Raw genomic sequence first — 57671 nt, 5'->3', positions numbered from 1 at the left:
ACAAGGTTGCAACTTTCATAGCGGGGGCCCTCTGCACTTGAAGAATGAAACATCGATTTCTAGATGAAAGTGACTCGGCCTAGCCGTCTAGTCAGTAATAAGCCGGGGTTACGCTAACCCTTCCACGTTGCCAGGAAATCAAGCAGCAGATGGTTGACCCGTTCCGGCTGCTCTTCTTGCGGTAAATGCCCGCATTGCGCTATGGGCTCCGCGCGTAGGTGAATGGCCATTTGCTCCCACACGGCTTTCATATCAAACATCTCACCGACGGCGTAAAAGTTCTCACCCCAAATCGCCATGGTGGGGCATGCGATTTTGACGTCGGCATCGGCCAGATCCTGCTTCACGTCCTCCGCGTTCGCTCTGTAATCGGACATCGCGCCACGTACAGCGCCCGGGCGCTTATAGGCTTTTACATACGTCTCGAATGCGGCTCCTTCGATCGCATGCGGGTTGTAACACCAGTCTGCGAAGAAATGGTGGAGCCACTCGGCTTCTTTACCGCTGATCAACGCCTCTGGAAGGTCTGGCACCAGGTGGAAAAGAAAGAACCAATATGCGCGGGCAGTTTGCGCACTCATGTTCTCGGCCACTACACGCGTGGGCACATTGTCGAGAACAACCAACCGGTCGAGCCGCTCTGGGTGGTCCTTCGCAAAGCGCGTAGCAACGCGAGCTCCGCGGTCATGACCTACCAACGCAATTTTTCCGATCTTGAGTTCGTCGAGCAATGCGATCAAATCGAGGGCCATGTTGCGCTTGTCATATCCGCTTGCCGGCTTATCTGTTTCACCGTATCCACGAAGATCGGGCGCTATCACACGGAATTTTTCAGCGAGTACAGGGATCTGGAAGCGCCATGCGAAGCTGGTCTCGGGAAAGCCATGCAGTAGAACAACGACTGGGCCGGTACCGGAATCTAGATAATGTTGGCGAATGCCGTTTGCGCGGCGGGTATGGTTGACGATTTGGAGCTTGGCGGAGGTCATGTGCCACCTCGTTGGTTAGTGCGCGGGAGTGAATGCCTTATTCAGCGTATCCAGCTTATTCGACCGCGCATGCGGTGGCCGCGAAATTGTCCTTAAACCTTCTGAACGCCTCTCGCCATTGAGCACTGCGAATGGGCGGTGACCCCACTCGTCAATGATAGAGCGAACCTACCGGCGCGCTCGTCAAAGACTTTCCCTGCGTTTGGAAGCTGGCTCGGATCGGCAAGTTGCCGACCAGCGTAATGCGCCAGGTTACGTATTTGGTGACACCTCAGATCTTTTCAGAGTGCTTTCAAGGACGTTACAGCCAATTCGTTTTACTCTTGGAAGCGAGACACAGAGGACCATTCTAATAACCAGTCCTACGGCGAACACCGCTTGGAGGATCAATGGCTGAAACCATAACCGGGTTGCGAGTTCCATGCGGTGAGATGAGCCGAGCCGCGACGGACCTTGTACGAAGCAAGGTATCCGAGCTGATATTCAATCATTCGAATCGGGTCTATGCGTTCGGTGCATTAAGTGGCGCTCGACACAAGATTCGATTCAATGCGGAGATTCTTTACGTCAGCGCCATGTTTCATCAGGTGGGTCTCACTGACGTGAGCGGCGTGTCTCACTTGCGCTTCGAAATCGATGGCGCCAACGAGGCCCGAATCTTCCTGGAACGGTTCGGAGTATCCCGTCGTATTGCACAGGAGGTATGGGATGCGATAGCACTGCATACGACGCCAGGTATTGCCGCGTACAAAACCGCCGTGGTCACGCTTCTAAGGCGAGGGGTAGAAGCCGATCTCATTGGAGCGCACCTCGACGACATTACGGATATTCAAAAGCATCAGGTGCTGGCCGCGTATCCGCGTGGTATCAATTTCAAGGAACGCATCATCGAGTCGCTTGCCTTGGCGATGCAAAAGCGTCCGGAGACGACGTATGGAACGGTGAACGCCGACGTTCTAGATCGCTTCGATCCGAATTACCAAAGGAAGAATTTTTGCGGGCAGATACTGGGATCGGTCTGGCCCGACTGAGGCGCTCAGAGACCGACGACGCCCAAGCTTCACCCGCCCCATCTGATGTTCCAAACACGGCCGCCCGCCTGGGCAACTCATGATTCGATGAAGGCCAGCATGTCGGCGTTGACAACGTCCGCCATAGTCTGAGGCAAACCGTGGGGCGCACCCTTGTAGACCTTTAACGTTGAGTTTTTAACCAGCTTGGAAGCCCGCATGGACGAGAGTGCCAACGGGACGATCTGGTCGTCGTCGCCTTGCATGAATAGCGTTGGAACGTCGAACTTCATCAAATCGTCAGTGAAGTCGGTCTCCGACAAGGCGGCGATACAGTCATACTCGGCGTTGATGGCAACCATCATGCCAGCCTGGCATAGCGAATCGACTATACCTTGCGAGACTTCGGCGCCCGGGCGGTTGTAGCCGTAGACGGCCGACGCCAGTTGGCGCAAGAAGTCGGCGCGGTTGCGCGTAATTCCGCTACGGATAGCGTCGTAAACGTCTCTTGGAACGCCGTCCGGGTTAGTGTCCGACTTGATCATGATTGGGACTACGGCGCCAATCAGCACCAGCTTTGATACGCGCTTCGTTCCATGCCGTCCTATGTAACGGGCCACCTCTCCGCCGCCTGTTGAATGACCAACGAGCACGGCATCCTCGATGTCAAGACTAGCGAGCAAGGTCTCCAAATCGTCCGCGTAGGTATTCATATCGTGGCCGCCGCTCGGCTGGCTGGAGCGTCCATGGCCGCGACGATCATGAGCCACGACGCGATAACCGTGCTGGAGAAAAAACAGCAGTTGTGGGTCCCAGCAATCGGCATTCACCGGCCACCCGTGCGAAAAGACAATTGCTTTTCCCTTTCCCCAATCTTTGTAGAAAAGGTTGGTGCCATCTGCGGCGGTAACGAAATTCATCATGTCCGACTCCTGGATTCAGTGATGCGAGGATGGCCTCGACGGGTGAGGACGTCGACCTTGCGTCACTGTTAATACTAGTTGGCGCACGCTTGATATTCCTTTACATAGGGCTTAAATCTTCTGAACTCCGTTTGCCAATCAGGGTATGAACTCCTAATGGCTGTGTGCGGGACGGGCTGGCTTTTTCTCTGAAGCGGCAGATTTCGTGTCGATGACACTTTTCTAGAGCATTGCTTGCTGCAACGCCCTGGCCGCCGGTCAGCCTGGTTAATAACGCTTAAGCAACGCCCAAAGAGTTTTCCAGTCGGTGTTCTTACACTTTGAGTAGCTTCGACACGGCCGTAGCGAGCGAAGGCGCATAGGTGGGCCATTCAGTGCGCAGCGTTCTTTAGCACGGTCAAAAACAAAATCAAATCCCGCCCCTCCAAGGAGAGCACATGGACGACGTAATGAACACGCCGGGCTTTTTGGCTCGTCGTAAGGTTTTACTGACGGGCGCGAGCGCGACAATGGCAGCGGTCAGCGCCCCGGTGCTTGCCGCGGCATCAAATGAAGTTTCAGGGGCGCACAGCGCCAATTCCACTAGTCGACAAGGAGTTCATTCCATGAGCACGGTTACTGTCAAAGACGGCACGCAGATTTTCTACAAAGACTGGGGCAGCGGAAAACCGGTCCTCTTTTCGCATGGCTGGCCGCTCGATGCTGATGCATGGGACGCACAGATGATGTTCCTCGTAAAGAAGGGATATCGGGTCATAGCTCATGACCGTCGAGGACATGGGCGCTCTGGCCAGGCCGGACACGGCAACGATATGGATACCTACGCCGACGATCTCGCAACCGTGATTGAAACGCTGGACCTCAAAGAGCTAACGCTAATTGGGCATTCGACGGGGGGTGGCGAGATCTCGCATTATGTTGGCCGCCATGGAACCAAGCGGGTAGCCAGGATGATTCTGATTAGCGCGGTTCCGCCGCTGATGGTAAAGACCGAAGGCAATCCGACCGGTGTGCCCATTTCAGTCTTTGACGACATTCGTAAGAACACAGCGAATAACCGTTCGCAATTCTTCAGGGAACTGGCCCTGCCGTTCTACGGTTACAACCGAACCAATGCGAAGGTCGTACAGGGTGTGATTGATGAATTCTGGCGCGAAGGTATGCTCGGCTCGGTGCTCGGTGAATACGACTGCGTGAAACAATTTTCCGAGGTCGACTACACCGCCGACTTGAAGAAAATCGATGTGCCGACCCTCATCCTCCAGGGCGACGATGACCAGATCGTTCCCATCGACAATGCGGCACGCAAGCAAGCGACGTTGATAAAAAATTCGAAACTGAAGGTATATCCGGGCGCATCGCACGGCATGTGCACCGTCAATTCGGACGAAGTGAATGCCGATATATTGGCATTCCTGTCAGCCTAAGTGTGAAGAGGTCACGGCCGAGGCCGTGACCTTCAATTAGCGTGAATCCGGCGCGCGATATGTGTAGTAGCCAACATTGAGGTAGAAAATGTCCAACACTTTGAAGATCGATACGCCTGACGGTTCCTACTCCGCGTATATCGCAAGGCCGAAAACATTGCCGGCACCGGTCGTGATCGTTTTGCAGGAGATATTTGGCGTTAATGCCGATATGCGTGAGTCTGCCGACGAAATGGCGGCCCAGGGTTTTATCGCTATCTGTCCGGACCTCTTTTGGCGTCAGAGCGCAAATATTGAATTGTCGGATAAGACCGATTGGGACCAGGCGCTACAGCGGTACCAGAAATATGATCAGGACCAGGGGGTGGGCGACATCGTGGCGGCAATTCAAGTGGCAGCGACGATACCGGGGTCTAACGGACGGGTTGGGTTGATGGGTTTTTGTCTCGGCGGCCTCATGACTTATCTGACCTGTGCGCGTAGCGAAGTCGACGCGGGCGTTGTCTACTATGGGGGGAGTACTGAGCAGCACCTGTCGGAGGTAGACGGAGTTCACGCGCCGATGATCATGCATTTTGGCGAAGAAGATGAATTCATCTCCAAAGATGCACAGGCTGCCATAAAAACCGCGGTGAAAGATCACCCTGGCATCGAGGTGTATTCATATCCGGGTTGCTCACACGCTTTTGCAAGACATCGTGGCGAAAAATACGATGCGGCTGCGGCAAAGCTTGCGAATGGTCGGACCTACAGCTTTCTGAAAAAACAATTGGCGTAGTACGTTACAAACGCACTCGGTTAGCTGGGCCCCAAATGATCCAGCTTCCATCGCTACTATAGTCACCGCCGACGCTACCCGTTCACCGCGCGCATTCCGTCGCGGAGGACCATCAAAATGGTCCTCTTCATGCGGCATAGTTCCGCATGCAACCAGCGCTCTCCGGTGGCTTCGCAGTGCTCAAGAGCCTGATCAGCCGCTGCTAGTGCAGCATCGAGTTCATTAAGTTTTGCAAGCGCCTCACATTTCTTCCAAAGAAGAAACGCGAGCGGCGCGAGATGCCCGGTATTTCGAAGTTGTGCAATTTTCGACTCTAGAGCGTGAACGCATTCAACGGTCGGATTCGATATCAGCGCCGCGCACATTTCGTAGCATTCACAGCAGGCTATCCAGGTATGAAAAGACATACGGGCGGCATGAGTGCTTAAAGCCGCGATCCCAACGCGCGCCAACTTCAAATCGTTGCGCATCAGCGCAATGGGTATAACCGACTCAACGAGCACGTGGCATGTGACTAACTCATTGTCGTACGCGGTGGCAGCTCGGAACGTTGCTTGTGCCATTTCCATAGCCTGCAATCCATGGCCTTGAGCCCACAGCACTCGTGCCAGGGTTGCGCGCGCCACGATCCCGTGCTCGATTCGAAAGCCCATCATTTTCCATCGGTGTATCGACGGGTCATAAGCGCCTAGCATAGCTTCCAATTTTTCCCGGGCCTCAGCTTGCTCCCCCAGATAATGCAAGGTGGCTCCTTCAATACGCATGCCGAGCAGGCACAGCGTATTGTTTCCCGTCCGTCCCGCCAAGCCGCGAAAGCGCTGTGCCATGATCAGCGCATCGCGTGGCTCACCTCCGCACTGATGCGCATTCCAAAGTCCCCATAAAGCGCGCGCCTCGTGTTCAACGTCGCCCGCTAACACGGCGTCGGAATAGACTTTGGACCATGCCCGTCGTGTTGCGTCGATCGGCCCGCTCGTAAACACCAAGGCCGCTGCCACGGCGGATTCAAGTCTCAATACGACACCGGGAGGCACCTTGCAAATAGCCGCGTTCTTAAAGACCTCTAACGCTTGCTGAGCGCGGCTACAACATTCGCCGACTAGCGAGAGTTCAAAAAAGAACGGAACTGCCGCAGAAGCCAACGTCACGCCGACCGATGCATCCCCACAAGGAGACAAGCTCCACTCGAGCGCCGCGCGCACGTTGTCGAGTTCGCTCGAAAACACCTCCATCAAACTGTCGTCCGAGTGCTCGTTGCGTTGAGCATGCGTGTTACTGATCAGCGTCATCAGGTACTCCGCGTGCACCGTGGCCGCCGAGTTTTGTTCACCATTGTCGTCGAGTCGTTGCAGAGCATACTGTCGAGTTGTCTCCAGCAAGCGATAGCGCCGCTGAGGTCCCTGGGAGGGCGCGCACACCATTGACTTCAAGATAAGGCCACTGAACGCCTCCGACATGTCCTCCTCGGGCCAGCTCTCCCTTTTGGCGAGAAAGCGAAGAGCATCAAGCGTGAATCCTCCTATAAACGGGCCCAGGCGACGGAATATTGCTCGCTCTAAATCGGTCAATAGCCGATAGCTCCAGTCTAGCGTCGCCCGCATTGTCTGATGCCGGGGCATAGCCGTACGATAGCCGCCCGTGAGGATACGCAAGTTGTTGCCGAGATGACAGGTCAGCGCCTCGACACCCAAGGTCGCCGCGCGTGCTGCCGCGAGTTCAATGGCCAGAGGGATCCCGTCGAGTGAACGGCATAAGGCACCGATCAGGTCCATGCATTTTTCATCCGCCTGAAATCCTGGCTCGGCAGCCCGTACTCGCGCAAGGAAGAGACGCACCGCCGCGGCCATCTGCACGTCATTACCGCGGGCCTTATCGACGGGGACCTCTAACGAGGGGACCGGATAAACAGTCTCCGTGGGAATGCGCAAGGGCTCACGGCTTGTTGCGAGGACAACCTGGGCGGCGTTGCTCAGTTCCAAGGCGATATTTGCGGCTGCGTCGATCACGTGTTCGCAATTATCCAACACGATCAATCGCCTCTTACCCGCCAAAGCTTTAGTGATCGCGTCCATTGTCAGCGGGCAGCCCGTAATTTTCAGGCCTAACGCCATGGCTAGCGCCTCGAGCGCAAAGTGCTCATCAGTGACGGCGGCCAGTGACACTATTGCTACGCCGTTCGCGAAGCCTGTGCAAGCGTGTCGCGCCGCTTCGATTGCCAACCGTGTTTTGCCGATCCCGCCTGTACCTACCAGCGTGACCACTGAGCACCGCCTTAATGCGACCAGCAGTTCCTTTAACGGCTGGTCTCTACCCACCAACTCGGCAGAGTGGCACAGGTCCGGCGACTCGATTTTGGCTTCTACATCGGAATTAGGCGGTGGCTCGGAGCACTGCACGACGTATGAGGGCCGCGCCTCAAGATCGGTTACGTTGATCGGATTTGGACTTTGCAACAGTCGGTAGCCACGGCCGGCGACGGTCCGAATCAATTCGCTGTCTACGCCCAGCGCTTTTCTGAGCGCGGAAACATGGACTTGAAGATTGTTCTCCTCAACAATGGTTGTAGGCCATACCACGCGCATAATTTCGTCTTTCGAAACCAGCGCACCGTTGGCATTAGCAAGCAATTCCAGAATATCGAACGCGCGCGAGCCTACCTGTAGCAGTTGTCTGTTGTGACGGATTTCTCGTCGGATGAAATCAACCTGCAGATTGCCTATGCTGATCATGGGGCGCTCCGCTCGTTGGTGGACCCCTGCGTGGTTATTGCTGGAAGTTGCGATGTTCGCTGTCATGTACGTCGTCTCCTTTCCATGGAATACCAAAACGCAGCGAGCGGAAAGAGCGCAAAACGACGGCATTCCCGTTGGCTTTGGTTAACATCTTATCAAGTAGATTTTTGATTAGATAGCATCGGAAGTTCTTAAAACTTGTCTAAATCGGAATCCGCAGATAGGGAATAAGGAGGCCTATCGGAAATCACCGCACGCATGGTGCGCCCTGCCGCTCGATCTAGAGGTGTGTGGCCTGCAAGCCGGCCCATTCAGCAAGCGGATAACTTAAAGGCTCGATATTCACGTGGCGATATACCGTGTGCAGCCTTGAAAGTGCGACTAAAATGAGCGCTATCGGAAAACCCCCAAGAATAGGCAATGGTTGTAATTGCACGATTCGCCAGGCGCGGATCGCTCAGATCATTCTTGGCGCGTAGCAGACGCTGCGCCAGGACATAATTGCGGTAGGACATTCCTCGTTGATGCAGCAGATAACTGATATAGCGAGTTGAAACACCCAACTCCGCAGCGATTTGGCTGAGCGACAACGTCGGGTCTTGGAGCCTACCGTCTATGAGCCCCTTGGCTCGATGAAACTGTGCGGATTGGTATGTGTCGGTTTGGGGAGCGTTTCTATTGCTGCGTTCCGATATTGCCGCCATGATTAGGTCTAGCGCGATCGAACCTAGGTGAGACTCGGAAGCTTCACTAATTTCTTCCCATACTGTGGACAAACTGACAAGGAAGTCTCTCGCTATTTTGCTGCTAGGTAGATCCGCGCCGAATTTCAATCCCGTCGAGTGCTCCAATCCGCCGAGCCTGGACGGAATGGAGTTTTTCGGCACATGGACGCTGAGGTAGGTCATGTTTTCCGAGAACTGCTCCTCGTAGGGTCGAGCCGGATCATTGACGTAGAACTCACCGGGACGAATCAGCGCCTCGCGCCTGTCCTGTCGAACCTGGATCGTCCCCGTGAGGGGCATGGTGACTTTAATCTTCGCATCTGACTCTGACCTTATGACATCGCGCGGGGTGCGCGCCACGTGTAGTTTGCTCATTTTCCCTACCCCGAACGACAAGCTGCCGAAGGTCTTTTCGGTCCGGGCAAAGCGGAACGTCATCGGGTCATCAGATCGAAGGCTGACGGGAACAAACAACAACGTCGACAATTCGCGGAAATGGTCAAAGCGACGAGGCGCAGGAAGGTGATCAAGGCTGATCTGGTTGCCCATGGCGGACTCGCTCCAGAAATCGGTGTTGAGTAGGGAGCATGCGCCACGCACTTGAGCGTGCAACCGCTACGCAGGTGCCTAATACATGTTGGTAATTTTCGTGAACACAAAACGGCTGCCCCGAAAATTCATTCGATTGCTCTACACGAGTCAGCGGGCTATTGATGCGGCAGGGAGCTAAGACAGTTTTCGGCGCGTCTTCTCGCCAAGTGTAGGAGTCATTTGAACGAGTGTAGGAGACGGCGAGCGCCGTCGCAATGGACAAATCGGACATAAATCATGGTTAAAACAGCATTACCTTCGAAGTCGCGGATCGAAGTCGGCTTGGTTTGCGACGCAGGCACCTCGAACACGGGTATCTACGGCCTCACTGACTTGTTTCAGTACGCGGGCGAGACTGCAGCCAAGCATCAAACCAGCGGCGAAAACTCGCTTTTGCGCATCACGCGTTGGCTACTGGACGACCGCAGCGGTGCGATCGAGTGCATTTACGACACTCATCCCGGGACGCCGCACGCCCCGTCGTTTTTGGTCCTTCCAGGGAACACGCGCGCCCCGTTCGAAGCTGAAAAAGACAGTTTGCTGTCGCCCTGGTTGCGGCTGAGACACGCCGATGGGGTGGTTCTGGCAGCGGTGTGCGGTGGCGTCTTTCTCTTAGCCAAAACAGGCTTGCTATCAGGTCGGCAAGCAACGACGCATTGGGCGCTCGCCGAAAACTTTGCGGCGCGATTTCCTGAAGTCCTGATGGAAAGCGCACACATGGTGATCGATTACGGCGATGTCGTGACCGCCGGGGGCGCGCTTGCATGGGCGGATTTGGGGTTACGTCTTGTTGAAAGATTTCTAGGCCTAACTGTCATGCTTGAGACGGCGCGCTACATGGTGATTGATCCGCCGGGAAGAGAACAACGCTTCTATAGTGATTTTGAGCCGAGATTGAAGCATGGCGACCCGGCAATATTGAAGGCACAAAGTTGGCTTGCGACCGTTCGGGAGCAGCCGGTCAGCGTTGTCCAGATTGCTGAACGGGCGGGTCTGGAGCCCAGGACGTTCCTGCGCCGCTTCGTCAAAGCAACGGGAATGAAGCCCAGCGAATACCAGCAGATACTTCGAATTACCCGGGCACGAGAGATGCTTGAGTTCTCGCGGACAAGTGTCGAGCAAATTGCCTCGACGATTGGCTATACCGATGTCGGCGGGTTTCGCCGGATTTTCCGTAAAGTCGTGGGCCTGACGCCATCCGACTACCGTCGACGGTTTTGTCGGTTGACTGCGCCCAGAGCGGCTTGATCGCGTATCGCGACGGGAGATATCATTCCCGTACTGGATGCAGCAGGTCCACGACAAGAATCGCGTTTTGACTTGATGGAACCCACCATGAGCAAAGACTCTTCAGGCAAGCCCCACGAGCTATCGTCAGGTGGCAGCCGCTACCATCAGGTATATCCCACTCTGGACGAAAGGCAACTGGCGACATTGGAGCGATACGGCGAGCGCCGCAAGCTCAAAGCCAACGACATCCTCTATTCCGAAGGCGACCGGCACATCGCGATGTTCGCCATTCTCTCCGGAACGATAGAGTCGACCAGAGGGTCCGTTCAAGGTCCCAGATTGCTGGGTACACATGGCCCCGGCAGTTTCACCGGTGAGGTTGGCACGCTGGCCGGCCGGGCCGCGTCGGCCACGACCCGCGCCATTTCCGATTGCGAGGTCATCGTCATAGACGAGGAGTCGCTGCGCGCGCTCGTGATTGCTGAAGCCGAGTTAAGCGAAACCATCATGCGCGCCTATATCCTGCGCCGGGTCGCTTTCATCCAGGGCCAGCACACGGGCATGATCGTGATTGGCAGTACAGCCTCCGGCCCTACGCTGCGCCTGCGTCACTTCCTGAGCCGCAACGCCCAGCCCTCGGCCTACTTCGATATTGTCGAGCACGTTGAGACAAAAGAACTCCTGGCACGGTATGGCGCAACGGAAGCCGACATCCCGATTGTGGTCACGTTGCAAGGCACCGTGCTCATACAGCCCAGCCACAGGGCCGTCGCAGATGCAATCGGTCTGAGTCCGGACAGGCTGAATGGCGAGCACTTCGACCTCGTTGTGGTCGGCGCGGGACCCGCGGGGCTCGCGGCCGCGGTTTATGCCGCATCGGAGGGGTTGAAGGTGGCGGTCCTCGATGCCAAGGCGCCAGGGGGCCAGGCCGGCACCAGTTCGAAGATCGAGAATTACTTTGGATTTCCGACTGGCATATCGGGGCAGGCGCTAGCCGGCCGCGGCCTGTCTCAATGTCGCAAGTTCGGCGCGGAGGTCGGCGTACCTATCGAGGCACTGAAGATCGACTGCACGGACCCGCTATCGTTTCACATCGGACTGAATCACGACGAAGGCGTTCACGCTCGCGCTGTCGTCATCGCTACCGGCGCGCGTTATCGAAAGCCGGACCTTCCCCGTCTTGAGCATTTCGAGGGGCGCGGCATCTACTACAGCGCAACTTTCATGGAGGGTGCGTTCTGCAACAACGAAGAGGTGATTGTGGTCGGCGGTGGGAATTCGGCCGGACAGGCGGCGGTATTTCTTGCGAGGTTCGCGCGTCATGTCCACGTCGCCATTCGCGGCGACGGACTCAGTGCAAGCATGTCGACTTATTTGATCAGGCGGATTAACGCGGCGGCCAACATCACGCTTCACACACGGACGCAGATCGTCGAGTTATGCGGCGAGTCGAAACTTGAGGCGATAAAGTGGGACCGGCAGGGACAGATCGAACACAAGCCCGTCCGGCACGTTTTCCTTTTTCTCGGCGCCGAGCCCAATACCCGATGGCTTGGCGATTGCGTCGCTTTGGACAAGGATGGTTTTGTGCTGACCGGTGCCGATACAGGCGACAGGTGGAAAGCGGACCGCCCGCCGCATGATAGCGAGACAAGCCGGCCCGGTATCTTTGCTGCCGGTGACGTGCGCAGCGGCTCCGTCAAGAGAGTGGCGACTGCCGTGGGAGAGGGGGCTGCTGCCATTCAGGCGGTTCACCAATATCTTGCATGGTGCCCGTGACGTGTGTCGAGCGCTTCTCTTGGCTTAGCCATCCAATAAAATCGCCAGCGCCTCACCTGCCGTGGCGATCGCAACGGCCGATTCGACCGGGTTCACGTTGAGGAACTTCCACAGGCCGACATCGTCCCTAAACTGATTCCATGTTCCGAAAAAACCGAGCGACAGAAGTAGTCCGAAGAGCAGACTAAAGGCGATTGCCGCGGACAGCCATTTGTTGTGGTTGAAGCTTTCAGGTGCAAACGCAAACACGCACAGGCAGAGCAGTTGTGTGGCAAGAACCGCCAGTACGCCTGGATGGTATTGGATACCTTTGTACGTGAACGAGCGCGACATACGCGAGCGTTCGTATCTGTTTCCCATGGCTCGTCCTCCCTGGATCGCACCGGTCGCCCGGGTTTTCATCCCTTTTCATCTTATACCAGCACGCATGATCTTTCGAGTCCTGGGAGAGGCAGCACTGAAGCAACGCGGCCTGCCGAAACCAACCCATTGTACGTGTTGTCAAAAAGGCAGAACCTGCGTCCCACTGGTGTCTTCAGGCATCACAGGCGCAAGAGGACTGCCAAATGGAAAATGATCTTCATGCCACTGAGAATCGGCTGCTCGGCCTTCTCCCCGAAACGCAATGGGTGCGTCTGAAAACGCAACGGATGCGGGTTGAGATGGGGCCGGCACGGATGATGTACAAGTCTGGCGACGACGTCGACCCTACCCGTTTATGTCCCGGCCGAGGACGCAAGCTTCGAACGCTTCTATTTTTGCTCCTGTCGTGCTGCCTGAGCACGGTGCTCGCGTCGCAAGACCCGACATCTACCCATCCCACGTCTACCCATCCCAGGCAGGCAAAGCCGAAGTCGAAGTCGGCTCACCATGCCCATCTCGACCGCTCAGGCAAGACCCGCAAGGGCGAGGCCTCTTACTACGGCGACTACGGCAGCACGTTTTACAAAAAAAAGATGGCCGACGGTACGCACATGGACCCGCAATCCAGTAACGCAGCGAGCAAGACTCTGCCGCTTGGCACCAAGGCCCGGGTCACGAATCTCGAAAACGGGCACAGCGAGGTGGTCGAGATCAGGGATCGAGGACCCTACGTTAAGGATCGGATCGTCGACGTGTCGCCCAAGACCGCTGATAACCTCGGCTTGAAAAAAGATGGCACCGCCCCGGTCGAAGTGAAGCCGGTGGAAGTTCCGCAGGCCGACGGAAGCATGAAGCCAGGCGCCGGCGCAACGCAAAGCCGGGAGAGCAAGTAGTCGGTTGACTTGCCAATAGGTTCCGGCGAGGAGCCGTTACACAACGGTTGTCTAATGATCGGGTGCAGGCGCCGGGCGTGGGCGGCGATGGGCCTGTCTGATTTTTGGCGCAGAAGCGACGCATGTCACCAAGTATGCTGCTGCAAGCGTCTGATATATCGGAAAATCCGTCTATGCGAGACGGGGTGATCCAATTCTTCGTAACAGATCCTCCAGATTTCGACAGTAATGGGCAAATGTCATTTGCTCTGCCACTACACGCCCATTTCTGGCGATCGCATCGACCTGCGCGCTATTGCGTTGATCAAGTGCCCACGTAATGCGATCGCGTAATGCATTAACATCGTTGGGTGGCACTAACAGAGCCTGAGAATCCGCTTCCACATGGTCTCGTACACCGATTACATCGCTGATGATCGTCAATTTTCCCAGCGCCATGGCGTTTAAATAGGTCTGCTGACCAACCGATCTACGTTCGGTTTTAATTAGCGGTACCACCACTACCGCGCTCGCTGCCATGGCCTTGAAGTAATCTTTTTGATTCAAATACTTGAATTCGACTTTGGAATTGTCGAAAACGTGATTATTTGAACTCGCAATCATAGTGCCTGTGTCTAATCCGTCAACAGCGCCAAGCAGTGTATCGTAATCCCTGAGAGAATTTCCGCCGGAAAACACGTATTTTTCCCGATCTTTAATATCGGAAATAGACAACAGCTCGTCTAGAATTTCGAGTGGCAATTGGGAGGAAAATTTAGTGAAATGAACGCGGTGTGGATCTATTCCAGTTTCCTGTGCAAACAAATTTACTTCTGCTTTAGACAGAAAGCAGTAATGTGTGGTGGGGGATTCACACATCAAAAGCAAGCGTTTTTGAAACCACGAATATAAACGAAACAGCTTTGCGACTCGGCTTTCCACTACGATTGTTCGAGGATGCCATGTCACATCGGAAATGAGCAGAATAACATTTCGTTTGAAAATGGCGACGAACACACCAACCCAAAGATCGAAGAAAAACTCTCCAAAACCGAGCGCACCGTTAATTAATATGGAATCGCCACTCTTTATATTTAGGATATTTTTTACGACATGAAATATTCCATCGTCGAATCTGTTTAATATAACTATATCAGAAGAAAATCCCGGGGCTTCTTTGCACCAAATTGCGCTGAAAAAAGTAATTTTAAATTCTCCTCAATTAAACATTACCTGGCAAGTTATTGAAATACCTTGAAGGCAGGGGGAATTTTCCGCTAGATAAAACGTTCATCGATAGAGGTCAGGGCTCCTAAAAGCATCTCGAGGGCCCTCGAACACCATTTCTGCGCCGTGCTTTGCTGTTGCTCTCGAACCAGCCTAATCCTGACTCGCTGTGCCAGATCATAGCCCCTTTGTACCAGCGGTTTCGAGCGTATCCGCACTGTATATCAACGAAAACCTACTGGGAACGTCCAAGGGGTAAACATTCATGAAAGAGATCGTGGTTGACGAATTTCACAAGGGAACGCACGCCGAGGCCGAAGATGAGGCTGGTCACCGGGCCTTAGCATTTCTGACTTGCCGAATCGCACGTTTTGCCAGCACACACCGCCGGCGGCACGATTCGTTGCGGTGCAGTAGCGTTCGTTTCAAGGCCAACCAATCCCAGACTCGACACATGGAGAGGATGAGATGCCACGGTCGGCCTCTCGCCTATGCGTTTCGCTGCGCGTTTTCGAGCAGCGACGGGCATTTCGCCTCATACTTTCGTCGTACGCAGACGTTCTCAAGCCCCAACTTGAACCTCTCTATGAGCCGCGAACTGTCAACGAATAGGAAGCGCTTATGAAGCTCGGCATTCTTTTCGCGTTCGCGATCAGCTTGGCCGGCTGTGCCTCGCTGCCACCGCTTGCGCAGCGAGCGCCCACGGTAGCGCTCGAGCCGCCGGCCGACTCACAATTGGCGCGGCTCGCCGCGAATTCGCTCCACACGCCGGGCGATTCCGGATTCCAGATCTTGCCGATTTCCTATGGCTCGATGGCCGCCCGGGTGATCCTCGCCAACCGGGCCGAGAAAACACTGGACGTCCAATACTACGAAATCGCGGCCGACACCACGGGTCAGTATTTTCTACGCGCGCTATATCGGGCGGCCAAGCGCGGCGTGCGGGTGCGTGTGTTGATCGATGACCTGCATACGGTGGGTGAAGATGCGCTGCTCTCGTCGCTCGCGGAGACTCCGAACATCGAGGTACGGTTGTTCAATCCCTTCCCGGCGGGGCGCTCCTCCATTCCCCTGCGCTTCGCCAGCTCGTTGACCGATCTGCAGCGCGACAATCATCGGATGCACAACAAACTCTTTATCGCCGATAACACGTTCGCCGTCATGGGTGGGCGCAATATCGCTGGCGAATATTTCTTCCGTAAACCCGATCATAATTTTCTCGACCTCGATTTGCTCGCGGCCGGACCCATAGTGCGGGATCTGTCCAAATCGTTCGATGCGTATTGGAACAGCGAGTATGCCTACCCAATTGCGCAGATCGCATCGCCAAGCTCGCGCGGACGATCTGAGCAGTACTTTATGGATCAGACCGGCGAGATAATGAAACCGGATCCCCCGGGAATGAATCTCGGCATGGAGCGTTACGAAGCGCTGGTCGATCAGTTGCGCGGCGATTCCGTGTCGCTGATCGAAGCTTCGGGACGCGTCGTGGCGGACATGCCCGATAAAATTGCCGGGTCCGGCCAGCGCGATCACGGCGATACGGCGCGTCGGGAATTTTCCGCTCTGGTGGCCACGACGCAACATGAATTCATGGCAATATCACCGTACTTCGTCCCGGGAAAGGAAGGCATCGCGCATATTGCCGCGATGCGTGAGCGCGGTGTGAAGGTGCTGGTGTTTACCAATTCGCTAGCATCCAACGACACCATATTGGCGCATATCGGTTACGCCCGTTATCGATTCCGTCTGCTGCATTTGGGTGTCGAGCTCTATGAGCTCGACCCAACCCAGCCGTTCAAGCGCGGCAAGTTCGGCGACTTTGGTGCCTCGCGCGCGCAGCTGCATGCCAAGTTGGCCACCTTCGACCGCAAGACCTTGTTCATCGGTTCGATGAACCTCGACAATCGCTCCGCCAATCTGAACACCGAGATTGCGGTCATCGTCAATAGCCCCGAACTCACCGAGGAAGTCAACGCACTGCTTGATTTAGGCAGTGCATATAACGTGCGTTTGACCAAAGATGGTCATCTCCAATGGGTGGGCTCGTCGGAAGAGTACGTGGAAGTGGTCAATCATGATCCGAACACCAGTGAGTGGGAGCGCGTGGGGGTTGAACTACTCGGCCCGCTGGTACCGGAGAGCATGCTGTAACGATGGCGTGAGAAGTATCAAGCAAGCATGTCCTGATGCGGGGTGAGCTAGGTCGCTCACGCTCACGCTCCCGCGAAAGAGTAAGTCGCTTTCTTATGACAGTCTGTCAGAGTTGGGCTCCGACTGCCGTAACGAATGGAGCCAAATCAGTGGGTGCGCGCGACGTGATAATTTTGCCATCCACGACCACGGGCTCGTCGACATAAGTAGCGCCAGCATTCGTCAGATCGTTCTTGGTCGCCCACCATGCGGTTGCGCGCTTGCCTTTCAGGAGGCCCGCATCCGCCAGAATCCAAGGCCCATGGCAGATCGCGGCGACCACTTTGTTTTGCTTCGCCATCTCGCGGACCAAGTCGAGAACGTGTGTATCGGCCCGAAGCGAATCGGGATTCCACACGCCGCCGGGGATGATCACCGCGTCATAGTCACTGGCCGAAACATCGTCCAAAAGCTTATCGAATGCGATCCATCCGGCCGTCTCGATAAAGTGTATCGTCAGAATGTGAGTCTCCCTGACGGCCGGAATTTGCACTCCGAACATGGGCGGAAATGACGGCTTTTTGGGCGCTATAAGATGGACTTGCGCGCCCCTTGATCGAAAGAAATGAAGTACCGTCATCAACTCGATTTCTTCCACTCCGTCGGTGGCAACGACAGCCAGGCGTTTTCCTGAATACGCTTCCGGGTTGGACGGTTGCTGCGTCCAGATATCGTAGATTTCCCGATTTTCGGGAGCACGGAGCATCTCCGCAGCCGAGAGACGGGGAACGGCCGCAGACGTTTCGGTCGCGAGCAATGCATTAAGCGAGATTTGGCTCAATTTTTTCTCCTCAAGTGTGCTTGATCGCCGCAATGGTGTCGGCGGCGCTGATGATGGCGGTGGCGTAATTGGGAAGATTGACTTCAAGTGTCGTGCGCATCTCCTCCCATTGGTAGCTGGCGATCGCATCCTTCACCAGAGTGACGTCGTATCCGAGCTCTGCGGCGTAACGCACTGTCGCCTCGATGCAGGTGTTCGCCTTTTGTCCGATCACGATCAATTTGTGGATACCGTGCTTCTTAAGCTGGAGATCCAGGTCTGTGTTGGCAAAACCACTGGAGCACCAGTGTTCTTGCGCAACCACTTCGCCGGGCAGTGGGGTGAATTCGTCGCGAAAGGTCCCGCCCCAGGTTCCAGCGCCAAAGATTCGCTTTTGGTGGGCGAACTTCTGAATAGGTGCGATGTACTTCCAGCCCTCGATTTCGTCCTCGGGCCCTCGGTCTCGGTGGTGCGGTGCGAAGAACACTCGTATGCCTGCGGCGCGTGCAGCCAGAAGGACCGCAAGCATGTTCGGTACACATTGAACCGCTTCTGCTATCTCTTTTATCAGCGGCCATAGAATGCCGCCCTCCGAGATAAAATCGTTATAAGGATCGACCACCAGAAGGCCCGTCAGATCCTTCTCGAACACTGGCGTACTCATCGTGAAATCTCCGTTTTAGGAAGAAACGTTGATCAAGGAGGGGGAGAGGTCACGTCATTGAGCCATGACACTGTATTCGTGGGTGTAGAGCAACTCGCAGCGCTTGCGGTCCATGAACGCCTCTTCGTCGGGGATCACGTTTTTCCTGTAGCCATCCGATTCGAAGAATGCCTTTGCCCCGGCGATGTCATCGAACCAAATTTCCGCGATGCCGTCGAAGTTCGAGGCTGTTGTCCCCGGTAACGAATCGCCGGTTCTATGATCTTGAATGTAGCGGCGAACGTATTTTTTCGACTCTGACTGGGCGGCGAAGAGGGGTGCATGAACTTCACGCCAATATTTGAGGTAGGCCTCGTAGGTGAGGTCACTGCGGCGCACCATGAGAATACTGAGCTTGAGCATTTTCATTCTCCTATCGATTGGGAAGAACCAAAAAATCTTCAACTCACCAATCTTCGAGAACACGATTTAGCCCTGCAGCCCTTTACGCGGACCATTTATCCAAATGGAACTGTAGCGGCGTTGTCAGGTGATAGTGATTAGCTTGATATAGAGCCTATGCCGAACGAGGCGTCGCAACAAACGAATAATTTGCATGATTTGCATGACTGACGAGCATGCTATTTGATGACTCTAAGGACATCGCAGTCGTCACTGAAGAAGCATCGTAACGGGGAGCTGTACGGTATTGCAGCTTGGTGCAGAGATGCACGCAAGCTCGTTCGCCGACTAAGTAGCGGCGTAGAGGGCGAAGCCGTCGGCAACGGTCGTTGCCAACGACTCGATTGCCCGTTTCAAGTTGCCGAACTCCTTGAGATGGACCAGCCAGATGTCCAGCGCCATACCGAAATCGGTGACTTCTACGATCGCGACGCCGTCGCGGTTGCCGCTGGCCTTGAGCGCACTGCGCGGCACGAGGCCAAGCCCCAGACCGGACGCGACCATGCGCAATTGGATCTCAATGCCGTAGGTGTCAACCGCGACACGCAGGCTGCCGTCCTGCTCACCCATGGCGCGTTCCAACTCGGCGCGATACCCGCAGCCCAGCGGGTTCAAGATCCAGTCTTGCTCTGCTAGCTCGGCAAGGAGGACCGGGTCACTCACCAGTGGGCGCCGACGGCTCTGCACGATCGCCACATCGACGGTGGCTATGATCCGGCCCATCAACGGCGGCGTCGGCCGTGTGTCCAGCGGTAGTATGACGATGGCGGCGTCGAGATCACCCGCGCCGACCTGGACGGCCAGTTGGTCGCCCCGGCCAGCGCGCACGCGAACGTCGAGTCCTGGAAACTCTCTTGCCACTTGCTCGACCGAGTCGGCCAGCATGACGTCGCCGATGGCCTGGGACATGCCGAACCGCAAGGTGCCGGTGGGCGACGCGTCTGGCCGGGTAATCGCCATCAGTTCATCGAGCGCGCGCAGGATCGGCAACGCTTGCTCATAGACGCGCTGGCCAAGCGCCGTAGCGGTTGGCGGACGCTGGGTCCGATCGAGCAATGTGCCGCCGAGTGCTTCTTCGAGTTGCTGAATACGGCGCGAGATGGCGGACTGCGTCAAGCATAGCCGAGACGCTGCTTTGGTCAGCGATTTGCTGTCGATGATGGCAGCTAAGGCTTTAAGGTTATCGATCATGATGCCTCGCTCTTGCGCGAGCTCTGAGTATAGTGCGTTTGCGGCACGTCAGGCTGACGACCCCTTGTATATCAACGTGACGGCTGCGGGCAAGATCGTTATGTGGCAAATGGTTACAGTGTGTCGCACACCGATGCGCGTTATATGACCGCGCATCGGTGTGCGGCGCGAACGCCGCGGGTCAAGCGCTGCCGGTCGGTCGACAGGATTCGTCGCACGAGCGGGGCAGTGTACCGGGGAGGCAAGCCGGCCGCCCGGCAGTGACTTGAAGGTGGATTTTAATTTTTTGAAATTTCTGCAAAACGGGTTTCTGCGCCGGACTCATGCATGATGCGTGCTGTACTTGCATGGTGTGATTCTATGAGTCATCGATTTCCTAAAGTCGTTTTGTGCCTCGGCTTACCCGGCAGCGCTTCGACCTGGGTATACAACATTGTGCGGTATTTACTGGGGCAGACCCAACGTTCAGTGGTGGCGTTTTACCTCGACGATAATTTTGCCGAGCTGCAGGCGGTGCTGGAGGCAAGCGAGCACCAAGTCGACTACGTGGTACTGAAGTCGCACAAAGCGGATTCCACACTCTTTGAATTCCTCTCGACGCATGCCTCTGGCTGTGTTCTGTCGGTGCGCGACCCGCGCGATTGCATGGTGTCTTTGATGGAGCGCTTCGATGTTTCGTTTGAAGATGCTTTGCTTGCTCTGCAAAGAAGCTGCGCGTCGCTGACGATGTACCAGGCGCTGGGCGTGCCGCTGTTGCGCTATGAGGACCATTTCTACCGCTCTACCGAAACGATTCTCGCCCTGAAGGACTATTTAGGTGTGACCGTACCGGTTGATCTTGGGATGGTGCAGCATTTGCATTCGCAGGCTGTCGTTGAACGTCTGATCGGCAGGTTCCAATACCTGCCGCCAGGCCGGATTAGGAAGTCCGGCAATGACGAATATGATTTGATCAGTCACTGGCATCGCAAGCACTTTGGCGATGGCTTGAGCGGTAAATGGCACACCCGCTTGACGGCGCAACAAACTGCACAAGCCTGCCTTACCCTGGCCGACTCACTGGAAAAGTGGGGTTATACCGGTGGTTCGGGCTCGCTCAAAAAATCTCAATGATCTCGCTTCGTGGGCAGATAGGCATTTGCATTGCGCCCCTGGTTCAGGCTTGTGCAAACTTCTCTTTAAACACCATGAGTGCGCAGAAGCTCAGCAGGCATGCAAATACAACATACCAAGCCGCAGACATGGGATCGCCGGTCCATTTGACTAACCCCGTGCAGATGAATTGAGCCGTGCCGCCAAACAGCGCGACGCCTAATGCGTAAGAGAGTGCAAGGCCGCTGGCCCGCACCCGGGCAGGAAGCGCCTCAAGTATCAATACGGTGCCGGCACTGGCGCCGAGCGCCAATAATGCGCTTATGACGCCGACGCTACACAGGACTGACCACACGCTATGCATGCGGGTAATCATCAGAAAGGCCGGGTAGACCAGCAATGCCATGCATCCCGAGGTGAGCAGAACCAGTGGCTTACGGCGAGGCAATCGGTCTGCCAGCAGGCCGGACAAAGGCGAGATAACGACCAGCAGCAGCGCGGATAGCACGGATGACAGAAATCCGGTGCTGGCTGGCATATGCATTACCCGAGTCAAATAACTCGGCATGTAAAAAACGATGGCGTAAGTCGGTACCGTTCGCCCCATTATCATCAGGGTTGCCAGGATCAGTGCCCTGCCATGTTCACGAAACAACTCGGTAAATACCGCACTGGTCTTGCGCCCATTTGCGTCACGGATGGTGGTCTCGCGCAACTGACGCCGAACATATAATCCGATCGGCACGATCAGAAGACCGATCAGAAAAGGAATGCGCCAACCCCACTCAGCGAGATGGGATGGCGACACAATACGCGTGAGTAGCGCACCCAGTGACGCGCCCAGCAATGCTGCCGCGCCCTGAGCGGCAAGCTGCCAACCGATCAGATAGCCCCGCCGCGACAGCGGCCCCGCTTCCATGACGAAGGACGCAGTTGCGCCGATCTCACCGCCGGCGGCGAGACCTTGCAGCACTCGACCAGCAATGACAATCAGCGGCGCCGCCACACCGATCGAGGCAAAAGACGGGCAAGCCCCGATCGCCGCCGTGCCCAAGGCCATCATCCAACTGGTCGTCGTCATTGCCGCACGGCGTCCGACGCGGTCCGCATAGCTGCCGATTATCATCGCGCCAAGAGGGCGCATGAAAAAGCCGACGCCGAATGTAGCGACGGCCAACAGTAACGATGTCATCGGATCTCGGGCCGGGAAAAACTGGTCGCCGATCTGCACCGCGAAGAACCCGAACACGGTGAAATCGAAGATTTCCAGACCGTTGACGAGCGACGCTGCGATAACCATTCTGAGCAATTCACCGCGATGCATTTCCTTCGCGGCCGGCGGTGAATACGTCACGCCCGGCATTGTGCTCATTTTTATTTCTCAATCGGGGAGTAGCGCATGGGCAAGGTTGGAGAGGCTTATTGGGTGTGCAGCCTGCGTATCTCGCGTAAGCCGGACAGCTCTTTCGCGCGCAGCTATACCAGCCCTAATTACTTTACCATCAACAAATTATTCGCGCAGCGGCTGGCCGGTCAGGGCAAGACCGACATCTCCTCGTCGGGCGATTCAAGCGCTACCCACGAAACCTGCGCCTGCCAAGCGTCGCTCACGACGAGTTCGTGAAGCTTGTCCGAAACAACGTTGAACATGGCATCAATGACGGGAGATTTGCGAACGTCCCGGAGTGTCGCAATCGATACCGTTGAGCGAATCGCGGGGCGCTCAATTGCGACTGCATGTAGGCGACCGCGAGCGACATCGTCTTGTACGGCCGTATAGGTAAGCAGGGAATAGCCGAAACCTTGTGCGACCAACGCCTTGGTCAATGGCACACTGTCCACTTCGAGCACGATGCGCAAATGCACGTCGTGCTGCACCGCGGCACGCTCGATGACACGCCGGTTAGCGTGCGGAAGTCCGGGCAGAATCAAGGGCAGGTCGGCCAAATCCCGGATCCGGAATGGCGCGGCCAGCGGGGGGCGGTCCGATTCCGGTGGGCAGACGACGACCATGGGCTCGGTGAACATCGACGCAATATCGAGTGCATCGAGCGGCGGTTGGTTATAAACGACGGCGAGGTCGACACGGCGGTCAATCAGCCATTCTTGCAGCGAGGTACTTAGCCCCTCGCGAACATGAATGGATACGCTGGGCCAGCGGCTAGCGAATGACTCAATGACGCGCGGCAGCAGTGGGACGCCTATGGCCGGCGGCATCCCGATCGTGATGTGGCCACTCAAACCGTCCCCTGCCGCACGAACCTGGTCGCCCGCCTGGCGAACGTAATGTGTGATCATTTCCGCCCGGTCGAGCAGCAAAGCACCCGCATTCGTCAGCTTGATGCCACGCCCATGTCGTACGAATAACTGTACGCCGAGCTCTTGTTCGAGCTTGGTAATCTGGCGGCTTAATGCAGGTTGTGCGATATAGAGCTCGGCTGCGGCGCGGCTGAAACTACCTGCACGGGCGATCTGTATGAAATAGCGTAATTCACGGATGTCGATGGTACTCTCCAAAAATACGGAAGGACAAGAAGCTATGCTGATCCGGTATAGATTGCCATCGCAAAACGGTTTTTGTCAATGTAAGAGCCTGCGTGCACAGTATCGCTAAGTTAGCCCTATGCCCTTGTAAGATGACCTTTAATTTCCGCTGGACACGAAACGATTCCATCAGTTTGCGCTATACCATCGCCGGACACGGTAAGCGCAGTATGGTCATGCTCCATGAACTGGGGGGGAGTCTCGAAAGCTGGGATGAAGCAATCGAGCCGCTTGTGGCCGATTTCACCATCCTTCGATTGGATCAACGTGGCCACGGCGGCTCGGAGAAAGTCCGTGAGCCGATGACACTGGAGCAACTTGCCGACGATCTTGACATGGTACTGATTGAGTCGAAGCTACCTCAGCCGTATTGGCTGGTCGCGGCGGCTGCAGGTGCAGCAGTCGCGCTAATCCATGCGTTACGATATCCGGAACGAGTGGCCGGTATGGTGCTGTGCGCGCCGGCGCTCGAAGCCGATGCGGCACGTCGTACCTATCTGGAACAGCGATCGGATCTAGCCGTTAATCATGGCATGCGCGCAATCGAGGCGGCGACCCTGGACCGCTCATACCCGGTGGCGTTGCGACAGCGGGGAGGGGCGGCTAGATTCGAAACGTATCGAGCACGTTTTCTCGGGAATGATCCGGTGGCTTACGGTCTTGCCAATCGGGCCTTGGGCAGCGCGCAGTTGCGCGATGGTCTGGCTCGATCTCATGTTGCATGCTTAATGGTTGCCGGTACGCATGACCCTCTGCGTCCACCCCTGCATGTCGCTGAATTGGCCGCGCTGTGGGGTGACCCACAGCGCGTCGAATTTGCCGAGCTTGACTGCGGCCATCTGGTGGCGGTGCAGGCGCCTGACGAGCTGGCTCGAATGATTATCGACTTCGTGCAGCGTCAAGAAGAGAATGGCGATGTGGATGGTCTTGCCTCATCCTTGGCATCGGGGAGGGCGCAGATATGACGTCGCGCGCGCTGCTGCTCGTCACAATGGAGCCTCCTGCTTCGCTCGAGGAAGAATTCAACGACTGGTACGACCTTGAGCATTTCCCTCAACGCTCAGCAATCCCCGGGTTTGAATCGGCGTCCCGCTGGGTGTGCCTGGACGGCTGGCCTCGCTGGTTGGCACTTTACGACCTTACGTCGACAGCGGCACTTGAAAGCGATGCGTATCTGAGCGTATCGGGTCCACGCTCCACGCCATGGAGTCGCCGGATATTGCCCCGAACCATCGGGCGAACTCGTGTTATTGCACAGGCATTCGAGTCGCAGGACTCATTGCAGCATGATCCTAAAAATTCAGCCTGCCTGGCGTGGCTCGGTTTCGCAATCCAAAACCAAGATGAAGCGGCAGGTATCATCCGTGGCATTCGCGATGTGTGGGGCACTCATCCCGATTTGAGTCAGCTCCGTAGTTTCGTCTCCCAGGACGATGCTGGGCACATCACAAAATTGTGGGTTTTCGCAACGTTTGCATCAGCCATGAGCGTAGTCGAGTTGCGCGCGCTTCTCGGCCGACCGGCGGGACGGGCACCTTCGACATTCAATCTGTATGCGCCGTACTGGCGTAATCCGTAACGGCCAATTTTCCCTTCCCTCCTCGCCTTGAGAAACGGGGGGGCGCCCGTCCGATCGGACTGATAGCCATCGATTTTTTGTGGAGAGACTCATGAAACAGCGGATTTCCGGTCCAGTGCCGGAAGCCATGAGCGACGCACAGCGTCGCATCTATGACGAGATTGCCTCCGGGCCGCGCAAGGGAGTGCGTGGTCCCCTTGCCGTCTGGCTCAACAACCCTGGTCTAGCCGAGTATGCGCAATCGCTGGGACGCTACTGCAGATACGAGACGGCGCTTTCACCGCGCCTCTCGGAGTTGGCGATATTGACGATGGCGAGGTTGTGGAACTCCGAATACGAGTGGTATGCACACAAGCCCATCGCACTCAAAGCGGGTGTCGCTGCGAATACCGTCGAGGCCATCAGAACGCGCCAATTGTTCTCGGGCCAGAAGGACGAGGAACTCGTACATTCGTTTCTCGTTGTCCTGCATCAAACACGTGAAATTCCGGATGCGCTGTATGCGCAAGCCGTTCAGGAATTGGGTGAAACAGCGGTCATCGATCTGGTTGGATTGGCCGGGTACTACACACTGATTTCGATGACCATCAACGTATTTCAGGTCGGATTGCCCGACGGCATTGCTCACGAGCTTAACGGGTAGGGTGTGTGATACAAGATCCATTAAAACCAGGCCAATTTCCCCAGATCCCCAATGGGGCATGGGACTGCCACACGCACGTATTTGGCCCATGGGTGCAATTCCCATTACCGGCTGAGGCGGCATATCGACCGGCCGAAGCCCCCTTCGAGTCGCTAAAGGCGCTTCATGGTCGACTCGGCATTACGAACGGTGTGCTGGTACAGGCTGCGGCTTATGGCTCGGATCATACGGCACTGGTTGCGGCACTACGCGCGAGTGCGGGAAGGTATCGGGGTATTGCCCTGATTGAGCCAGATGTCGACCAAATAACGCTGGGTCAGCTTCACGAGGCGGGTGTCCGGGGGGCTAGGCTAAACGTCGTGCCACACCTGCCGGGTGGCACGGATCCAGGGAGAATGAAGGCGATCGCAGCGCGTATCCGCACGCATGGATGGCACCTGCTCGTACACGGCAAGCTCAATGAAGTCTTGCTGGCGCTTCGCGCCCTGGAGAATAGCGATATTCCCGTTGTCATCGATCACATGGCGCGGGTTGAGGCAGAACTCGGGGTCGATTATTCGGAGTTTGCTGAACTTGAAGAGAGTCTGGCACGTCCCGATCGGTGGATCAAGGTGTCCGGCGCAGATCGCATTTCGCGTGGAGTACCGCCCTTCGACGACGCTGCCCCAATTATCCGGCGCTTACTTCAGGTTGCCCCGACCCGCACGCTTTGGGGGAGTGACTGGCCTCACCCAAACATTACGACCCCTTGGCCCGACGAGGCAGCGCTGTTGTTGTTGCTCGAAGCTATCTGTGAAGGACGGGATCACTTTGTGCGAGTGCTCACGGAGAATCCGCTAGCCTTATATCGCTGACGGAATCGGGTACGGTGGCAAACGGAATGTCGTACGTTAAGCGGGTGAGCATGTGGCTCACCCGCTTAGGTACCACCTTAAACATCCCCTTAAGCATCACCTGAGATATCAGAAGCGTGTACGCAGAGCAACGCGTAGGCCAACCTGTTTGTCGGTAGAGGAGGGCGTCAGTCCATCAATCGATGCGTGTGCGACAGCCCCTGTTGAGTCCGTTCCACTTGCATGCTGAAAGACTCCCACGAAGTAGACATCGGTGCGTCTGCTGAAGGCGTAATCCACCCCACCTTCAAGTTGGTTGTAGGTCGCGCCTATGTCTGTGCCATCGGCGGTCCTGACGGAAGTCCCCTTGACCAAATTATAGGCAGCGCCGAGTAGCAGGGCAGGCGTCAGTTGATATTTAAAGTTGAGTTCGATGCTATTGAATCCAGCGGCACTTCCTGGCGAGAACGTCGGCGTACCCGAAACCGCCAATACCCCAAGATTCTGAAACCGTACGTTGGAATAGATGATGCCTGCTCGTGCGGCACCAAACGCATAGGCTGCGCCAACGGCGGCAATCTGTTCATTGCCTGCTGAAGCGAATCCGGAAAAGGCCGGGCGGGTGCTGCCAATATTGTTGGTATTCGGTGCCCCGGTACTTGTGACAGAGGTCGACGTCAGGGCGTTACCGTTGCCGCCGAAAAAGCCATAGTTAGGATCCTTCGCGTCCAAATAGGCGGCGGCAATCACGATGGGACCACTCGCATAATCTGCACCGAATGCCAGGACCTGGTTGCGGGTGACGTCGCCGGCTACACCACCGAGGCTGTATATCCCGCCGACCCGGAAACCGCCATATCGCTGAGTGTTGAACTTGATCGAGTTGTTAAGCCGGTTCGTATCGACGATGTTATCGACCTCGTCGGCGTGTCCCATCATATAGCCGCCCCACTGCGCCGCGGCCGACAGCGGTTGAAGATAGTCGGCGAGCGAGTCGTACTGCCGCCCGAAGGTCAGTGTGCCGAGGCCGCTGTTCAGGCCGACATAGGCTTGGCGCCCGAACATCAGGCCTCCCTGCTGGAGACCGCCATTGGGTAGCGTATAGCCGTTCTCGAGAACGAATATGGCGCTCAGGCCGTCGCCTAGTTGCTCGATGCCGCGAAAGCCGAGGCGGCTTCCGGTTGCCCCCGTATTGTTGCCATCCTGTTGGACAATCGACGAATGCCCTGCCGCACTGTTGGTGTAAGTGATGCCGTCGTCGAGTATTCCATACAGCGTGACTGAGCTTTGCGCCTGGGCCACATCGGGAAGGGCAAGGATGCTCGATGTACTCACCAGCATCAGGCATGCAGCGCGGATAAAGTGATTGGATTGCACGGACTATGTCTCCTGTGTCGTTAGGTTATTTTTATCTTGCGTCTCGGATATCACGAGAGCGGTCATATGCGGCGAGTCGGGGCGAGTTGGGGCAAGCGCGGACCCAGCCGGTCACGGCTGCGCATGCGCTTCACGTTGTTGAATCGGTAATTCAGGCGGTGTAGGTATGCATTACCGTCTGAGGGGCGACACCGTGTGCTTCAGCTACTCTTAGTAGAGAGCAGCCCGCTTTCGCCCGCGATATCGTGGGATAGCCTTCTCGATTTGAATAGCCAGCGACCGTCGTGGCGAATGACTTCATCTTCATAGCGACCGGCAACTGCGATCGCCGGCCCGCCGCGACTGTCACGTACCACCATGAAATATGAGCGAACCATCGCTTTGTCTCCATGGAGCGTAATCAAGATGTTCGTTGTCAGATGACGGCGTCGTGTACCGGGGCCCGGCACAGGTACAAGTTCCCTCAACAACTGCTCGATGGCGGCGCGACCCGTGGCTTCGCCATTGCGCGAACTCCACGTACCGTCTTCTGCGAAGAGGGCGGCAAACTCCGTCAATTGATAGTCGTCGAGCAGAAAGCAGTACTGCGCCAGCAGTTCCCGGATATCGTCTTTGTCGTCTGAGGTACTCACGCTTTGGCTCCAGAAGTCGATTTAAGCAGCGCGGCATCGGCGGGTGATGCAGGGGCGATCGGCTTGCGCGTCATGGTGAGGCAGATCGTTGCGCCCAATACCAGAAGCAATCCCGCGATGACAAATGCGGCGTTGTAACTGCCCGTGATGGATACGACGTAACCCGTTGCAATCGGGGCGATCACCCCAAAGAGGTTTCCGCCCGTGACGAGAAAACCGTGGGCGCGACCCGTATTGGCCGGATTGGGGAGTAGGTCGCTGAGTAAGGCGATGTTGAGTCCAACCGTGCTGCCGATACTGGTGAGCGAGAAAGAAAACAGTGCGAGCACGAGGGCGGTATTGGTTACCAGCGGCGTGACCAGAATGCAGGCCGAACAGAGCAATAAGACCGCCACCATGTTTCGACGACGACCGGAGTCGATCGGTGCGTTACGTAACAGACGATCGCTCAGCCAGCCCATGCAGATGGTGCCGGGAACGGCGACAGCATACGGTACGGCTGTATAAAAGCCCGTCTTCAGTACCGTGAGGCCGTGAACCGCCTGCAGATAACTGGGCAGCCAACTGAGAAACAAATAGACGGTGTAGACCGCGCATCCTTGAACGATGAACAATCCCCAGAGGCTGGTGCAACGAAGTAGCGCGGGCAATGACGCTGCGGTGCTGGGGTCGGCGCTGCCGCCGCGTTGCGACAGAATCATCGCGCGTTCGGTGTTGCTGATGTAGGGCGCTTTTTCTGGAGACCTGTAGACGAGCAGCCAAACGACGACCCATGTGAAACCGATGATGGCGGAAACGTAGAACCCACCGCGCCATCCGATCGCGCTGATCAGCGCACCCATGAGGACGGAGCCGATCGCGGGGCCGGCATAGCCGCCGCAGTTGAATACGGTCGTGGCGAATCCGCGTTCACGGGCGGGCATCCATTCGCGTATGGTTCTGGCACCGGCTGGATAGGTTGATGCTTCACCGAAGCCCATCAACAGTCTGGACAAAATAGCCGTCGAAAAGCCGCCGGAAAACCCGGTAAGCACCGTGGCAAATGACCAGAGCGCCATGCCGGAGGCGGTCGCGCGTTTGGTGCCAATGCGATCGACGAGCATGCCCCAGGGAAGGACAAAGACCAGGTAGGTCCAGAGAAACGCAGAGAAGAGATAGCCTAGCTGGATCGTTGAGAGCCCAAACTCGTGGGCGATTGGGGTCGCCGCCACCGAAAGTACGACACGGTCGATGTAGTTGATCGAGCATCCGGAAAATAGCAGCAGATAAATGACAATCCGGCCTGCTTTCATTGAGGTGTCTCCATTTTGAGTCCTATTATGTAGTGCATGTTGCTTTGGATTTTCAGCACTTTGCGGCATTACCCAGGGTTTGTAAAAAACCTTTGGGGAATCGGAACCTATGCTGATTGGGTATGGGAGGGCAATGAAAGAGGAGATGTTTTCCTGCGGCAAGGGTAAGTCTCGCGGGCTAATTCATGGACTCAGACGTTGCGCCTTCATGCCGGTATTGGTACGCTGGCGCCCAACCCGAGGATTTGTACCTTTGCGTTAGTCGGTGACGGCGCAGAGGCAAAAGTCTTGGACAAACTTTGACTAGAAGCGAGGAATTTATGGCAACAACTGCTAGCAAGAAAGCTGGGGCTCCCGTCACGAAGAAAGCGGCGGCACCTGCTGCAAAGAAAGCGGCAGCACCCGCTGCAAAGAAAGCGGCGCCGGCCAGCAAGAAAGCTGCTGCACCAGTGGCGAAGAAAGCATCCGCACCCGCTGCAAAAAACACCGTTGCGGCAGCGCCCCTGAAACCTATCAAGGATACGTTCACCAAGGCATCGCTGATCGTTCATCTGGCTGAGCGCTCAGGCGTCGAGCCGAAGGCGGCCAAGGCGTTGTTGACGGCGCTCGAAGAAACGGTGCTTGCATCGATACACAAAAAGGGCGCGAAGGAGTTCACGCTGCCAGGCTTGCTGAAAGTTGTCGCGCAAGATGTGCCGGCCAAGAAGAAGCGTTTCGGCAAGGACCCGTTCACGGGTGAAGACAAATGGTTTGCGGCGAAGCCAGCATCGGTCCGACTCAAGGTGCGCCCGCTGAAGAAGTTGAAGGACGCCGCACTATAAACGAAAGTGCTCTGAAGTGAGAACGCCCCTCGCGACGAAAATCCGAGGGGCGTTTTCCATTCACTGTCGTGGTCGACGACGTCGGCGCAGCAACGGGATTGCAATAAGGGGAGGGAAGCCGTTGTGGCCGGTCACACGAACTACGAGCGTTCCAGCATGGCTATCTCACGGACCACCACGAGCAGCATCGAAAGGCTCGCCCCGCCCGTTGCACGGAATTCCGGCAGAAGGCGCGCATAACGCTCGACTGCGGCCTGATGCCTGGATCGCCAGTTTTCGACGATCGTATCGGTCGTATCGATATCTCGCGTTTGTTCAAGCGCGCTGACCGTCAGTGCCCGCTTGAGCCGAGCGAGCTCTTCCAACGCAGCAGCACGCGCGAGCACATCCCAGTGGGTGGCAGCCGGTAGCGCCATGGCACGCTCGGAGATCCAGCCGTAGTTCAGCAACGTGCCGATCGCGAAGTACACGCTCGCGGCGACTTCGAGGCTGCGCTCGCAAATTTCCGCCACTTCCGCGCTGTCGAGCACGGCAGTCGATACCTCTGCACTCGCCACCTGCGCCGCAAGGCTGTCTTCGACGCCCGCCTCCTCCAGCGAACGCCGTCGTTCGGACAACATGTCGAGTTCGTTGGCGGGCAGCAACGTCGGCAACTGAGGCGCGAGCCTTTGTACTGCGTCGTGACAACGCGCGACCCACTCCGCGGCCGAGCCCGCAGCCGACGGCGTCAGATGACGCAGGAACCAGAGCGTTGCTTCCTCCAGCAAGCGCACGACGCTGACAAACATCGAGGCCTGCACCTCGTCGGCGACGCAATTGTCGAGCGCGTCGATCCTGCTCCAGACATCGTCCAGATCGAACACATCGCGCGCCATGATGCACGCGCGCACAATGTCGCTTGGATGCGCATCCGTTTCTTCCATTAGCCGGTACACAAACGTGCAGCCAACCCGGTTGATGAGTACGTTTGTCAGGTGCGTGGCGAGAATCTCGCGCCGCAGCGGGTGCCGCCGCATCGGCTCGCTGTAACGGGCCTGCAGCGGCAGCGGGAAATAGTCTGGCAGCATCCGGGCGACGAGCGGGTCCTCCGGCACGTCCGAAGCCAGCAGTTCGTCGTACAGCCACATTTTGCTGTAGGCGAACAACACGGCTCGCTCGGGCGACGTGAACCCCTGTTGGGCCGCCTGACGCTCGGTGAGCTCCTCATCGGAGGGCAGGAATTCGATCCTGCGTTTTAGCCTCCCCGCGCGTTCAAGCCACCGCATCAGCCGCGCCTCAGGTTCGAACATCTCGGTGACAAACCGATTCGCAACCGACAGCGCCTGCGTCTGCGCGTAATTGTCCTTTAGCACGAGCAGACCCACTTCGTCTGTCATCTCGGCAAGCAACTTGTTGCGCTGCTTTTCGGTCATCTCACCGTCGGCAACCACGAGGCCCAGCAGAACCTTGATGTTCACTTCATGGTCCGAACAGTCCACCCCCGCGGAATTGTCGATGGCGTCGGTATTGATGCGCCCACCCTGTTGCGCGTACTCGATCCGGCCAAGCTGCGTCACGCCCAGATTGCCACCCTCAGCCAGCACTTTGCAGCGCAGTTCCGCGCCGTTGACACGCACGGCGTCGTTGGTGCGGTCGCCGACCTGAGCGTGCGTCTCGCGTGTCGACTTCACGTACGTGCCGACGCCGCCGTTATATAGCAGATGAACGTTCGCGAGCAAGATCGCGCGGATCAGTTCGTTCGGGGCGAGCGCCGCCACGGTTAGGCCGAGCTGCGCCTGGACTTGCGGCGAAATGGTGATGGTTTTTGCGGTGCGCGGAAATACGCCGCCCCCGGCCGAGATTGCGGCGGCATCGTAGTCGGCCCAGCTCGAACGCGGCAGCGCGAAGAGCCGTTCACGTTCCTTGAAACTTGCGACGGTGTCGGGCTCAGGATCGAGGAAGATGTGGCGATGATCGAACGCCGCGATCAGCCGGATATGGCGCGAGAGCAGCATGCCGTTGCCGAACACGTCACCCGACATGTCGCCGACACCGACCGCCGTGAAATCGGTTGCCTGTGTATCGACGCCGATTTCGCGCGAATGCCGCTTGACCGATTCCCATGCGCCTCGCGCGGTAATCGCCATTTTCTTGTGGTCGTAGCCGACGGAGCCGCCGGAAGCAAATGCGTCGTCGAGCCAGAAACCATACTCGCGCGCGATAGCGTTCGCATAGTCGGAGAACGTGGCTGTGCCCTTGTCGGCGGCGACGACGAGGTACGGGTCGTCGCCATCGTGACGCACCGTGTCGGGCGGCGGCGCAATGACGCCAGCCACGAGGTTGTCCGTTACGTCCAACAAGCCGCGCAGGAACATCTGGTAGCACGCGACCCCCTCCCGAGCATAGGCTTCGCGATCGGTCACCGGTGGCGGATTCTTGACGACAAAGCCGCCTTTAGAGCCGACCGGCACGATCACCGTGTTCTTCACCATTTGCGCCTTCATGAGGCCCAGCACCTCGGTGCGAAAATCCTCACGCCGATCCGACCAACGCAAGCCGCCGCGCGCGACCTTGCCGCCACGCAGGTGCACGCCTTCGACGCGCGGTGCATACACCCAGATCTCGAACATCGGCTTGGGTTCCGGCAGACCCGGCACCATAGCCGGATCGAACTTCAGCGACAGGTAGGGTTTGGGCGCCTCATCGCTGTCCTTGCGGAAATAGTTGGTCCGCACCGTCGCGTTGATGACACCCAGGAACTGGCGCAGGATGCGGTCTTCGTCGAGGTTGGGCACCTTATCGAGCGCAGCTTCGATCTCGTCGAGCACGTGTTGGGTGAGCGCGTCACGAATCTTGCCGCTGTCGCTCGCCAAGCCGTGTCCGGCGTTGGGGGGAGGAGTGGGGTTGAAGCGCACCAGGAACAGTTCAAGCAACTTGCGCGCGATCGCCGGATTGCAGGTCAGCGCGCGTTCGATATACACGTCGCTGAACGTCGATCCGATCTGCCGCAAATATTTCGCGTAGGCACGCAGGATCGTAACCTCGCGGGCGCCGAGTTGTGCGCGCAGGACCAGGCGGTTAAAGCCGTCGTTTTCGACTTCGCCGGTCCAAACGCTGGCGAACGCGTTCTCGAACAGCTCCTTGACGCGATCGATGTCGAATTCCACGTCGTCGGCCAGCTCCAGACCGAAGTCGTGTATCCATGCTTGTGGCGCAAGAAGCGGCTCGATGCGATACGGACGCTCTTCGTCGACGCGCACACCGAGGTGTTCCAGCATCGGCAGGCTGAGGGACAGCGCAATCGGCTCGCCCACGCGATACACCTTGAAGCGTAGTGTTCGCCGCCCAGCTTCGATCGGGCGGTAGAGACTCATCGCGATGCCACCCGTGCTCACATGCGTTTGTTCGAGCAATTCGATATCCCGCACTGCGGTACGCGCGGGGTAGTCCTCACGGTAGCCTGCCGGGAACGAATCGGCATACCGAGCCAAAAGCCGGTTGCCCTGTTCTTCGCCGAAACTATCGGTCAACGCGTCGGCCAGATCGTCCTGCCAGCGGCGCGCGACCTGCACCACGCGTTGCTCGAGCTCCCGTGTATCGACCTTCGGCATCGGGCCGGTACCTGCACGCACCGTGATGTAGATGCGTGCAAGTGGAGACTCCGAAAGTAGCGGCGTGAACTCTATGCTCTTGCCATTGAAGGCCTCCATGAGAACCTTGGCGATTCGTTTGCGCAAGTCCGTGTTGAACTTGTCGCGCGACACGAAGACCATGCATGACACGAAGCGGTCGAAACGGTCACGACGCACGAACAGGCGCGTGCGCTGATGCTCCTGCAAGCGCAGCACGCCGAGTGCAATCTCGAACAGCACATCCTCGTCCGCCTCGAAGAGTTCTTCGCGCGGGTATTGTTCAAGCACGGTGAGTAGCGATTTATGCAGATGCCCCTTCGCCAGAAAGCCGGCGTGCTTGACAATGTTTGCGCATTTGCGCCGCACGATCGGGATTTCGGAGGTGGGAGCCAGGTAGGCCGTGGACGTGTACAAGCCAATGAACCGCCGTTCTCCGATCACCTTACCGTCCGGGCCGACGCGCTTCACGCCAACGTAGTCGAGATAGCCCGGGCGATGCACTGTCGCTCGCGAATTGGCCTTGGTGAGGAAAATCGGCGTCGAGCCTTCGATGATGGCGGCGGCCCCTGGCGGCAGCCGCGTAACGTCGTCGGCCGTGGGTGGCCGCAGGCTGTCGCGCAGCAATCCCGCGCCGGAGCCCGACACGCCGCGCAGCGCGAACGCGCCATCCTGCGTGACGAGTTCATAGTCGCGGTGCCCGAGAAATGTGAAATGGTCTGCGACCATCCATTCCAGAAACGCGCGTGCCTCGACACCGTCCGGGCTCGTATCCCGCGTTTTCATTTCACTGATAGTGGCGCGCGCGACATCAAGGATCTTCGGCCAGTCTTCCACTGACGCGCGCACGTCTCCCAGCACCCGTGCGATATCGGCGCGCAACTCGTCGAGCTTCGCGGCCTCGCCACAGCGGTCCACTTCAAAATGAATAAACGATTCCAGGCGTGATTGAGTGTCCTCGGCGTCGACGTGACCCAAAGCGATGCGCTTGATCGCGTCCGTCGCATCGCGGGAAACGCTGAATACCGGATGGATGGCGGAATGCATGGCGAGCCCCAGACGGTTGACAGCCATCATCACCGAATCGACAAGAAAGGGCATGTCGTCGTTGACGATTTCGACCACCGTGTGATCGGAATGCCAGCCATGCTGCTCCAGATTGGGGTTGTACACCCGCAGGCACTCCCGACCTGTCACGAACTTCTGCGCTGTCTGCCAGTGCGCCATGGCGCCACCGTACAGATCGGCGAGATCGCGGCTTTGGATGTCCTCGGGATCGGTGAGTTCGTAGTAGTGACGCAGGAACGGTTCGATGACGTTGAACGCGGGCTCCGGTAGCCGTCCCCGCGCAAAATCGACAACATCGTTGAACAGGTGAGCAACCAGTTCTTCGTTCTTGGCTTGCATGGCGTTCTCCCGGCGAGCGGTAGAGGTTCAGGCGCGTTCGATGCTCCTATTATGCGCCGGGACTCGCCGGGTTCATGTGCGCGGGTTTATGCGGGTGCGAGTTTGGCATCGCGAAGGCGGACGCCGAGTTGTCGACCTAGTATCAAGAAGCAGGCCGCTGATACACACAGCGCGATCATCATGCACACAAAGCCGCCCGTGAACGAATGCGTATTGCGCACCACGTAGCCGACTATGATGGGCGCAAACAGTCCGCCAATCTGGCCGCCCGTGCTAATGAAGCCGGCAAACGCGGCACGGGCCTGAATCGGCGCGCAGTCGAGCACCAGCGACGCCCAGGGAGCGAAGCCGCCATAGAGGAACATCGCAGTGAACGATAGTCCAACCACGCTCAGTGCCGCCGTGTGGGCCGAAAATGTGCAGAACAGGGAGAACGCACCCAGCAGATAGCCAATCGCGACCATTTGCGCACGATATTTATAGAGGCTGTTGCTACCCAGCCAGCCGAACACGACGAGCCCGACGAAGCCCGCCAAATAGGGAATCGACGCCGCGTAGCCGAGCGTTTTGACGTCGATGTGCCGTTCGATCGACAGATAGCTGGGCATCCAGCCGAGATAACCCCAGAAACCCACGTTGAACGTCAGGTACCCGAAAAAAAGAAGCCAACTGCTGGACCGCCCCAGCAGTACCCGCCAGCTTACGCTATGGCCGTTGTCGGGCGCGTCTTTGACGACTGCGACCGTGCTCTGGTCGGGAATCGTCAGGTAGACGAGCAATGCAACGATAAGACCGGGAATGGTGAACCAGAAGAACAGGTGCTGCCACCCCTGCACACGCAATAGGAGCGACGCGATGGGCGCCACGAATGCCGGCCCGAGCGCGAGCGCGGTCAGCCAGACAGCGTTGGCGCCGGCGCGCTCCTTCGCGGTGAAGTTGTCCCCGACGATCTTGTAGTAAGACGCATTCGACGACCCTTCCGCGAGACCGAAGCAGATGCGAAGCACAATCAACGATGTCAGCGTAGTCGCGAACCCGGTTAAACCGGTAAAGATAGACCAGACGATAGGCGCTGCGATCAGTAGACGCTTCGCACCGAATCGATCCGCGAGAAAGCCGCCCGGTATTTGCATGCACGCGTAGCCGAGCGCAAATGCGCTCAACACGAAACCGAACGATGCGGGATCGATGGACAGATCTTTCATCATCGTGGGCGCGGCGATCGAGATGTTGACGCGGTCCATGTAATTGACCAACTGGACAATCCAGATTGTCAGCAACAGCTTATTTCTTGAATTCATATGTCTCCTCCAAGGTTGTTATGTAAATAGCGCAGGCGGCGAAAAGCCATCGCGTTGCCGCTTACTTGTCTTTTGCCGCGTATTCGCGATCGAGCTGGTCGTAAAAAGGCTTGTTGACAAGCCGTTGCCGCTCGCTGAACGGTGCGACCAGCGACGCGTCCTCGTCGAGGCGGCCATTCTCGCGCAGCGTGCCCAGGGCCCGCTGCATGCCGAGCACTGCGCCTTGCAGTGCCGCGTTGGCATACAGCACGATCGCGTAGCCGAGCTTGCCGAGTGCTTCACGCGACTGCGTTGGCGTCTTGCCGCCGATCACGATGTTGATCAACTGCGGCGCGGCTATGAGTTTGGGCAAACGCTCGATGTCGGCGAGTGATTCGGTCGCTTCGATAAATAGGATGTCGGCGCCGGCCTCGACGAACTGATGGCCACGCTCGATCGCGTCTTCGATCCCATGGATGGCCGCAGCATCGGTGCGGGCGATGATCAGCAGGTTGGGGTCTTCGCGCGCATCGACGGCTGCGCGGATCTTGCCGAGCATTTCGCTGGTCGCGATCACTTCCTTGCCGGCGAAATGGCCACATTTTTTCGGCATCACCTGGTCTTCGAACTGGATCGCATCGGCGCCGCTGCGTTCAAGCGTGCGCACCGTGCGGTACACATTGAGCGCGTTGCCGAAGCCGGTGTCGGCATCGACGATCAACGGCAGGTTGACGGCGTCGCGCACGCGTGCGGTGTGCTCCGCGATTTCGTGCAAGCCGACGAAACCGAGATCGGGCAGGCCCAGCGACATATTCGTCACGCCGGCGCCCGTCAGATAAAGCGCTTCGAAGCCGGCGTCCTCGATGATGCGCGCGCTCATTGCGTTGAATGCGCCGGGCACGAGCAGGCCTTGGCGTTCCTCGACCTTGGCGCGGAATGCCGCGCGGCGGGCGGTGGATAAGGTAGTCATAGCGTATCTCTCCGAGATGAGTGATGAGTGACTTGAAGCGAAAGCGAACGCGCTATTTATGCAGGAAGCGTGCCGATCGTGAGCCTCTTCCTATTTTGTGCGTAAAAACATAGGCTTATCGTAAGCGGCGTGCCTGGAGGCATTTGTGCGAGAATGTTCCATTGTTCCGTGGAACGTTTCAAAAAGCGTTCCATTTGTTTCCGGAGATTTCCTCATGTCAACGCTAGGCCCGATCCCGAACCAGACCCGCCCGGGCATCGCGCTGGTCAGCATCAGCCGGCTGGGAAAGCTGTGCGAAACCGTCGCGCCCCGCTATACGGAGCGCGCGAAGTTCTTTTCAGTGCGCGAGGGCTATGGTGCTGCGGTGACTGCGCTGCAGGCGTATGTCGATGCAGGCACGGTCGATGTCGTGCTCGCCGCCGGATCGAACGGCTTGTATCTGCGCGAAAACCTGAGCGTGCCGGTCGTGATGGTCAAGGTGAACGGCTTCGACGTGCTGAGCGCCATCACCCAGGCAATCACGATGTGGCCGGGCGCACCGATCGGCCTGGTTCTACACGAAACGGTGTCGAAGGAATTGACTGACCTCAGTGCGTCGTTGAAGGTCGCATTGAAACAGCGCGCCTACCGCTCGATTGACGAAGTCCGCGTGGCGGTCGACACGCTCGCCGCCGACGGCTGCAAGGTCATCATCGGCCCGGGCCTGGCGTGCGATCTCGCGCAGCAGGCCGGCTTGCATAGCGTGTTCCTCTATTCGCTCGGCGCCGTCGAGGAAGCGTTCGAGCGCTCGATCGAACTGGCGCGCATGAGCCGTCAGAAGGAGTCGAAGCGTGCGCGACTCAATACCATCGTCGCGCATTTGCGCGACGGCGTGGCCGCATTCGATGACGCCGGTCAGCTCGAAGCGATCAATCCGGCGATGCTCGATCTGCTCGGACTCGACCGCGAGCGCGACGTGTCCGCGCAACTGGCGCGCGCGATCGGCCCGCTGCTGCGCGAAATGCTCGAACGCGATGCGCTGATCGAGGAGCGCATCGAGCAGATCGGAGGCCGCGCGCTGATCGTTAACTGCGTGCCCATCATCGAACAGGGCGTGCGCTCGGGCTCCGTGCTCACGGTGCAAGACGCACTGGTTGCGCAACGTATTGACCGATCGCTGCGCACCAACCAGCGACCGAAGCATCTGGTCCCGCGGCATGGTCTGTACGATCTGATCGGCGCTTCAGCGGCGCTCGAACGGGTACGGCGGCTCGCACGCGCGGGTGCTGCACACGACGCGACCGTGCTGCTCACCGGCGAAAGCGGCACCGGCAAGGAACTGGTCGCGCAGGGCATACATAATGCGAGCCACCGGCGCGGCAACCCCTTCGTCGCGTTCAATTGCGCGGCGTTGCCGGAAGGGTTGATCGAAAGTGAATTGTTCGGCCACGAGGAGGGCGCGTTCACCGGCGCGCGGCGCGGCGGCAACCCGGGGCTTTTCGAAATCGCGCATACGGGAACGATCTTTCTCGATGAAGTCGGCGAAATGCCGGCGGCGTCGCAAAGCCGGTTGCTGCGCGTGCTGCAGGAGCGCGAAGTGATGAAACTCGGCTCGGGGCGCGCGACCCCGATCGATGTCCGCGTGATCGCCGCGACGCATCGCGACCTGCATGCGCTTGTCGAGCAGGGCGTGTTTCGTGCCGATCTGTATTTCCGGCTCAATTTGTTGCAAATCGAGTTGCCGCCATTGCGCAAGCGGCGTGAGGACATACCGGAACTTGCGCGGCATCTGCTCGAGCGCAGCGCAACGAAATACCGGTTGTCCGCCGCGGATGCGCAACGCGTGCTGGAATTCCTGACTCCGCTGTTCGAACACTATGCGTGGCCCGGCAACGTGCGGGAGCTCGAGAACCTGATCGCGCGCGCGGCGATTTATCTGGGCGATGTGACGAGCGGTGGGTGGCAAGATCTACGCGACGTCTTTCCGGAGTTCGGGCGCATGCAGGCGCCGCCCGTTCCGGTGGCCAATGGCCGGGTCGTCGGTCCGCCGCCCGCGGCCTTGACCCGCGACGACGTACTACGCGCGCTGGAACAGAACGGCGACAATCGCGCCGCGGCAAGCCGTGCGCTCGGGATCGGACGTACCACGCTTTGGAGGCTGCTGAAGAAGTGAAGGTAACGGGGCAGGTTACGCTGGGCAAAGCGGACAGGCGCCCACGGTGGCTGGTCGCCGAACCTGCCGCGGACGTAAGAAGTGTGACACCTTTGTGAGGACGAGCGAGCCGGGTGTATTACACGCCGCTCGCTTTTAAGCGTTTTCTTTGAGTCTTGGCGGGCCGATTCGCCACGCGTTGTCTCGTCACCTCAAGAATCTGAAGAGACAGCTCCGGGTCATCGACGATTCTCGACATCGTGACCGCTCCAATCATGGACGACAGCGCGAACATCGCGTCCGCTCTAGCCGATGGCGCGTCCTTGAAACTGCTGCGCTTAGCCATCGCGTCGATCATCCCTCTAAAGCCGTGCGACGCCACTCGGCGAGTCTCTATGTCGGCTCGTGCCAACTCGCTGCCCATCGCAACGAGAGGGCAGCCGCCCAAGCGATCATCGCGGAACTCCTCCGAGAGAAAGCCCTCGATATGTTTCAGGAAAGATTCCGGGCCACCTCCGGCCGCAATCTCCGCTGCCTCAACAAGGTCGTCCAAGCTCGCGGCGCATGCTTCGGCGACCAGTTCCTCTTTGGACGCGAAGTGACGGTAAAAACCGCCATGGGTCAGGCCCGCGGCCGCCATGATTTCTGACACTCCTGTCGCATGGATCCCGTTGCTTCTAAATGCTTGAACAGCGACCTCAATGATCCGTTTGCGTGTTTCTGCGGTTTCTGCTTTTGACTTTCTCATTCGACGACTCCTTCTGGCCTGGCATTTGTAGATGCTCACGGCGGCCACCACCCGGAGATCACCGCACTTTGCCCCATTAGATGCCCAGTATTGTCTAAAAACAGTATAGCGTCAACCGATCATCTATGTTTGCACTCGATCGAAACCAGCCTGGAGAACGTTACGCGTGGGGGGCACCGAGGTCCAGCGCGCGGCAATTTAGATGATGGCTATCAGCTTAGAGGATAATTAGTGCAAACAAATCATCTAATTTATTGACAATTTAGATGATGGCTTTTATCTTACGCACAGATAGTGTCAATCAATCATCTAATTGGCGGCTGTGGCGACAACCCGGCCAGAGAAGGTCTAGAGAGAGTGTCGACGCATCGAGCGCACCGCCGCATCCGATATTCAGCGGTGCAGGCATCTTCAAACCGAATGAGGAATACGATGGATAACGACTTCAACCGGTCACAGACCGGATCGATCGGCGGCACTGGCATCAACGACTCGCACAGACGTGGCACCAAAGTTTGGGTGGGTTCTGCTGTTGCATTGATCGCTCTTGCAACTGCAGGTGCAGTAGCGCTGCATTTAACCGAATCATCCGCAGCGGTTGCGACGGCGCCGGCCGCCCCGTCCGTCGCAGTCAGTGTGCCGCTTCAGCGCGATCTCACATCCAAACTCGGATTTCTTGGGCAGTTTTCGGCGGTGCAAAACGTTGAACTGCGCGCTCAAGTGGGTGGAACGCTGACTGAGATTCAATTCAAGGACGGCGACATCGTTCATAAGGGTGATCTGCTGTTCGTCATCGATCCGGAGCCTTATGAAATCAAGATGAGCCAGGCGACGGCTCAGCTCGAGAGTGCCAATGCGCGGTTAGAGCTTGCCACGCGCGAGTTGGCGCGTGCCCAGACGCTAAAGAGCACAGACGCGGGTACCGCAGAAAATGTCGAACAGCGCGCGGCCGAGAAGCAGGCCGGGCAGGCCGCTGTGGATGCCGCAAAGGCGCTGGTTCGCGACGCGCGATTCGATCTGGATCACTGTCGGATTACCGCGCCGTTCACGGGCCGCATCGGGACTCATTTGGTCTCGATCGGAAATCTGGTCGCGGGAAGCCGGGGCGGCAGTAGCCCTACAACACTGCTTGCGACAATTGTCTCGCTCGACCCGATCTACCTCAATTTCGATATGAGCGAAGCGGACTATATGACTTTTTCGCGTGAACGTGAAAAGCAGAAAGGTCAGCTCGCAGACCGAGTGGACATCGCACTGAGCGATGAAGCGAAGTCCTCCCATCGGGGCACACTTAATTTCATCGACAACGCGCTCGATCGTTCGAGCGGAACAATTCATGCGCGCGCTACCGTTCCCAACAGTGACCTGTTCCTGACACCAGGCGGATTTGCCCGCGTGCGCTTGGCCACGTCGGCACCTCAGTCGACCTTGCTCGTGCCGGACGCCGCAGTACTCGCGGATCAGGCTGAGCACATGGTATTGACCGTGGGGCCGGACGACGTCGCAACGCCGAAGCATGTGGAAGTCGGCGAGCTTCGCGGCGGTTTGCGCGTCATCCGTTCGGGCCTCGCACCGACCGACAGGGTAATCATCGACGGCATCGCCATCGTCAGACCTGGTTCAAAGGTTGCACCGCATGCCGGCTCGATCCAGTTTTCGTCGCAACAAGAGGACGACGGAGCCAAATCATGAAACTGACTCACTTCTTTATCGATCATCCGCGCTTTGCGGCGGTGATCAATATCTTCGTCGTTTTAGTCGGCCTGGTGACCATGGTGTCGTTACCGGTCGCGCAATATCCGAACATTGTGCCCACCACGGTGCAGATCACGACCACTTACCCCGGTGCCTCAGCGCAGACAATTGCTCGCACCGTCGCAACGCCACTCGAACAAGCGGTAAATGGCGTCGAAAACATGGATTACATCAGCAGTCAATCGACGGGCAACGGCGCATTGACCATTACGGTGATTTTCAAGGTCGGCACCGATCCGAACGTCGCCCTGATGCTGACGCGCAACCGTGTGCAGGATACGTTGTCCCGGCTGCCGCAGGAAGTTCAGTTGCAGGGCGTGCAGGTCAAGAAGACCATCCCGGCGCTGCTTCTGGGTGTGCACGTCTATTCTCCGGATGGGTCTCGCAGCGCCGAATACATGTCGAACTACATGCTGCACGTCAGGGATGAGATCGCGCGACTTCCCGGCGTGGCGGACTTTTGGGCTTTGGGCGAGCGGCAATACGCGATGCGAATCTGGATCGATCCCGACAAAGCTGCTGCGTACAATATCAGCGCAAGCGAAATCCTGAGCGCACTGCGTGCCCAGAACAGCCAAGTTTCCGCCGGTGTGTTGAACCAACCGCCAGTCTCAAGCGGTGCAGCCTACGAGGTCAACGTTGAAGCGCTGGGTCGCCTCTCAACGCCTGAGCAGTTCGGCGACATCATCGTGAAATCGGACACGCAAGGGCGCGTCACGCGGATCCGCGATATCGGCCGCGTTGAGCTGGGCTCGGTCGACTACGGCTCGAAAGCCTATGCGGATCGCTATGTGTCGGCTCCCTGGTGGGTCATCGCTACGCCTGGCGCGAACGTGGTGCAGGTAGAGCATGCGGTGTGGGACAAGATGGCCGAGCTCAAGAAGAGTTTTCCGCCAGGAATGGACTACATCAACATCTACGACCCGACCACTTTCGTCAGCCAGTCCATCAACGAAGTGATCAAGACGATTTTTATCGCGGTGCTGCTGGTGGTTTGCGTGGTCTACGTGTTCTTGCAGAATTGGAGAGCGACGCTGATCCCGGTAGTCGCCATACCGGTTTCGCTCGTCGGCACTTTCTCCATCCTGTCAGCGTTCGGTGCGTCCATCAACAATCTATCGCTGTTCGGTCTTGTGCTCGCCGTGGGGATTGTGGTGGACGACGCTATCGTGGTTGTCGAGAATGTTGAGCGGAATATGGCGCTCGGCATGACGCCGTACCAAGCAGCGCATCAAACGATGAACGAAGTGTCCAAGGCGCTCATCGCCATCGCTCTGACGTTGTGTGCGGTGTTCATTCCTGCGGCCTTCATGTCCGGTATATCGGGGCTGTTCTTCAAGCAGTTTGCCATCACCATCGCGGCCTCCACGGTGATCTCGTGTTTTGTTTCTCTTACGCTGAGTCCGGCACTCTGCGCAGTGCTGCTTAAGCCGCACCACGCGGCAGATGCCCACGCACAAGCTCACGGTGCCGCGAGAATCCGCCAGGCAGTGTTTGGTCGCTTCAATACCTCTTTCGAGTGGTTGTCGTCGCACTACGGCAAGATGACCAGCCGCTTTGTCAGAGCGACCACCCTTATCTTGGTGGTGTATGTGGGACTGATCGCACTGACAGGCGTGCAAATGTCGCGCATGAGCACGGGCTTCATTCCGGATCAAGACGTTGGCTATCTCGCGACCGTCGTCATGCTGCCGCCGGGTTCCAGTCTGGAGCGCACTGACGCGGTCGTGCGAGAAATCAATGAGCTCGCTCTGACGACACCTGGCGTCGAGCACACTTCGCCAGCGAGTGGGTACGACGTGACCACCGGAACCGTCGCACCCAATGTAGGAACGATCTTCACCTCCTTGCCTTCGCTGTATGGCAAGCATGTCCCGGGCGTCAACGCGGCAGTGATGGTGCAAAGACTGCGGCTACGGTTTTCCGGGATCAAGGATGCCTATGTCATTGTGATCAACCCGCCAGCCGTCCAAGGTCTGGGCGCCGCAGGCGGTTTCAAAATGATGCTCGAGGATCGCGGTGGTCTCGGACCTCACGCCCTTGCTGACGCGGCCAATGCACTGGTGGCGGCCGCGAACAAGGATGGGTCGTTTGCAGGGGTCTTCACGCTCTATAACGCGGGCGCACCCTCCGTCTATGCCGACATCGACCGCCTGAAGGCCGAAAAGGTCGGTCTGACGCCAACCGACGTGTTCTCGACTCTCCAGCTTTATCTCGGTTCGCAATATGTGAATGACTTCAACTATCTGGGCCGCACCTATCAAGTGGTTGCCCAGGGCGATGAGGCGTTCCGCCGGACGCCGGAAGACATCGCGCGACTCAAGGTGCGCAACGCCAACGGCGACATGGTGCCCATTGGCTCTGTAGCCACGTTCAAGGACCAGACTGCGCCTTATCGCGTACCGCGCTACAACCTTTATCCCGCCGCCGAAGTCATGGGTGCCGCTGGGCCCGGCGTTTCTTCCGGTACGGCCCTCAAGCGCATGGAGGAACTCGCGGCACAAGTGCTTCCCACCGGCATTACCTACGAGTGGACTGACTTGGCCCATCAGCAGGAGGAGCAGGGCGTCAATCCACTGGCGATTTTTGCGGCCTCCGCGCTGTTTGTTTTCCTTGTGCTCGCCGCTCAGTATGAGAGCTGGAAGACGCCACTGGCAATCGTGCTGATCGTGCCGATGTGCTTGCTTGCGTCTGCGGTCGGCCTCGACATTCGTGGCATGCCGATCGACATACTCGCGCAGATTGGGTTCGTCGTGCTCGTTGGACTGGCGGCCAAGAACGCAATCTTGATCGTGGAATTCGCAAAACAGCGGCAGGACGAAGACGGCGTCGAAGCGGGAGATGCGGCAGTGCACTCCGCACAAACACGACTGCGCCCGATTCTGATGACGTCATTCGCTTTCATTGCCGGCGTGGCGCCGCTCGCAATCGCAAGTGGCGCCGGCGCGGAGATGCGTCAATCGCTGGGCACCACAGTGTTTTTCGGCATGCTCGGAGTGACCGCTTTCGGCCTCTTGTTCACACCTGCGTTTTACACCTTTGTGCGCAAGCTCGGCAGCAAGGATTTGTCTTTCTCCTTGCCCGCCAAGCTTGGTAGTGGAGAATCAAAATGAAGCACTTTGCACCCAAAATGTCGACGACGATGCGCAGCGGTCTGCTACTCAGCATCGCACTGGCTGGCTGCGCTGTCGGCCCGGACTACAAGACACCGAAGACAGAACTCGTGCCGTTTCACAATCTCGCTGCGGTCTCGGCGAAGGAGGGTACGGCCACGCCATCGCTTGACCAATGGTGGACGGGTTTCGACGATCCAGTGCTGGTGGCTGTCGTGCAGCGCGCTTTGGCTCAAAATCTGGATCTTGCCGCCGCGCTCGCCCGAGTGCGCGAAGCACGTGCAGTGGCTTCCGGTTCCGGGGCGCAATTGTTGCCCACACTGGATCTCGGCGCTTCAGCCGCAGACGAACATCAGAGCTTGCGCAGTCCCTTAGGGTCTATTGCTCAGGGCAGTCCAGGCTTTACGCGTAATGTACGCGACTACACCGTGGGTCCGGCAGCGAGCTGGGAGATCGATCTCTTCGGTGGTTTGCGACGCGGCGCCAGTGCTACACGCGATGAAGCGCAAGCGGCAGAAGCCGACCATGCCGGCACGCGGGTGACTGTCGCGGCGGACGCGGCAGACGCGTATCTTCAGATCCGAGGGTATCAGGCACGGCTTGCCGTCGCCCAAGACCAGATCGACACCGACGACCATCTGCTGCATTTGGTACGCGACCGGTACAACGCTGGCGCTGCGACCGGGCGCGAAATCGCCCAGGCGGACGCGTTGTTGAAGCAGGCGCGCACGAGCATTCCGCCGCTGCGCATCGGACTGGAGCAGCAGTTGAACCGCCTCGATGTTCTCATGGGCGCGCAGCCCGGAACCTATGCTCGCGAGCTTGGTGTAGTGAGCGCGATTCCGTCGGTGCCAGCGATTCCAGGCAACGATCAGCCCGTTGACATGCTTCGGCGACGCCCCGACATCATCGCCGCTGAACGGCGCCTCGCCGGTTCGAACGAACGCATCGGTGCGGCGATCTCCGACTACTATCCCAAGGTCTCGCTGTCTGGCGCGCTGGGGTTCGACAGCTTGAGTGGCCATTTACTCACTTCCGGTGCATTCCAGGCGGTAGGGGGTGGTGCGTTGCGCTGGCGGATATTCGACTTCGGCAAAATCGATGCGGAGGTGGCTCAAGCCAAGGGCGCCAACGCAGAGAGTCTGGCGATATACCGCCTGGCAGTTCTGCATGCCGCTGAAGATGTCGAAAATTCGATGATGGCCCTCGCTCAAACTCAAATCCGCGTGGATGAGATTCAAGATCAGGTACAAGCGCTAGTCAAAGCACGTGACCTGTCGGAACAGGCGTATCGCGCGGGATCCATCACGCTCACGGATGTGCTTGATGCGGACAGTCAGTTGCTCACTGCGCGAGATGAACTCGATTCCAATCGAGCCGGCGCGGCTAGGGCGGCTGTGGGTGTTTTCCGGGCGCTCGGCGGGGGATGGGGTCCCGCGGGATCGGACGTACCACGCTTTGGAGGCGACTCATGATAGCTTGGTTGAAAGGGCAGGGCGCAAAGCGTATTGCTATCGTGAGCGACGATGCGTACTTCAACAACGCGAACTCGCAAAGTTTTTTCAGGCTTACGAAAAATCCGGAATCGAACAAGCGCTGAAAACCACCACGATGCCCTCTTTGCTGGGCGCCACCTATGCAATGGACGGCCACAATCACTCGCAAATGCCGTTGCAAATTATTGGTTTGCGCAAGTAAAGCCACAGGCATACGTGCTTTTGCTTGACGACGGCGAACGACTCAGTCCACCGAGTACAGAGAGTGGCTGAGCTTGTTTTGGTACAGTAGACAGATCGGGTTACTCTCACTAGACCAAATCAGAAAACTGAAAAAGACAAAACGAGGTCGATCCATGCGCACCAAGTTGAAAGTCCGGTTTCATTTCCTGTTCACGGCATTCGTCGCGCTCTTCGTCATTACCTTAACCGCGGTGACTATCATCGCGTCTCAAGCAAGGTTCAAGAGCCTGGCGGAAGAGAACACGCGCACGTTGTTTTCGCTCATTGCGCAGCGCAACGCGGACCAGTTGCAAACCATGATCGCGGGCGCTACCGCCGCGGTGCAGGATCTGTCCAGCTTGGAGCTGACGCGCATATTGCCGCAAGGTCATCTGAATCGGGCCGAGTTGGTGCCAACGTTGATCACCACGCTACGCGCGAACCCCCACGCTTATAGCCTCTACTTCGGATTTCGCAACGGCGAGTTTCTTCAGGTGATAGGTGTACGCGACCGTGCGACCATTCTTGCCGCATTGCATGCGCCGGCCGGCACTTGGTTCGCGGCACGCTTCATCGAACCCGACCGTCCCGGCGCGGCCGCGCACCGGGAGCACTGGCAGTACCTCTCGGAAAATGAAGAGCCGCTCGGACAGGTCACGCGCGACGCCCAATATGTGCCGCGCTTGCGCCCGTGGTTCACAGGAGCGCTTTCTAAACCAGGCCTGTTCGTCACGGAACCGTACCGCTTCGAATCGCTGCAGGACATGGGACTTACGCTGTCCGAAGCGCTCGCGGATCAGCAAGGCGCCGTCGGCATCGACCTTGCGCTCGACGGTTTGGACGGCTACGCGGCCGCTTCGCTCGAAGGGCGAGACGGCGGGATCGTGGTCACCGACGGCCACGAACGCGTGCCGGCCGCGCACGCGGCATCGCAATTCGCCGGGCAGCCCGTGACGCGCTTGCAGTCGGTGGCGCGCTCCGCTAATCCGTTTTTCGCCAGTGCGAGCCAGTTGCTGCATGAGGATGGCAGCCGCATTGTGCTTGTCGGATCGGAAGCGTTCGCCTATGCGAGCCGCTCGGTGGCGATCACGCCTTCGGAAGCATTGCACGTGGTCGCGTTTGCGCCGATGAGCCTCTACACCGGCCCGGTCGAGCAGACTCGCAATAACATGATCCTGCTCGCGGCGCTGATGCTGCTGGTGTCGCTGCCGCTGATCTACTGGGGCTCGCGCCGCTTGAGCGGTGCGCTCGGCACCTTGACCCGCGAGTCGGAGCGCATCGAACAGCTGGACTTCAGCGGCGAGACGGCCGTGCACTCGATGGTCTCCGAAATCGAGACCTTGGGGCATGCGCAACAGACCATGAAAGCCGCGATCCGCGAGCGCACCGAAGCGCTCGATGCAGCGCGTGCAACGCTCGAAAACCTGCTGGAAAGTGGTGTGCAGCTCTCGTCACGACGCGATCGCGACACCGTTATGCACCAGACGCTGACCAGCGCGCGACGCATTGCCAATGCACAGGCTGGACAGTTCTGGATCTGCACCGATGACGACGAGACGTTGCGGCTCGTTGCGTACTCATCGGGCAACGACGACGGCGCACCTTTGCCAAAGCTAGAGATCGCCCTTGCGAGTGCACGCCACGACGATCCGTGTGCGTGGGCTGCCGCGCGACGCGAGCCGTTGCTGCTCGATGCGCACAGTACCGGCTTCGACCTCGCCAGCCAGCAGTCATTACTCGGACATATGCCCGCTACGCTGCTCGCGGTGCCCGTGACAACACACGGTGAGAAACTAATGGGCGTGCTGGTGCTGACGGGCGCTGGCATTTCCGGAGCGCACGCGGACGCGGGCGCAGCCGATGCTGCCGCCGAACCCTGCGCATTCGATCACGCCTCGATACGCTACGTCGAAACACTGGCCGCACAGTCCGGCATCGCACTGGAAAACATCGCGCTGCTCGATGCGCAAAAGGTTTTGATGGAATCGCTGCTGCAATTGATTGCAAGCGCGATCGATGCCAAAAGCGCGTACACCGGCGGTCATTGCGCACGCGTCCCTGAACTTGCGCGCATGCTGGCGGAGGCCGCGTGCGAAGTCAACGACGGGCCGCTCAGTGAGTTCCGTTTCAAGACCGAAGAGGAATGGCACGAGTTCCGCATCGGTACCTGGTTGCACGATTGCGGCAAGGTCACGACGCCCGAGTTCGTGGTCGACAAAGCCACCAAGCTTGAAACCATCTACAACCGGATCCACGAGATCCGGATGCGCTTCGAAGTGCTGCTGCGCGACGCCGAGATCGAACATCTGAAAAGCATACTGGCCGGCGGCGATGTCGCGACGCAACTGTTCGCGCTCGAGGCCCGGCGCACGCAACTGGCCGACGATTTTACGTTCGTCGCGAAGTGCAATATCGGCGGCGAGTTCATGGCCCGCGATGATCAGGAACGCCTGCGCACAATCGCGCAGCAAACCTGGCTGCGCCATTTCGACGACCGGCTCGGCCTGTCGCATGGCGAAGAAGACCGCTACGCCGCTCAGCCGGCGTCGCCGCTACCGGTGCAGGAAGGGCTGCTCGCGGACAAGCCCGAGCACATCGTGCCGCGTACCGAACGGCAGCACTACGACGCGCGCTACGGTTTTCGTATGGACGTGCCCGAGCACCTGTACAACTTCGGAGAAGTGCATAACCTGTGCATCGAGCGCGGCACGCTGACGGCCGAAGAACGCTATAAGATCAACGAGCACATCGTGCAGACCGTCGTGATGCTCGATCAGTTGCCGCTGCCGTCCAATCTTTCGCGGGTGCCCGAGTATGCGTGCACGCACCACGAGACACTGGCGGGCACCGGTTATCCGCGCAGGCTAGACGCCAAGGCACTGTCCGTGCCGGCGCGGATCATGGCCATCGCGGATATTTTCGAGGCTCTGACTGCCGCTGACCGGCCGTATAAGAAAGCGAAGTCGCTGACGGAGGCCGTACGGATCCTGTCGTTCTTCAAAAAGGACGGACATATCGACGCGGATCTGTTCGACCTGTTCCTGACCTCGGGGGTGTACCTGCGCTATGCGGAGATGTACATGGCACCTGAGCAGATCGACGAGGTTGATGTCGCGCATTATGTTGAGGCGATGCCGGTGTGAGCAGCGCGCAATATCGTGCACGCGATCACGGCAACAGTTTGCGCAGCTCCGGCGTCGAGATGTCATCGATGTGGCGAAACGCTGGCGCGGCTTTATCCATCTCTGCAGCGTCGACACCGAACTCATCGAAGTAGACCCGCCACTCCCGTACTACGCGCCAGATGTCTGCAATCAACTGGCTGGCGGTGCGCCGGGATAGCGTGAACTTGTCGTGCCAACTGAGGGCATTGTCCAGAGTGGCCAGTCTTCCGTCGCGGCCTATGCTTAGGTGGAGATAGCGCTCGGTGGCATTGCTGGCGCGAGGCAGCACATCGTAAAGCGGGCTCAGCCGCCAACCCGGCAACGCCGCATCCCAGATAAAGCCGTGGTTGCGCAGGTGGTCATCGTCGTTGCTAACGAAGATATTAAAGACCATGCGCTTGAAGAGCTCTGCGTTGTCGTCGCGAATCACGCTCGGGTGGCAATATTTCCGAATGGCGTCCGCCAGATCGGCATACGACTTGTCGCGCGACTCGGCCTCATCGCATGCCACAAGCGTAAGGCCGCTGAGAAACCCCGAGCGATGTTCAACTCGCCCATCGCCACACCCAAGCTTGAGGAGGCCGGCGTTGCTCGCCGGTGCATCGCCCGGCACCATCCAGTAGCGGTCGAATCGACGGATGAGCATGATGCGACGCTCGCCAAGCAACAGCGTTTTCACTAGCGGCACCGTCAACCCGGCTTTCTCTGCCATCCTGAGCGCGGCGCACTCGATGCCGGGAATATCAAACCGGTCTTGGCGACTTGCGAACTTTGCGAGCCACAGCACTCCTAGCTCATCGCGAACGGAGGCCTTTGGCCGCGCGCCGCCCAGAGCGGTGCCCTCCACGAAAATAGCTTCCAGATGGGCGGGAATGGGCAGGCCATCCTCGATGCGTTCCGCAGCCTCCATCAGGTGGCTCAGGGTGTGCCAGCTGTTCACGCTTACCGTTGGCAAATCCGTCCGGCTGGAACGGAAGTCGAGCGCTCCCACGCGTTCACTTCCCGCGTGCAGGAGATACTCCGATTCAGGGAGGCTGTTCGGTGGTGCCTTGAGCTTGGCTTCGATAACGCGCCGTCCCCATGAGTCAGGCGCTGCATCGCGGATGCCGCCAAAGAAATGAAGGGCATTAACCGGCAGCAGGTACTTGCCTGAAATGGACGTCCGGTCCGCAATGCTCAGGCTGACGGGATCCACCTCCAGCGCGTCGTTACGCTTGAGGTAATTCAGACCATAAGCAAAGCTCGATGCGATAAGGTTTGAGTTCTCCTCGGTCAAGGCGAGTTGTCCGCACGGCGCCCATTGCGCGCCAATGTTGGCGAAAGCGATCAGTCTTGATTCACGAGTTGCCATCGGGGTCCTTTTCAGCAGGGCAGGGCGAAGCGAATAGTTAGAAGTTCAGTTCGTCGCGCTCGATTGCGCTCATCTCGCGAACCCGTGACTTGCGCTCGCTCGCCGCTAGCACCGCCAGCGCCGGGTCTTTTTCCGAATACAGGATTTCGAGTGATGTGCCGGGTGCGATGGCGTCCAGATACCGCAGCACCTGACCGATGGCGAGGCCTGGGTCCCCGTGTTCGAGGCGGTATACGGTGTTGCGCGACAGACCCGCACGCAAAGCAGCATCGGTCTGTTTGATGCCGCGCGCGATGCGCAAGCGTGCCAGCAGTTCCCCGAGGTGCTTGCTCTGCTTGAGGAGGGGCGGCGCAAGGACGGAAGCTTGGACGATCTTCATGTTCGTTAAAACGCTCATTGCGAGCTTAATGCTCGATATATCGAGCATATTAACCAATTGATCATCTGACGTCAAATTGCATAGCCAAAAATATGTACTTTAAATCGAGCATAAACGCCATAATGCTCGATTATACGAGCATTGAAGTTGCTGCGAGCGGCGGCTTTGCGTCTGGTCATCATCGGCATGGCATTAATCCTGACGCTAATCCTGCGGCCGAATGGCCTCGGGGGCGAATACCGATTGATCACGGGTCTTCGCGCACCCAGGAATCAACGTCCTGGCGTTTAGCCCATACCAACCAAGTCTGCGGCACGCATCTCGAAGCGATCGAGATTCATCACCTTGTCCCATGCCGCTACAAAATCGTCGACGAATTTCTTTGCGGCATCCGAGCTCCCGTAGACTTCCGCCAACGCGCGAAGCTCTGAATTTGAGCCGAAGATGAGATCCACACGCGTGCGGGTCCACCTCCCAGTCTTTCTGCGGGTGCAAGGCGAATACGCGCGCCGTTGGCGCCGCCCCGCTTGTCGGAGCCTCGGAAGGTCGATGCCGACGCCCACGCAGTGGAGACCCTCTGTGCAATCGACAAGCCAGACGCGACGATCTTGCGTTTAAGCTCGGCGATATCCTGCCGGTCGATCAATTCGTGATTGATGGATGGGATCGGGTCTTGCCAGATAAACACTTCGTCGGGTACGTCTGCGCCAAGGTAGCGCGCGCGGGCCCATATCGCGATGCGTTAGCTTGAACCAAGCCTTCGCGAACGCGTCGGCGAACTCATCGCTGTGGGCATGATAATGCCGTGCAATCCGCTCGTAGCTCGGATCGAAAAGCAGCGCGAGATCCGTCGTCAGGAGCGAAGGTTTGAATTGTCGCCTAGTAGTTCTCGCATTCTGGGGGAATGTGGGAGGAATTCGTGGCGTTTCAGTTTGGTGCAACTGCACTTGGCGACGGATAATAGCGGGTACATCATTTTTAGCACCATCTTTGGAATTCCCCCATGGAAATTAAAGTCAACTTCCTCGATAAGCTACGTCTTGAAGCCAAGTTCGATGACTTCACGGTCGTGTCCGACCAGCCTATCCGTTATAAGGGCGATGGCTCGGCGCCTGGTCCCTTCGATTATTTTTTGGCCTCATCGGCCTTGTGTGCAGCTTACTTTGTGAAGTTGTACTGCGTCACTCGCAACATTCCTACCGAAAATATCCGCCTGTCGCAGAATAATATTGTTGACCCGGAAAACCGGTATCAACAGATTTTCAAGATTCAGGTTGAGTTGCCGTCGGATATCTCGGAAGCAGACCGCAGAGGTATCTTGCGTTCTATTGAGCGTTGTACGGTGAAAAAAGTGGTGCAAGCCGGACCCGAGTTTGTTATTGAAGAGGTAGAGAACTTGGATGCCGATGCTCAGTCGTTGCTGACGTTGAAGCCGGCTTCTGACGCCAGCACCTATATTGCGGGCAAGGATCTGCCGTTGGAGCAAACCATCGCCAATATGTCGGGCATCTTGGCGAGCTTGGGCATGAAGATTGAAATTGCTTCGTGGCGCAATCTCGTTCCCAATGTGTGGTCGCTGCACATCCGCGATGCGCACTCGCCGATGTGTTTTACCAATGGCAAGGGGGCGACTAAAGAAAGCGCGTTGGCGTCGGCGTTGGGGGAATTTATCGAGCGCCTGAATTGCAACCATTTCTATGGCGGTACATTTTGGGGCGAAGACATCGCCAATGCGGCGTTTGTACATTACCCGAACGAGCGCTGGTTCAAGCCTGGCCCTAAGGATGCGCTGCCGGCCGAAATTCTGGATGCGTACTGCCTGGAAATTTATAATCCCGATGGCGAGTTGTATGGCTCGCATCTGTACGACACCAACTCCGGCAATGTGCAACGCGGGATCTGTTCGCTGCCGTATGTGCGGCAGTCGGACGGCGATGTGGTGTATTTTCCGTCCAACCTGATCGAAAACCTATTCGTCAGCAATGGCATGAGTGCCGGTAATACGCTGGCCGAAGCGCAGGTGCAATGTCTGTCCGAAATTTTCGAACGGGCGGTAAAGCGCGAAATTCTGGAAGGTGAAATCGCATTGCCTGATGTGCCGCACGAAGTGCTGGCCAAATACCCTGGCATTCTGGCCGGGATTCAGGGGTTGGAAGCGCAGGGCTTTCCGGTGCTGGTAAAGGATGCGTCGCTGGGTGGGACTTACCCGGTGATGTGCGTCACCTTGATGAACCCGCGCACAGGCGGTGTCTTTGCCTCGTTCGGCGCGCACCCAAGCTTCGAGGTGGCGCTGGAACGCAGTCTGACGGAATTGCTACAGGGGCGCAGTTTTGAAGGCCTGAACGATTTACCTCAGCCCACCTTTGTCAGTAACGCCGTGACTGAATCAAATAACTTTGTTGAGCACTTCATTGATTCCAGCGGTGTGGTGTCGTGGCGCTTTTTCAGCGCCAAAGCGAATTTCGAGTTTGTTGAGTGGGATTTTTCTGGCCAGGGTGAAAACTCCAATGCCGAGGAAGCAGCAACGTTGTTCGGCATTCTCGAAGACCTGGGCAAAGAGGTGTACATGGCGGTGTATGACCAACTGGGCGCCGTAGCTTGCCGCATTTTGGTGCCCGATTATTCGGAAATTTACCCGGTAGAGGATTTGATCTGGGATAACACAAACAAGGCGCTGTTGTTCCGCGCCGATATTTTGAATTTGCATCGCCTGGACGATGCCGGCCTGGCAGCACTACTTGACCGGTTGGATAACAGTGAGCTGGATGATTACTCCGATATTGCCACTTTGATCGGCATCGAATTTGACGAGAATACGGACTGGGGACAGCTAACCGTTCTCGAGTTGAAGCTGCTGATTCATCTCGCTTTGCAGCAATTCGAGGAGGCGCAAGAGCTGGTGGGAGCCTTCCTGCAATACAACGACAACACGGTCGAGCGCAGATTGTTTTACCAGGCCTTGAATGTGGTGCTGGAGGTGCTGCTCGATGACGACCTGGAACTGGACGACTACGCGGTCAACTTCCGCCGGATGTTTGGCAACGCCCGGATGGACGCGGTAATGGGGGCAGTGGACGGCAGCGTGCGCTTCTTCGGGCTAACGCCAACGAGTATGAAACTGGAGGGTCTCGATAGGCACCATCGCCTGATCGACAGCTACAAAAAATTGCATAAGGCGCGGGCCAATGTGGCGGCTACAGCCAGTTAGGGATACGAGTCACGGCTGGGCGATGATGCCGTTCATCCCCCAGCACAAACGTCAGAGAATCCCTTACTCAGCTCTGGTGTGCAATAACTCGGTCGTGCCCGGATGAGGTACGCGCAGGTCGTCGCGATACTGCCGGATTTCCTGCGGCGCGAGGCCGTACACACGGCGAAACGTCCTCGTGAAATCCGACGCGCTCCTGAAGCCATGAGCATGGGCGATGTCCTGCACCGGGATGCCGGGCCACGCGACGAGTTCGGCAGCGGCGCCGCGCAGGCGCGCATGCCGGATATAGGCATCTAGCCCCCCGTCATGCTGAAAGAGGCGATAGACCGTGGATCGCGAGATGTCCAGCGACGCCACGACGCGCTCGGGTGAAAGGTCGAACGGACCTCAGGCAGGCGTGGCGAGAGCATACGTCCATGCAGGGCCGAGGGGTCAGGAAACACGTCGTGCAGTAACGCACCGGGCAGAAAAATCGTGGCATGCCGGCAGGGCGCGCGCCTGAACTGCACGGGCTGGTCGAGATCGGTGTAGCAGTCGGCGAACAGGATTCACCCACGGCGTAGCGGTCGAGCCAGCCGAAAAACGGTTGCCCGTGACCCTCCCGTTTCGTCAAGAGGTTGACAACGCCGATCATGCGGTCGCACCACGTCAGGAGCTGCTGATGGATTGGCAGTGCACAAACGTCAAAATGCTGGTGCGCAATTTCGAGCAATTGAGACGGATTGTCAAGCACCAGTTTTCGTCGCCGTTAGGATCGCGAGTCCCTCCTTTCCTAGTCTCGCCAGAGATGTCCCTTTTGTTGTCGATAAGGTGCATGTAGCCGGCAGGCAGCACGTGGCACTTGCCAAGGAATAGGACCAGGCGCGCTGCGCCCCGCTTACCGGCCGGCCGCCGGGCTAGAGAGAGAAAGCGAATGTCGATCGACATAGATGTTTTAAAGGACACATGGACAGCAAAGACACAGTGATGGCTTCTGCGATCGCACGGCGCATCTTGGCGAAATCAGGCGATATGGATGTTGTGGCCAGGCTGTTGGTTGTTAACAAATTGTGCGTGTTGTTAACATTTCAACCGCCATCATTAGGTTGGTGGTGTAGGTTCCCTCTCGCCGACCGTGCAAATGTTCGCTTTCCCTCGGACAAGCGTCGCTAGGACTGCATGGCGTGGTTCTTGCGTTTCAATGACCTAAGTCCGCCGTCTGGTCCGAAAAATCTTTACACGGGCCGTGAAGACCTTCAATTCCTGTCCCTTGCTTCTCCGATCTATGCAATAGAACCCCTTAACGTCGAATTCAGCAAAAAGCGCCATGAAGCGCTCGTGCCCGTAATTCGCTTGACTACTCCTAAGATGCCAACATGACGCCAAAACCGCTCGATAGATCAATGACAGCCGAGCTTCAACATGTCATCGATACCAAGACAAAGCCACCCGGAAGCCTCGGCCGTCTCGAAGGACTCGCGCTGCAAATTGGGCTGATCCAGCGCTCGCTGCGACCGCGCATTGGACGGCCGGCAGTGATCGTTTTTGCTGGCGATCACGGTATTGCAGCCGAAGGCGTTAGTCCATATCCGCAGGAAGTGACCGTGCAGATGGTCGCGAATTTTATCGGCGGAGGTGCCGCGATTAATGCGCTGTCGCGAGCCGCCGGAATGGAAATGGAAGTGGTTGATGCGGGTGTCGCGAGCGCGTTGCCATCGGCTGCTGGTCTCGTGGACATCGCACTTCGACGTGGCGGCACGCGCAACTTTGCACGCGAACCGGCCATGACCCGCGATGAAACCGTGCTCGCCATGCAGCGCGGCGCCGAGCGCGTCAGGCATCACGCGGCGCTCGGGACCAACGTGATTGGCTTCGGCGAAATGGGGATCGCTAATACATCGGCGGCCTCATGCTTGATGAGCCGATTGTGCAATTTGCCTATTGATGAATGCGTGGGGCGCGGCACCGGACTCGATGACGGCGGTCTCGCGCACAAGCGCGACGTGCTGGGCGCCGCGCTTGGCCGTTATCCGCAATACGACGATCCCGTCGATACGTTAGCAACCTTCGGTGGCTTCGAAATCGCAATGATCACCGGCGCATTCCTCGCGGCGGCATCGGAGCGCATGACGATCCTGGTCGATGGATT

Annotated in this window: 44 protein-coding genes and 1 pseudogene (1 of these 45 cut by a window edge); 21 read left to right on the top strand and 24 right to left on the bottom strand. The window is 57.9% G+C overall.

What is annotated here, in order from left to right:
* Positions 1–19 carry the start of an MBL fold metallo-hydrolase gene (locus tag GSQ77_RS15075; protein WP_158903548.1) on the bottom strand. 998 nt of this gene lie to the left of the window's left edge, so only the first 19 of its 1017 coding nucleotides appear in the window; it begins with the start codon at positions 17–19; its stop codon lies off the left edge, out of view.
* 94 nt (positions 20–113) lie between these two features.
* Positions 114–989 (bottom strand): alpha/beta fold hydrolase, encoded by an 876-nt coding sequence (locus tag GSQ77_RS15070; protein ID WP_158903547.1) that lies wholly within the window; start codon positions 987–989, stop codon positions 114–116.
* 389 nt (positions 990–1378) lie between these two features.
* Here GSQ77_RS15070 and GSQ77_RS15065 point away from each other — a divergent pair, with 389 nt between their 5' ends.
* The gene (locus tag GSQ77_RS15065) at positions 1379–2020 is read left to right on the top strand and encodes an HD domain-containing protein (RefSeq protein WP_158903546.1); all 642 of its coding nucleotides are present in this window, start codon (positions 1379–1381) and stop codon (positions 2018–2020) included.
* 77 nt (positions 2021–2097) lie between these two features.
* Here the strand turns inward: GSQ77_RS15065 and GSQ77_RS15060 are convergent, their stop codons facing one another.
* A complete protein-coding gene (locus GSQ77_RS15060; RefSeq protein ID WP_158903933.1) occupies positions 2098–2919 on the bottom strand; it encodes an alpha/beta fold hydrolase in 822 nt (273 codons plus the stop codon).
* Positions 2920–3527: 608 nt separating this feature from the next.
* On the opposite strand from GSQ77_RS15060, the gene GSQ77_RS15055 reads away from it, so the two are divergent.
* Entirely contained in the window at positions 3528–4349 is an 822-nt protein-coding gene (locus tag GSQ77_RS15055) for an alpha/beta fold hydrolase (protein ID WP_158903932.1), read from the top strand.
* Between the two features lie 88 nt (positions 4350–4437).
* Entirely contained in the window at positions 4438–5127 is a 690-nt protein-coding gene (locus tag GSQ77_RS15050) for a dienelactone hydrolase family protein (RefSeq protein ID WP_158903545.1), read from the top strand.
* A 74-nt stretch (positions 5128–5201) separates the two neighbouring features.
* Here GSQ77_RS15050 and GSQ77_RS15045 read toward each other — a convergent pair whose 3' ends face one another.
* Complete coding sequence (locus GSQ77_RS15045) at positions 5202–7856, bottom strand: winged helix-turn-helix domain-containing protein (RefSeq protein WP_158903544.1); 2655 nt, start codon at positions 7854–7856, stop codon at positions 5202–5204.
* A gap of 314 nt (positions 7857–8170) precedes the next feature.
* Positions 8171–9133, bottom strand: coding sequence for a helix-turn-helix domain-containing protein (locus GSQ77_RS15040; RefSeq protein ID WP_158903543.1), 963 nt, complete (start codon positions 9131–9133; stop codon positions 8171–8173).
* 279 nt (positions 9134–9412) lie between these two features.
* Here GSQ77_RS15040 and GSQ77_RS15035 point away from each other — a divergent pair, with 279 nt between their 5' ends.
* Both GSQ77_RS15035 and GSQ77_RS15030 read left to right on the top strand, forming a co-directional pair.
* On the top strand, positions 9413–10423 hold the full coding sequence (locus GSQ77_RS15035; RefSeq protein WP_158903542.1) for a GlxA family transcriptional regulator: 1011 nt from the start codon (positions 9413–9415) through the stop codon (positions 10421–10423).
* Positions 10424–10510: 87 nt separating this feature from the next.
* On the top strand, positions 10511–12184 hold the full coding sequence (locus tag GSQ77_RS15030) for an FAD-dependent oxidoreductase (protein ID WP_158903541.1): 1674 nt from the start codon (positions 10511–10513) through the stop codon (positions 12182–12184).
* Between the two features lie 24 nt (positions 12185–12208).
* On the opposite strand, the gene GSQ77_RS29540 is transcribed toward GSQ77_RS15030, so the two are convergent.
* Complete coding sequence (locus tag GSQ77_RS29540; RefSeq protein WP_254067636.1) at positions 12209–12586, bottom strand: hypothetical protein; 378 nt, start codon at positions 12584–12586, stop codon at positions 12209–12211.
* A gap of 164 nt (positions 12587–12750) precedes the next feature.
* On the opposite strand from GSQ77_RS29540, the gene GSQ77_RS15020 reads away from it, so the two are divergent.
* Positions 12751–13440: a septal ring lytic transglycosylase RlpA family protein gene (locus GSQ77_RS15020; protein WP_254067635.1), complete on the top strand. Its 690-nt coding sequence runs from the start codon at positions 12751–12753 to the stop codon at positions 13438–13440.
* A gap of 171 nt (positions 13441–13611) precedes the next feature.
* Here GSQ77_RS15020 and GSQ77_RS15015 read toward each other — a convergent pair whose 3' ends face one another.
* Positions 13612–14436: a glycosyltransferase gene (locus GSQ77_RS15015; protein ID WP_158903540.1), complete on the bottom strand. Its 825-nt coding sequence runs from the start codon at positions 14434–14436 to the stop codon at positions 13612–13614.
* An 831-nt stretch (positions 14437–15267) separates the two neighbouring features.
* Between GSQ77_RS15015 and GSQ77_RS15010 the strand changes: the two genes are divergently transcribed.
* On the top strand, positions 15268–16800 hold the full coding sequence (locus tag GSQ77_RS15010; protein WP_158903539.1) for a phospholipase D family protein: 1533 nt from the start codon (positions 15268–15270) through the stop codon (positions 16798–16800).
* 106 nt (positions 16801–16906) lie between these two features.
* On the opposite strand, the gene GSQ77_RS15005 is transcribed toward GSQ77_RS15010, so the two are convergent.
* The 4 genes from GSQ77_RS15005 to GSQ77_RS14990 form a co-directional block, all read right to left on the bottom strand.
* The gene (locus GSQ77_RS15005) at positions 16907–17620 is read right to left on the bottom strand and encodes a DJ-1/PfpI/YhbO family deglycase/protease (protein WP_158903538.1); all 714 of its coding nucleotides are present in this window, start codon (positions 17618–17620) and stop codon (positions 16907–16909) included.
* A gap of 10 nt (positions 17621–17630) precedes the next feature.
* The gene (locus GSQ77_RS15000; RefSeq protein WP_158903537.1) at positions 17631–18263 is read right to left on the bottom strand and encodes a cysteine hydrolase family protein; all 633 of its coding nucleotides are present in this window, start codon (positions 18261–18263) and stop codon (positions 17631–17633) included.
* Between the two features lie 54 nt (positions 18264–18317).
* Positions 18318–18665, bottom strand: a complete 348-nt coding sequence (locus tag GSQ77_RS14995) for an EthD domain-containing protein (protein WP_158903536.1) — start codon at positions 18663–18665, stop codon at positions 18318–18320.
* Positions 18666–18992: 327 nt separating this feature from the next.
* Positions 18993–19895: a LysR family transcriptional regulator gene (locus tag GSQ77_RS14990; RefSeq protein ID WP_158903535.1), complete on the bottom strand. Its 903-nt coding sequence runs from the start codon at positions 19893–19895 to the stop codon at positions 18993–18995.
* Positions 19896–20255: 360 nt separating this feature from the next.
* On the opposite strand from GSQ77_RS14990, the gene GSQ77_RS14985 reads away from it, so the two are divergent.
* The gene (locus GSQ77_RS14985; protein ID WP_158903534.1) at positions 20256–21008 is read left to right on the top strand and encodes a hypothetical protein; all 753 of its coding nucleotides are present in this window, start codon (positions 20256–20258) and stop codon (positions 21006–21008) included.
* 43 nt (positions 21009–21051) lie between these two features.
* Here GSQ77_RS14985 and GSQ77_RS14980 read toward each other — a convergent pair whose 3' ends face one another.
* Complete coding sequence (locus GSQ77_RS14980) at positions 21052–22359, bottom strand: MFS transporter (protein WP_254067634.1); 1308 nt, start codon at positions 22357–22359, stop codon at positions 21052–21054.
* Between the two features lie 161 nt (positions 22360–22520).
* A complete protein-coding gene (locus GSQ77_RS14975) occupies positions 22521–23504 on the bottom strand; it encodes a LysR family transcriptional regulator (RefSeq protein WP_254067633.1) in 984 nt (327 codons plus the stop codon).
* A 119-nt stretch (positions 23505–23623) separates the two neighbouring features.
* Here GSQ77_RS14975 and GSQ77_RS14970 point away from each other — a divergent pair, with 119 nt between their 5' ends.
* From GSQ77_RS14970 to GSQ77_RS14955, 4 genes are all read left to right on the top strand, one after another.
* Positions 23624–24496, top strand: a complete 873-nt coding sequence (locus tag GSQ77_RS14970; protein WP_367889672.1) for an alpha/beta fold hydrolase — start codon at positions 23624–23626, stop codon at positions 24494–24496.
* Positions 24493–25110, top strand: a complete 618-nt coding sequence (locus tag GSQ77_RS14965) for a DUF4286 family protein (RefSeq protein ID WP_158903532.1) — start codon at positions 24493–24495, stop codon at positions 25108–25110. The genes GSQ77_RS14970 and GSQ77_RS14965 overlap by 4 nt, the downstream gene beginning before the upstream one ends.
* Before the next feature lie 91 nt (positions 25111–25201).
* Positions 25202–25753: a carboxymuconolactone decarboxylase family protein gene (locus GSQ77_RS14960; RefSeq protein WP_158903531.1), complete on the top strand. Its 552-nt coding sequence runs from the start codon at positions 25202–25204 to the stop codon at positions 25751–25753.
* 5 nt (positions 25754–25758) lie between these two features.
* On the top strand, positions 25759–26607 hold the full coding sequence (locus tag GSQ77_RS14955; RefSeq protein ID WP_301951156.1) for an amidohydrolase: 849 nt from the start codon (positions 25759–25761) through the stop codon (positions 26605–26607).
* 108 nt (positions 26608–26715) lie between these two features.
* Here the strand turns inward: GSQ77_RS14955 and GSQ77_RS14950 are convergent, their stop codons facing one another.
* The 3 genes from GSQ77_RS14950 to GSQ77_RS14940 all read right to left on the bottom strand — a co-directional run bounded on the left by GSQ77_RS14950 (position 26716) and on the right by GSQ77_RS14940 (position 30049).
* Complete coding sequence (locus GSQ77_RS14950) at positions 26716–27963, bottom strand: porin (protein ID WP_367889671.1); 1248 nt, start codon at positions 27961–27963, stop codon at positions 26716–26718.
* Between the two features lie 200 nt (positions 27964–28163).
* Positions 28164–28595, bottom strand: coding sequence for a nuclear transport factor 2 family protein (locus GSQ77_RS14945; RefSeq protein WP_158903530.1), 432 nt, complete (start codon positions 28593–28595; stop codon positions 28164–28166).
* A complete protein-coding gene (locus GSQ77_RS14940) occupies positions 28592–30049 on the bottom strand; it encodes an MFS transporter (RefSeq protein WP_254067632.1) in 1458 nt (485 codons plus the stop codon). The genes GSQ77_RS14945 and GSQ77_RS14940 overlap by 4 nt, the downstream gene beginning before the upstream one ends.
* Positions 30050–30207: 158 nt before the next feature.
* On the opposite strand from GSQ77_RS14940, the gene GSQ77_RS14935 reads away from it, so the two are divergent.
* Complete coding sequence (locus tag GSQ77_RS14935; RefSeq protein ID WP_158903529.1) at positions 30208–30708, top strand: HU family DNA-binding protein; 501 nt, start codon at positions 30208–30210, stop codon at positions 30706–30708.
* A gap of 140 nt (positions 30709–30848) precedes the next feature.
* Here GSQ77_RS14935 and GSQ77_RS14930 read toward each other — a convergent pair whose 3' ends face one another.
* The 3 genes from GSQ77_RS14930 to GSQ77_RS14920 form a co-directional block, all read right to left on the bottom strand.
* Positions 30849–35723, bottom strand: a complete 4875-nt coding sequence (locus GSQ77_RS14930) for an NAD-glutamate dehydrogenase (RefSeq protein ID WP_158903528.1) — start codon at positions 35721–35723, stop codon at positions 30849–30851.
* An 86-nt stretch (positions 35724–35809) separates the two neighbouring features.
* Positions 35810–37024, bottom strand: a complete 1215-nt coding sequence (locus tag GSQ77_RS14925) for an MFS transporter (protein ID WP_158903527.1) — start codon at positions 37022–37024, stop codon at positions 35810–35812.
* Positions 37025–37085: 61 nt separating this feature from the next.
* Complete coding sequence (locus GSQ77_RS14920; RefSeq protein WP_158903526.1) at positions 37086–37973, bottom strand: oxaloacetate decarboxylase; 888 nt, start codon at positions 37971–37973, stop codon at positions 37086–37088.
* A 214-nt stretch (positions 37974–38187) separates the two neighbouring features.
* Between GSQ77_RS14920 and prpR the strand changes: the two genes are divergently transcribed.
* Positions 38188–40125: a propionate catabolism operon regulatory protein PrpR gene (gene prpR, locus GSQ77_RS14915; RefSeq protein ID WP_158903525.1), complete on the top strand. Its 1938-nt coding sequence runs from the start codon at positions 38188–38190 to the stop codon at positions 40123–40125.
* A 118-nt stretch (positions 40126–40243) separates the two neighbouring features.
* On the opposite strand, the gene GSQ77_RS14910 is transcribed toward prpR, so the two are convergent.
* The gene (locus tag GSQ77_RS14910; protein WP_254067631.1) at positions 40244–40891 is read right to left on the bottom strand and encodes a TetR/AcrR family transcriptional regulator; all 648 of its coding nucleotides are present in this window, start codon (positions 40889–40891) and stop codon (positions 40244–40246) included.
* Between the two features lie 393 nt (positions 40892–41284).
* Between GSQ77_RS14910 and GSQ77_RS14905 the strand changes: the two genes are divergently transcribed.
* From GSQ77_RS14905 to GSQ77_RS14890, 5 genes are all read left to right on the top strand, one after another.
* Positions 41285–42544 (top strand): efflux RND transporter periplasmic adaptor subunit, encoded by a 1260-nt coding sequence (locus tag GSQ77_RS14905; protein ID WP_158903524.1) that lies wholly within the window; start codon positions 41285–41287, stop codon positions 42542–42544.
* A complete protein-coding gene (locus GSQ77_RS14900; protein WP_158903523.1) occupies positions 42541–45720 on the top strand; it encodes an efflux RND transporter permease subunit in 3180 nt (1059 codons plus the stop codon). The genes GSQ77_RS14905 and GSQ77_RS14900 overlap by 4 nt, the downstream gene beginning before the upstream one ends.
* Positions 45717–47195 (top strand): efflux transporter outer membrane subunit, encoded by a 1479-nt coding sequence (locus GSQ77_RS14895; protein ID WP_158903522.1) that lies wholly within the window; start codon positions 45717–45719, stop codon positions 47193–47195. Before GSQ77_RS14900 ends, GSQ77_RS14895 begins: the two co-directional genes overlap by 4 nt.
* Positions 47192–47320 carry a hypothetical protein gene (locus tag GSQ77_RS29815; protein ID WP_301951155.1) on the top strand — a complete coding sequence of 43 codons (129 nt, stop codon included), beginning with the start codon at positions 47192–47194 and terminating at the stop codon, positions 47318–47320. Before GSQ77_RS14895 ends, GSQ77_RS29815 begins: the two co-directional genes overlap by 4 nt.
* 252 nt (positions 47321–47572) lie before the next feature.
* Positions 47573–50581 carry an HD domain-containing phosphohydrolase gene (locus GSQ77_RS14890; protein WP_216854903.1) on the top strand — a complete coding sequence of 1003 codons (3009 nt, stop codon included), beginning with the start codon at positions 47573–47575 and terminating at the stop codon, positions 50579–50581.
* Positions 50582–50606: 25 nt separating this feature from the next.
* On the opposite strand, the gene GSQ77_RS14885 is transcribed toward GSQ77_RS14890, so the two are convergent.
* From GSQ77_RS14885 to GSQ77_RS14875, 3 genes and pseudogenes are all read right to left on the bottom strand, one after another.
* A complete protein-coding gene (locus GSQ77_RS14885; RefSeq protein WP_158903520.1) occupies positions 50607–51953 on the bottom strand; it encodes a type II toxin-antitoxin system HipA family toxin in 1347 nt (448 codons plus the stop codon).
* A 37-nt stretch (positions 51954–51990) separates the two neighbouring features.
* Positions 51991–52332 (bottom strand): helix-turn-helix domain-containing protein, encoded by a 342-nt coding sequence (locus GSQ77_RS14880; RefSeq protein WP_158903922.1) that lies wholly within the window; start codon positions 52330–52332, stop codon positions 51991–51993.
* A gap of 287 nt (positions 52333–52619) precedes the next feature.
* A pseudogene (locus GSQ77_RS14875) lies at positions 52620–53210 on the bottom strand (hypothetical protein); the annotation flags it as partial.
* Between the two features lie 125 nt (positions 53211–53335).
* Here GSQ77_RS14875 and GSQ77_RS14870 point away from each other — a divergent pair.
* Positions 53336–55540: an OsmC domain/YcaO domain-containing protein gene (locus tag GSQ77_RS14870; RefSeq protein WP_158903518.1), complete on the top strand. Its 2205-nt coding sequence runs from the start codon at positions 53336–53338 to the stop codon at positions 55538–55540.
* A 63-nt stretch (positions 55541–55603) separates the two neighbouring features.
* On the opposite strand, the gene GSQ77_RS14865 is transcribed toward GSQ77_RS14870, so the two are convergent.
* Positions 55604–55900: a helix-turn-helix transcriptional regulator gene (locus GSQ77_RS14865; protein ID WP_158903516.1), complete on the bottom strand. Its 297-nt coding sequence runs from the start codon at positions 55898–55900 to the stop codon at positions 55604–55606.
* 998 nt (positions 55901–56898) lie between these two features.
* Here GSQ77_RS14865 and GSQ77_RS14860 point away from each other — a divergent pair.
* The coding region (locus GSQ77_RS14860; protein ID WP_158903921.1) for a nicotinate-nucleotide--dimethylbenzimidazole phosphoribosyltransferase at positions 56899–57671 on the top strand (773 nt) is incomplete at its 3' end.

Origin of the sequence: Burkholderia sp. L27(2015) (assembly GCF_009765705.1) — a bacterium.
GTDB lineage: Bacteria > Pseudomonadota > Gammaproteobacteria > Burkholderiales > Burkholderiaceae > LMUX01.
The sequence above is the reverse complement of the archived record's forward strand: the minus strand, read 5'-3'. Positions and strand labels throughout refer to the sequence as shown.

Bases quoted from the DNA above. Each gene is read 5' to 3' on its own strand.
- GSQ77_RS14885 (WP_158903520.1), bottom strand. From the start codon at position 51,953: ATGGCAACTCGTGAATCAAGACTGATCGCTTTCGCCAACATTGGCGCG.
- GSQ77_RS15040 (WP_158903543.1), bottom strand. From the start codon at position 9,133: ATGGGCAACCAGATCAGCCTTGATCACCTTCCTGCGCCTCGTCGCTTT.
- prpR (WP_158903525.1), top strand. From the start codon at position 38,188: ATGTCAACGCTAGGCCCGATCCCGAACCAGACCCGCCCGGGCATCGCG.
- GSQ77_RS14970 (WP_367889672.1), top strand. From the start codon at position 23,624: ATGACCTTTAATTTCCGCTGGACACGAAACGATTCCATCAGTTTGCGC.
- GSQ77_RS15065 (WP_158903546.1), top strand. From the start codon at position 1,379: ATGGCTGAAACCATAACCGGGTTGCGAGTTCCATGCGGTGAGATGAGC.
- GSQ77_RS14870 (WP_158903518.1), top strand. From the start codon at position 53,336: ATGGAAATTAAAGTCAACTTCCTCGATAAGCTACGTCTTGAAGCCAAG.
- GSQ77_RS29540 (WP_254067636.1), bottom strand. From the start codon at position 12,586: ATGAAAACCCGGGCGACCGGTGCGATCCAGGGAGGACGAGCCATGGGA.
- GSQ77_RS15000 (WP_158903537.1), bottom strand. From the start codon at position 18,263: ATGAGTACGCCAGTGTTCGAGAAGGATCTGACGGGCCTTCTGGTGGTC.
- GSQ77_RS14990 (WP_158903535.1), bottom strand. From the start codon at position 19,895: ATGATCGATAACCTTAAAGCCTTAGCTGCCATCATCGACAGCAAATCG.
- GSQ77_RS14900 (WP_158903523.1), top strand. From the start codon at position 42,541: ATGAAACTGACTCACTTCTTTATCGATCATCCGCGCTTTGCGGCGGTG.
- GSQ77_RS14925 (WP_158903527.1), bottom strand. From the start codon at position 37,024: ATGAATTCAAGAAATAAGCTGTTGCTGACAATCTGGATTGTCCAGTTG.
- GSQ77_RS14895 (WP_158903522.1), top strand. From the start codon at position 45,717: ATGAAGCACTTTGCACCCAAAATGTCGACGACGATGCGCAGCGGTCTG.
- GSQ77_RS15050 (WP_158903545.1), top strand. From the start codon at position 4,438: ATGTCCAACACTTTGAAGATCGATACGCCTGACGGTTCCTACTCCGCG.
- GSQ77_RS14980 (WP_254067634.1), bottom strand. From the start codon at position 22,359: ATGAGCACAATGCCGGGCGTGACGTATTCACCGCCGGCCGCGAAGGAA.
- GSQ77_RS14890 (WP_216854903.1), top strand. From the start codon at position 47,573: ATGCGCACCAAGTTGAAAGTCCGGTTTCATTTCCTGTTCACGGCATTC.
- GSQ77_RS15020 (WP_254067635.1), top strand. From the start codon at position 12,751: ATGGAAAATGATCTTCATGCCACTGAGAATCGGCTGCTCGGCCTTCTC.
- GSQ77_RS15055 (WP_158903932.1), top strand. From the start codon at position 3,528: ATGAGCACGGTTACTGTCAAAGACGGCACGCAGATTTTCTACAAAGAC.
- GSQ77_RS14880 (WP_158903922.1), bottom strand. From the start codon at position 52,332: ATGAAGATCGTCCAAGCTTCCGTCCTTGCGCCGCCCCTCCTCAAGCAG.
- GSQ77_RS15045 (WP_158903544.1), bottom strand. From the start codon at position 7,856: ATGATCAGCATAGGCAATCTGCAGGTTGATTTCATCCGACGAGAAATC.
- GSQ77_RS14930 (WP_158903528.1), bottom strand. From the start codon at position 35,723: ATGCAAGCCAAGAACGAAGAACTGGTTGCTCACCTGTTCAACGATGTT.
- GSQ77_RS14985 (WP_158903534.1), top strand. From the start codon at position 20,256: ATGAGTCATCGATTTCCTAAAGTCGTTTTGTGCCTCGGCTTACCCGGC.
- GSQ77_RS15035 (WP_158903542.1), top strand. From the start codon at position 9,413: ATGGTTAAAACAGCATTACCTTCGAAGTCGCGGATCGAAGTCGGCTTG.
- GSQ77_RS14995 (WP_158903536.1), bottom strand. From the start codon at position 18,665: ATGCTCAAGCTCAGTATTCTCATGGTGCGCCGCAGTGACCTCACCTAC.
- GSQ77_RS15060 (WP_158903933.1), bottom strand. From the start codon at position 2,919: ATGAATTTCGTTACCGCCGCAGATGGCACCAACCTTTTCTACAAAGAT.
- GSQ77_RS14905 (WP_158903524.1), top strand. From the start codon at position 41,285: ATGGATAACGACTTCAACCGGTCACAGACCGGATCGATCGGCGGCACT.
- GSQ77_RS29815 (WP_301951155.1), top strand. From the start codon at position 47,192: ATGATAGCTTGGTTGAAAGGGCAGGGCGCAAAGCGTATTGCTATCGTG.
- GSQ77_RS14920 (WP_158903526.1), bottom strand. From the start codon at position 37,973: ATGACTACCTTATCCACCGCCCGCCGCGCGGCATTCCGCGCCAAGGTC.
- GSQ77_RS14960 (WP_158903531.1), top strand. From the start codon at position 25,202: ATGAAACAGCGGATTTCCGGTCCAGTGCCGGAAGCCATGAGCGACGCA.
- GSQ77_RS15030 (WP_158903541.1), top strand. From the start codon at position 10,511: ATGAGCAAAGACTCTTCAGGCAAGCCCCACGAGCTATCGTCAGGTGGC.
- GSQ77_RS15010 (WP_158903539.1), top strand. From the start codon at position 15,268: ATGAAGCTCGGCATTCTTTTCGCGTTCGCGATCAGCTTGGCCGGCTGT.
- GSQ77_RS14935 (WP_158903529.1), top strand. From the start codon at position 30,208: ATGGCAACAACTGCTAGCAAGAAAGCTGGGGCTCCCGTCACGAAGAAA.
- GSQ77_RS14965 (WP_158903532.1), top strand. From the start codon at position 24,493: ATGACGTCGCGCGCGCTGCTGCTCGTCACAATGGAGCCTCCTGCTTCG.
- GSQ77_RS15070 (WP_158903547.1), bottom strand. From the start codon at position 989: ATGACCTCCGCCAAGCTCCAAATCGTCAACCATACCCGCCGCGCAAAC.